Raw genomic sequence first — 57296 nt, forward strand, 5'->3', positions numbered from 1 at the left:
GAACTGGTGATCACCGGGCGCTGCGCCCATCCGCGGATCATCGAGGCAGCGGATCTGGTGACGGAGATGGTGGAAGTCAAACATTACTACCGGCAGGGAGTAAAGGCCCGCCCGGGCATCGATATGTGAGTCAATGATCCGCATCCGGGGTCGCGGTTATGGTCACGCATCCACGGCTACCAGGGATACCCCCAATTGGGTTTCGACCTCTTTGATTCGCTGCAACTGGTTTTCACTGAGGTCGGAGGGTTTCAGGCTGTGGCACTGGAATGCCAGAAGGGTTTTCCCCAGATCTATCTCCAGGGCGTTGATGGTGGCGATACGACCCAATTCTGATTAACGCTTCCTAGGAAGCTATTTACAAAGCGGTCGGCAAGGTGACGTTTTACGGGCTTTTCAAAGCTGATTAAACCGGGAACGGATTTATCTTTTTTATATCAAACGCGGCGGGTCGGGCAATGATTAATAGCTGCCGGCCGGGCATCCGTCGAACCGTCAGAGAATTTTGTCCTAATCTCAGCTGATAAAATGGTCTGGTCAGACTGTATACTGACCGGAGAATTCTATCCTGCATCAGCCTTTTCAATGGATTTATTCTAAGTCTGCCTACCATAAAGATTCATGAGGAATACTGAAAACAGTATTGAGTTGAAATCCGTGAACTCAGCAAGGACGCTATTGGCAATATTCTTTCAGACAGTTACGCAAGATCCTATACGTAAAACCAAAATCCCCATATAAGCTTCTAATTTGCCTGGTCGTTTTTTGCTTTCCTGCCAAAATATATCCCTACCCTTTTCATCCGGTTCCTAAAATTGCACGGGGTGAATCCCGGACGAACTGTGGTTTGCCAATGCCCGCGACCATTCAGCTCATTTACGCGACGGCAACGGATCCAGCCTTATCGACGTGTTCGCCGGTATATGACCCCTTGTCGGCCTGAAGCATGTTGACAGGCTCCAAAAAAATAGCCGCTTCAAATTTGGGGTTGACAAATGACCATGCGAACATCAATATGACTTATAGTCATTTCATAGAATATAGGTCATCCGCCTGTATATGGGGTTGTAAAAATGAAAAACAGCAAAATGGAACGAAAGAAACGAATGGAAGCGTTTATTCGCAATGATATCCTCGAAAGCGCCATTGCCCTTTTAATGGAACAGGGCATTGAAAAATTCACAATGGACCGGGTTTCAAAAAGTGCCGGTATCGCCAAAGGTACTGTGTATCTTTACTATACGAATAAACAGGCGCTGCTGGATGCAGTGCTTGATTACGCCTACCTGCCGTTGCAGGAGCAGCTAAAGAAGATCATCCCGGCAGGAGGTGAACCATTACGGAAACTGGAGCAATGCATCCATGTCTGCCTTGCGCATACCGAAGAAAACAAGTTCCTTCTCAGGCAGTTGAGAACCGTACTTTTTGCCACCATGGACCTGCGCATCAGCGATAAAAAGTCTTGGTACTGGACCATTGCCGGCATGCTCGGGAAGGTGCTGGAGGAGGCGTCCGCATCCGGAATGATTCGCCCCGTGAACTATATAAAAGTGTCTGCATTGTTCATCGATTCCATTAATTCCCTGATGGCCCACAGGATTCTTTCTGAGGTGGAAGAAACCATTGAACAAGATGTTGATGAGTTGATGGACCTATATCTCAACGGGTTAAAGCCTAAAAAAATGCCTGGCTAAAGAGATGTAAATATGGATTCCCAGGAATTCGATGTAGAGGCGTACCTGCAGCGCATCCGTTTCAGCGGTTCGACCGATGTGTCCTTGGATACATTGGCCCGGCTGCACAGTGCCCATTTCCACACCATCCCCTTTGAAAATTTTGATATTCTCTTAGCAAGGGGCATCGATCTGGACCCACAGGCCGTTTTCAACAAACTGGTCCGTAAGAAAAGAGGTGGATACTGTTTTGAATTGAACGGTTTGTTTTTACAGGCCCTTCTGGCTTTGGGGTTCAAAGCACGGGCCCTTCTGGCACGCGTTCATTTGACAGGAACACCATCGGGTCGTGGCCACCAACTGGAGCTGGTTTCCATCGACGACAGGGATTGGCTGGTAGATGTCGGGTTCGGCATGAATTCTCCCCGTGGACCGATTCCCTTAGAATGGGGCTGGTCGGCCACAATGGGAGGACGGACCATACGGCTGACGGACGGAGGACATTTTGGCACCATGCTCCAGACCCTTGAAAAAGGTGAATGGAAAGACCTCTACAGTTTTGATTTAGGGTATGTGTTTCCTGCGGATATTGCCTATGGAAACCATTATACGTCCACCCATCCGGATACATTTTTTACATATTCCCGTGTTGCCGGGCTTCCTTGTCCCGAAGGAGGCATCACATTGCTGGATCAGACATTGAAAATCACCACCAAAGGCAGGGAAGAGGTGCAAACGTTGCCGGACAGCCCGGCCTACCTGGATGCATTAAAGAAACATTTTAGCATAGAAATAGATGCATCCTACGATGATCTGAAACCGCTGATCCCAAAGGATTGATGCAAACCGACAGAAATGCGAAAGGCACCGGTATTGAAAGGGGTTGCGCATATAATGAGCGTTTATCACCAGGGAAATATGGACGCATTTAATGAGGTGATTGCCGAAGACGGTGTCATACATATCAACGAAAAGACCGCCGAATCATTGGAAACGGCCAAGCGGTATGTACCGGGACATTCAGGCCACCATCGATGACATCATTGCCGAAGACGATCTGGTGGCGTTGCGGACAACGATTAAGGAGATTTTCAGGCGCAACGGCAATGAAATGACATTGCCAGGTATTACCATTTGCCGGTTTAAGGACGGAAGGATGATCGAAATCAGGCGAGCGTTCGATAATGCAAATATCTTCAGACAGCCAGCAATTAAGCCACCCGCAACGAATTAGTGCGGGGATACAACGGATTGTCTTAATATTTTTTGGGTCCTGACAACCTGGCTCTGAGAGATAGGGCAAAGAAGTGAAACCAGGCCATGGATAGGACTCGGGGAACTCAGGATTCTGAGGCTGAAAAGATCATTGTAAACGCGGAAGCGACGAAGATGGTTCCCCAGCTGAAGGCCGAGGATTAAGCATGAGCACTGGTGAAACATGCAAGATCGTTAAGAGGTTGATTTATGGCATTCAGGCAAATGATAGCACCCTGCGGGGTGGATTGTGCCAGTTGCGTCCATTATCTGGCGAACGAAAATCCAGCAGCGCTTGTACAGGTAGAAAAGTGGTCTGCACTTCTCAATATTCCCATTGAGATCATCACGTGTAAAGGCTGCTGGACTCATACAGGGCAAATACCGCTTCAAAAGCATTTGTTTGGAGACAATCATCGCTGCTCTATATATGGCTGCGCACAAGAAAAGAAAACCAAATATTGCGGACTCTGCGAACAATTCCCCTGCGACAAGCGTCATCCGTACTTAGAAAAAAACGAACTGCTGAACAAGAACGCCAGGGCTCTTCTCTGCCCTTGATGGAACAGGAAGCCATAACGTTTGCGGCAATGGTGTTCTGCATGGCCGATACAGTTATCTGATTTCATTTATCCGTATTATTTAATATGGTTTTCCAAGCATGTGCGTGCTTTTTAGAGGAGGTGATTATGGAATGCGCAATTGTTAAGAATTTACAACCAGAGTTTGAACCGGTGTCAGTCGTCTGGAGCAATACAATTCCTGATGATGCACTTCAGTTCAAGAAAGGCAAGTTCGGATGCATTCTTTATCTCTTTGCGGAAGCCGCCCTGCGCGGAAAGGTGGCCGGTGGCAATAGAGATACGATTTCATGTAAGGGCGGTCGCGCCGCTTTGGGATTCGGTATCGACTTTGATACCTCGGGTGAACGACTTGATCGCTATGCTGCTGTATTCAGCAAAGGACTCAAATCCGCTGGCAATCAAAGGGCGTATCAAGCAAGGATGGAAGCTGCCCCAAAAAACTGGAGGGATTTGTTTAAATATGGCGAGCGGAGACACTGCAATGCTGAACTGGCCAGGGATTGGATACTTCATGGCTTACCCCGCTATGATATTCCTTACGAGTATGTTCTATTCAAGCCTCTGAGCCGCACCGATTCTGACGAAAACATCCGCGCCGTCATTTTCTCGGTGAGTCCGATTGAGCTTGCTGGTTTGGTCACGCTTGCAGGGTCAGTTTTACCAGGGACCGATCCTGTTCAAGTCCCCCAAGGTGCAGACTGCAATAGCATCACAGCTTTCGCCTATGCACAGGCGAAACGGGATGCTCCCAGGGCTGTTATGGGCATGTTGGGCGTGGACGGCAGGGAGGTCATGCAAAAACGGTTTCGCGATGACACCCTGACCCTTGCTTTACCGATACCGCTTTTCCAGCGCATGGAGACGGAGGCTGACGACTGCGTATTCCAAATCCCGTCATGGAAAAGATTGGTTGAGCATTGAGATCGATTTGGAGCCGAACGCCAACAATCTGCTTGTAGGGATGCGCAAACCAATCCACCTTACTACATAAATGTTTGAAATATGAGGTTGATTTTGGCATATCCCGGGTTTTCTTCACGCTGTCTTTTGATTTATGTGCTCTCCGTTATTTTTATGACAGCGCTTCTCGGAGGGTGCTCACCTGAATCAAAGGAATCGAAATACGAGATCTTTCCGCCTGCAGGAGGTAAAGGCGCCATTGTTGTTGTCGCCTCTGGCTATACAGGTCCTGGCCTATACCGTGACTTCAGTTCAAAACTCGCGGAGCTTGGCTACTACGCGGTGCTAATGGATGGGAAGGATTTATTCGACCCTGGCAGTGTAGGTCGCATTGTACCTGCCACGCAAAACTTGCAGACCGTTATCGCTGCATCGAAATCTTCGCCACAAGCCATTCCCGGGAAAGTGTCCCTGGTCGGTTTTTCAGTCGGTGGCGCGGGAGTGCTGTCTTACGGTACGAAGTTGAAGGATCAGGTGTCTGCAGTGGTGGCCTATTATCCAGCGATTACGACGATGGGACGGAACATGAAGACCTTCGCGGCGGGACTTCAGACGCCTGTCCTTTTGTTCGCCGGTGTGAAAGACCGATACCATAACTGCTGTTTGATCGAAACCATGCGGGAACTGGCCAGGGCTCCGAAATCAGTGCCATTCGAGTTGGTTGAGTACCCAAAAGCCAACCACTGTTTCAATATCCAATCCCTGCCTTTCGCTTACCGTCCCGAAGACGCAGCCGATTCATGGGCAAGAACGGTAGCATTCCTGAACCGCCTTCACCCTCCAGGAGGCAAATGAAAAACGCAAGTGCTCATATCCAGGTGCTAAATTCAAATTCTTTTTGATCCCTTATACTTAAATTCGATGACAAGGTGTCCCAACAAAATCAACAGTTCAAAGATGGCAGGTTACATCAAGTACAACTATCTATTTTTAGTTGAGTGCCCATCCATAAATGGCCAATTTGTCCGATATCTGCGTTGCGCTCAAAATTTTATCCTCGGAATATCAGCCATATGCCTGTGGGACATCCCGTGATCCATATGGGGCGGTAAAATTTTTCGCGCGCCTTGATCTCGACCCAATTTTCCTATTTCTGGATGAACACTGATCGCTTCGACACCATGCCGCCAGGAGCGGTCGGCATTGATCGGCCGATAGACCAGATCGTCGCCCCTGCCATAGACGATGGGGTCGCGCGTGTCGGTGCGAAAAAGGGAGAACTGGATCAGGTGCGAGGCGTCCCGTCGATATTCGACAACGGCATCGTATGACCAGATCCGCTCCTCGTCGAGATCCGGGTTGCCCCGCACCTGGTCGATGCTGCCGTGGCTGGGCTGATAAAGCTGACCGAAAGTGGGAATTTTCACCGTATCGCCGGCATTGGGTTAGAGCAGCCAGTGCCTGTTCATTGCATGGCTCAGCCCTCCGGAAAAACCGGGATGGAAATCGAAATCGCTGGTGTGATCGCCCCGGCCCCCCAGCGTCGTGGTGAAGGTCTTCCAATGGTGTTCCGCCTGAGCGCCGAACCCGGCTGTCACGCGATGATGATCGCCCGAAAGGGTGTGATCCACATCGTCGCGCTCCAGATTGCCGGTGAGCCGCAAAGCCCGGCGGTCGGCCGTCACCACGATTGTCTCCAGCACCATGGGGACGGGCGGCTGGCCGTGGTTTGGCTGACCGCAGGCAACGGCCGGCCACATGAACAGGAGGATTAAACCCGCCCGCCGATAAGAGCTGATGTGCAGGGTAATGGGCGGGGCATTCGCCATCCAACGGAAAAGGTTCTCATTGACCGGCCGTTGTGGCGTTCAGCCGGACGGTTGCACCGTTGAGCAGGGCGTCAAAGGCCATTTTCAATGCCGGCGTCAACGGCCGGGAATAGCTGAAGGCCTGTCTGTTCAGTATCGGCCCACCGGCAATCGTCTCGGCGGTCTGATCGCACCAGGCCGCGAAGCCGGAAATATCTTCGACCAGGCCGCGTTCATAATCGTCGCTGATGGCCATGGCCGTTTCGATGAACCCGGCAATCGCCGGATCCATGAACAGCCGCTCCACTTCGGCGGTGAGCCGGCTTCCGGAAAAACCGCAGGAACAGTCGTCCACCAGGCCGAAAAGACCGATGTTACGGTCCTTGAGGCGCTCCACGAGGTGGCGCCGGGAGGTGATGCCGTTCTGTTTGAATATGGCCTCCTGAACGCCCGCATACACGGCCTTGGCAATCAGTTCGCCCATCCTGGAATGGCCGCCGGCCTTGTCGATGCGCGGCCCGGCCCCCTGCACCACGATGATGTTGTCGGTGCCGGTTCCCGTGGCCGGGTTGTCCATGGGGGTGTAGCTGGAACGGATGTCCAGGTCCTGGAGGGCCGCGGTTTTGGCCTCGGTGGCCGAGATGATGGCCCGGTTCATGGCCCGGGGGGTGAGCTGCATGTTGGCCAGGACGATCATGTTGATGGTTCCCGGCTCATAATACATGCCGATGTCCTCGGCCATGCGCACGGCGTTGGAGCGCACCCCTGCCGTGACCAGGGCGTAGACGGACATCTGTTTGAACTTCCGCCGCTGGATGGACAGGTTGTCCATGTCCGCACCGGTGAACAGCAGGCTGGTGTCCTCGCGCGCCCTGCCGATGGAACGCATCAGCTGGCGCCGGGAGGTTTCCAGGCCGATGCGGTGGTAGAGGCCCCACACCTGGGGCGGCGAATAGCTGTTGCCCACATGCTCGATGCCCTCGCGAAAGCCCTCCAGGGTGGAGGCCACGGCCATGGGCGCATTCAGGTGGACCAGCAGGGTCTTGTGGATGTAGTCGTTGACGATACTGTCCACGATCTCGGCGCCCTCCACGTAGGGAACGGCCAGGGGCAGGGGCCGGGACGCAAGATGACCGTCAGGCCGCACCGGCGGCAGGGCGGCGAATTCATCCCCGTATACCCGCGATGCCAGGCAACTGACAAAATATCCCGTCCGGCTGGCCAGCCGGCAGGTCAGGTCGCAGGGAAAGCAGATCACCCGGCCGTTTTTGACCGCGTCCACCTCCCGCCATCCGGGCCGGTCCAGCATTTTCATGGCCGCCTTCCGGTCGTCGCCGCAGCCGTAGAGGACCTGGGGATTGAAGGCCTGCCATTCTTCCAGGCTGACGGATACGATGCTGCCCGGCTTGCCCAGCGCCGGCGGGATCCCCCCGGCCCGCCGGATGATTTCGTTCTGGAAGCTGTCGTCACCGGGCGTCATCACCCGGTCGCGCCCCATCAGGCGCATGACCCGTTTGCGCTGGCCGGCGGGGATGGCGGCCACTTTCCCGGCCGTGTGCGACAGGTCCGCTTTGATTTCGCCGATGAGATCTTCGGCGGCACGACCCCGGTCGAAGATCCGCCCCAGCAGCCGGATGGCCCGGTAGAGATCGTCGAAGGTCTCCAGGGGCAGGTTGACCAGGCGGGGGTGGCCTTGGCCGGCCAAGGCATCGGCCACCGGCTTGTGGATATCCTCGAGGAAAATCACATCGGGCCGCAGGGCCGCGACCTTTTCCAGCGAGGGGGCGAAGAAGCCGCCCACGACGGTTCTGGTGGCGGCCTGCGGCGGAAAGACATCGTGATAGGTGACCCCGGCCACCGCATCGCCGGCCCCGATGCGAAAGAGAATTTCGGTCACCGAGGGCACCAGGGAAACCACCGTTGCCGGCGGGGTTTCAAATGGGTGGATGCGTCCGGCCGCGTCCTTGAATTCAGTCGGACCTCCGGCGGGCACCGCCCCGGGAAAAAGAAAAAGCCAGAGAAACAGTCCAGTTAAAAACAATCGACAGGCTCGCATATCACTCCAGAAATATTATCCGTTGGGAAAGAAGTCTTGCGGACACCCGGAAGGTGCCCGCAAGTCAAAGGGCTGCAGAATGGGCCGGTGTCCATCCAGAAATATGGATGGGCACTATATATCGTATCGCAGTCCCAGAAAGAAACTCCTTCCGGGCATGGGATACCCTTTCACGTAAGCGTAATCCTCGTCGAACAGGTTGGTGATGTCCCCCCTGAGGGTCAGCTTGCCCCACCGGTCCGAAGAGAGCAGGGTCTGGGTGATGGCCAGGCTGGCCACGGTTGAGGATCCGAGGGTGACGATCTCCACAGGGTCGATATAGTTCCAGTTCTCGTAGTCCTCCACGGACTGGCCGCCGGTGTAAACCACGTTGAAGGTGGCCGAAAGGCCGATCCAGTGTGAAAAGGCGATCCCGTATGAAGCCGTCCAGTCCGGGGTGTAATAAAGATCCCGGTTTTCGTCCTCGTCTTCGAATTCGGTCAAATAGGTAAAACGGACGTATGGCCTTAGCACGAAGTCCCAATCGTTGAGCGCCCCCAGGTCGGCATTGATCTCGCCTTCGATGCCGCTGATGGTCGCTTCTCCCAGATTGTCCCATGAACGGCTTCCATCCGGCAGCGAAACAAACTCGATCTTGTCTTCAAAATCGCTATGAAAATAGGTCAGGCTGGCAAATAACCCGTTGCTGGAAAAATCCAGCCCCCCCTCCCAGGTGGCGCTTTTTTCCGGTTTCAGATCGGCGTTGCCGGAAATCGGGGCGCCGGAGTTGGGATCGATGTAATCCGCCGCCAACTGATCGGCGCCGGGCATGACGAAGGCCTGGCCGTAATTGACCCTCAGCTTCAGTTGGTCGGTGATCAGATAGGCCAGGCCCACGTTGGGTGTGAAGCGATCATCCTCCTCTTTGCCGCCCTCGCCCTCTTTGATTTCCACTTCATAGCTGTCGTAGCGGCCGCCCGCCGACAGGATGAGACGCTCGTCCAGCAAACCGGCTTTGGCCAGCAGAAAACCGGCCGGGTTGTCGTAGGTCGCGCGGGCCGGTGCGGAGGTGGTTTCGATCTCGTAGTTCACCCAGTCCACACCGCCGGTGAGGGTAACCATGTCCAGGTCAGCGGTAATCTGGGCCTGGGCGCCCTCGCGATCTGTTATTTCCTCATAAACATAGGGATAAAGCGGGTCAGGAGCGGCATATTTGTATTTGTCTTTGCCTGTAAAATAGCGCAATTTCCAGGAGAAACCGTCGTTGACGGTGCTTCCATCGTAAACGAAGTCTGTCGTATGGTTCTTGTTGTCCACATAGCTGACCAGATCGTTTTGACTGAGATAGTAGGGAGACCCGGCTTCGTCCACCGAAAAATTGGTGTAGATCACGCCCAGGCGATGGTTGGCATTGAAACTGTAGCCGACATTGAGGCTCAGGTTTTCCTTTTCGTCGTAGCCGGTGTTCCGGTAGGTGTCACCATCGGACGTCTGGTAGTCCTCCATGGTGGATCGGGTGCCGGTGGCCGAAAAATCCAGACCGTAGAACGCCCCCTGGCTGCCCATGGAGGCTTCTTCGTACTGCCAGCTGCCCAGGCCGCCTTCGACGAAAACTGCGGGCTTGCCGCTGCCCTGGCGGGTGATCACATTGATGACCCCGCCGACCGCCGCCGATCCATACTGCACCGAGGCCGGCCCGCGGATGACCTCCACACGCTCGACATTTTTGGTCATGATCTTGGCCGCGTTGCCCGTGCCGGCGCGCCGGCCGTCCAGAAGAATCAGCACCTTGCTCTTCAGATCGTTGCCGTGGGAGTCCGTGCGGAATCCGCGGACACTTACCGTGCTGAGGTTGCCGGGTTCCTGCCGGACGGAAAGCCCCTGCTCCGACAGCAGTTCTCCCAGATCCCGCGCAGGGGACTGTTCGATGGCATCGCTGTCGATGACGGTGACATTGTTGGTCAGCGTCTTCTGTTTTTCGGCCGCCCGTCCTGCGGTAACCACCACCGTATCCATGGTGGGGACAGCGCTGGTCCCCTTTTCGCCTTCATCCGCAGACACCGCACCAATCGACATCACCAGACATACCACGCCCATACCCAACCAGCGAAACATCATCTTTACGCCTCCTTAAGCAAAAGAAACAATGCTGTCCGGAGAAACAAAAATCCCCGGACCGATAAACGCTTCGATCCGGGGATGTCCCTTTTTTATCCACGGCAATTGACAGGAGCCGGACACCGTCCACGCGTTCGCGACTCATTGGCTCCAGGCAGGTTTTCTGACTCACGGATCATCCTACCGGCCGCACCTTCCCGACGGCAAACAACTGTCAGTGGCAATGTTGCGGCTTTCGTCCCCGATTACAGCGGCGGGCCCGTCCCCGATTCCCACGGGGTTCCCTTTTCGCTCGATAGCGTTCGTCCAGAAACAGGCAAATTGGGCATTTATGGATGAGCACTGGTTATGAGCACCTGGACTTTATTGCGCTGAAAAATACCGGAATCATTTTTTTTGTCAAGCCATTTCCCGTTCCGGATAGTGAGTATTTTTCCATTGCAGTCCATTCGCGGGAGACAGGCGGCCGATTATTGACGACTGCTATCGATGTCGGCATCGATGGGCCGGCATCGGGCACGGCAACCGGCATTCCCTTCGAACCGAACCGGGGCCGCATGGCCGGAAAACCATTCCCCGGCCCTGCTTCCGGCCGGTTTAGCAATGTACATCGGCGGATGGCTGTGTTAATGCAGCGCAACGGTTGAACACCATAAACAAAAGGATCGTCCTCCATGACCCCGACCACGCCGGCCTGCCATCGCGACCCCCACCGCTGGGTGGTCTTTTCGGTCATCTGCCTGATCTATTTTTTCGTCTACTTCCACCGGGTGTCCACGTCGGTGATCGTGTCGGACCTGCTCGATGCCTTCGACACCACGGCAACGGCACTGGGCTTCATGTCCTCGCTCTATTTTTACATCTACGCCTTCGATCAACCCATCGTCGGGTATCTGGCGGACCGCATCGGTCCCCGGCACGTGATTGCCTGTTGGACCCTGACGGCGGCCGTGGGGTGCTTCATCTTCGGCATGGCGCCGTCCATCGGATGGGCCTCGCTCGGGCGGGCGCTGATCGGCTTCGGGGTGGGCGGGGTTTATGTGCCCACGGTAAAGGCCCTGTCCCAGTGGTTCCGGGAAAAAGAATTCGCCACCATGGTGGGACTGCTCATGTCCGTGGGCAACTTTGGTGCGGTGGTCGCCACCACCCCGCTGGCCTGGGCGGCCGGGACCTGGGGATGGCGGCCCACCTTTTTTCTCATCGGCGGCATCACGCTGGGGATGGCTGTCCTGATGCTGGCCGTGACCCACGACCCCCCGCAGCCGGAAAGGCCGGAACGGACCGGCACGGATATGCCCGCCTCCCCGCCACCGGGACTCGGCCGCAACGTCCTGGCCATCATTTCATCCCTGCAGTTCTGGCTGGTGGCGGCCCTTTTTTTCTGTTTCTACGGGACGGCGGTCACCCTCCAGGGGTTGTGGGCCACGCCCTTTCTGATGGCCGTTCTGGAAATCGATCGCATCCTGGCCAGTCAACTGAACATGCTGATCCCCATCGGGGTCATCATCGGTGCTCCGGTTTTCGGATGGCTGCCGGCTCGTTTTTCCCTGAACAAGGGCCGCGTGATGATCGCCATCACAGGGGTCTACAGTCTCTGCTGGCTGACCATTCTCCTGGGCCTGGACCACCTGGGCATCACCGGGCACACCCTCATTTTTCTGGTGATGGGGCTGGTAATCGGCGGTTTTATCAGCACCATCTGGGGCATTATCCGGGAAACCACCCCCGTCGAGCGCCTGGGATTAGCCTCCGGCATTCTCAACCCGGCGCCTTTTTTAGGCGTTGCCGCCTTCCAGGTGCTGACCGGCCACATCATCGACCGGGCCGGCCGCGCCGGAGAACTTTACCCGATCTCGGGTTTCAAGAGCGCGTTTTGGGTATGCCTGGCTGCCGCAGTGGTCTGCCAGGTTCTCTCATTGCTGGTCAAGGCCAAACCCACCGGTGTCGAAAAACATGAAACCAACTGAGGATTTAATTTTTTTATGAACAAAGGCTCAATTGGCACAGCGTTTGTAAGTATTCTCGTCAGAGTATGTTCCTGTACCCTTCCTTCATTCAACCATACTCTCACCTCCTACGCCCCGACACGCGGCCGCAAGGCTTCGTGTCGGGGTTCTTTTTAGGCGACGGCTACGATGGGCAGGGACTCCCCCAACATTCCCGACGGAGGATAGATTGGCCCGGGCCCGCTGTCTGCAGGCCCTTTGCCGCGCAAGGCCTGTCCATGCGCCACGTCCGGCCAAGGATGGGGGCGGTCGGAACTGCACTGCCGGGAAGGGGGAGGTGGTATACGGGATCCCTGGATCGCCGGGGAAGAGCAGCCATAAAAAAATGGCACGCATGCAATAAAATACTCGCAGCTGCCATTTCTCCCGACGACAGGTGTACCCGTCAGCTGGCGGGGCGGTGTTGCCCGGCCTCACCGGAACGCATGGTCCCCAGCGTATCGGCAATCTCCCGGCAAAGGTCGGACAGCACCCGGCTGTGGGCGGCGGCCAGGGCGTCGAAGCCCCTGCCGGACATCGGCACGGCCAGGCGGGTCCGGTGGGACGGAGCCATCGCCTGCCGCCCTGGTCCGGCAATCCGCCATATGGCGCCCAGCAGCACCTGACCGTCGGTTGTCCCGATCAGTTCCAGAAAATGAACGGAAACGGTGAGGTCCGGTTTCAGCCCCGCCGGCCAGGGCACGTTGACCACATGGGCCCGGGGCATGAGCACCTGCAGGTTGTCACCGAGAACTTGCTGGACCATCCGGTCCGGGTAGTCAACCCACCGGTGGAGGGAAGCAATCTCCATCCGATGGAGACCGCTCCGGGTCATCATCTGCGTCCGGTTGAGATATCCGGGCAGTTGCACCGCCAGGATGCCGATGCTCATCGCCGGGCCGCCGTCGGCAACCGCTTCACCCGCCTGTCCGCCGATTGAACTCATGGAATAATAGTTTACCGGCGGGGTAACGGACCGGCACCCCGGGAAGGAAGAGATCAGCGCACAAGTGACGATGACGGACCACAGTGAGAATCGGATCATTCCTGGTTTCCTTTTCCGTAGACGATGGCGTCGGGATGACGCTCCAGATAGTCGGCCAGTGCCTCCACAGCCCGGGCCGCCTCCTGAAGCTCCAGCAGCAGACGGTTCAGGTTGGCGGCCGCGGGAAGCCCTTCGCCCAACACGGTGTTGGCCGTGGCCAGGGCTTCCTCGCCCCGGGCGAGGGAGGCCCTGGCCTGATCCAGTACGCCGTTGAGCTTCGGCAGGGTACCGTCGTTGATATCGGTCGTCACCTTCATGAATTGGGCAAAGCTCTGGTCAATATTGTCGATGGCGCTTTCCAGGGTCCTGGACCCGGTCATGGCCTTGACCTGGATGGCGGCTTCACGGATATCCGTCAGCGTCTTTTCGAGGGCAAGCCCGTTGAAACGATCAAGCAGCCGTTTGGCGGTGGCCGCAATTTCTTCCACCGTGTTGGGAATGGTCGGCAGTACCGGATAGATATCATCCGTTCCGATCTCCCGGCCGGGCGCCTCCGGGTGAATGCGCAGGCTCACGTAACTTTTGCCGGTCAGCAGGCTGCTCGTGCGCTGCTGCGCCCGCAACCCTTTTCCCACCAGTTTTTCCACCACCTTATACTCCGGTATGGCCAGTTCACCGGAAAGCTCGATCCGGTCGGGCTCGATGGCGATGAGCACCGGGATCCGAAAACTCAGCGTATCCTGATCGAACAGCAGGCGAATGCTGATCACCTCACCGATCTTGATACCGTAAAAATCCACCGGGGCGCCGGCCGACAACCCGCGGACCGTCTCGTCAAAGTAGAGCAGATAATACTCGCGGTAGCTGAATGTGGCGGCATTGGCTTCGTCACGGCTGTCGTACAGGGTGAACCGGTGATTATCGTCCGGAGGGGATGCCGCGACCTGGTCATAGGCCGTAAAAAAGGCGATGCCGCCCACCAGCAGGCTGGCCAGCGAGGGCGTATCGACGCTGACACCGTCGGCACCGATTCTCATATTCAGCCCGCTGGCATTGTAAAAGCGGGACCCGCGCTTGACCTGGCGGTGATAGGGCGCCTCAACAAAAATCTCCAGCATGACGCCGGTTCCGTCTTCGGCCATATCCACGTTGGTAACCCGCCCCACCTTGACCTGGCGGTAGTATACCGGGGATCCGATATCCAGTGATCCCAATTGCTCGGCGCGCAGGTTGAACTGCCTTCCCGGCGTGTTCCGGAAAATGGCCGGCGGTTTATCCTTGCCTTCGAACCGGTGAATGATTTTGCCGTTGCTGCCGGGCATCATACCGATATAGGCGCCGGACAGCAGGGTGCTGATACCGGAAACCTCGCCCACGGCCACCCGGGCGCGGACAATCCAGAACAGGGTTTCGGGGGTCAGGTGCCCGGCGACTTCCCGGCTCATGACCGCCGTTACCAGGACCTGGTCGAGATCCTCGCTCAACTGAATGCGCTCCACCTTGCCGACAGTGACATCTTTGTATTTGATTTCCGTTTTTCCGGGAACCAGGCCCTCGGCGGACCGGAAGACAATGGTGATGGTGGGTCCGGTTTCCCGGATGGTTTTGACGGCCAGCCAGACGCCGATCAGTGCCGCGAGAATCGGAATCATCCAGACGATCGAAAAACGCCTGCCGCGCTGGATCTCAGGCTCGGGGATGGTTTCGCCTGCAGCGGTGTCAGTGGGCGGTTGGGTCATCGTTTTTCTCCATCGCGTCCCAGATCAGTCGAGGGTCAAACGTCATGGCGGCAAACATGGTCAGGACCACCACGGCGGCAAAATAGGCGGCACCGGTGCCGGCTTCGATGGTGGTCAGGTAGCCGAGTCGCACCAGGGCCACCAGCACCGTCACCACGAACACATCCAGCATGGACCAGCGCCCCACCAGTTCGGTAATGCGATACAGGCGGGTGCGATCTCCCGGACGCCAGCGGGAATGGCGCTTTATTGAAAGCAGCAGCCCGCTCAAGGCGATCAGCTTGGCAAGGGGGACCACGATGCTGGCCACGAAAATAATCAGGGCGATGCCCCAACTGCCGGTCCGCATGAAGTAGATGACCCCGCTCATGATCGTGTCGGCCTGGGTGCTGCCCATATAGGTGGTGATGGTGACCGGCAGCAGGTTGGCCGGTATATAGAAAATCGCCGCCCCGATCACCAGGGCCCAGGTACGGGCAATGCTGTTGGGTTTTCTCGGATGAAGCCGCGCACCGCAACGGGGGCAGCGGAGAATCAGCCGGCCGCTCACCGGCGGGCGGCGGACCAGCCGGCTGCAGCTGTGACAGCTTAACAGCCCGGCATCGGTGGCAGTGGGCGCGGCGTGGGTGCGGGGCATGGTCATGGGACAATTTTCTCCCATATGGTGTGCGGATCCAGAAAGGCGTTGACCGCCGCCAGAACAAACACCAGTGCGAGAAAGGAGAAAAGGGCCGTGCCGGGTATAATGGTGGCCATTTTGGCCAGTTTAACCACCGACACCAGGATTCCCAGCAGAAACACCTCGGTCATGCTCCAGGGACGAAGGGCAAGGATCCACCTAAAAATCAGCCGGCTGCCGGCGGGCCGCCACCCCTTTTTCAGGGGCCACAACACATAGACGAGCCCCCCCAGAAGCATACAGGGAACCAGCATGCTGGTGAGCAGAACCAGGATGGCCAATCCCGCCATACTCTGCTGGGAGAGGAGGATGGTGCCGGTGATGAGGGTGGTCTCCAGAATGGTTCCCTGGGACTCCAGGGATAAAAACGGGTAGATGTTGGCGATGACCAGAAGCACGAGACCGGTAAGGGCGAAGGCCAGGGTCCGGTCGACCGTTTTCGGATAGTTCACATACAATATTGCCCCGCAGCGGCGGCACCGGGCTTTGCTTTTTTCCGGCAGCGTTTGAACGCGGTGCAGCAGGTCACATTCGTGGCACGCGATCAGGTTTTGCGTCAGAGCCACTGGGCACCTTCGTCGCATTCCCGGAAAACCTCGTGAACCAGGCCTGCCCGTTCACGGGCCGTCAGCCGGCAGGTTCCGGAAACCGTTTTATGGCAGCAGGGACTGAATCCACGCCAGGATCCGCAACCGGCTGGATCCGCCCTCCATGAACCGGTGAAAGGACGGGCCAGTGTGGGCGATTCAGTTCAAATACCGTTTAAATACCACTATTTCCAAAACCATGCAATGGTTTCATGACCATCGGCGGGTCCGCTGCAAAATACGGACACGGCCGGGCGGGACAGTGAGAAATAAAAAGCCTGCCGTTCATTCCGGCCCCGGTATTTTTTTGCCGACGCACTTCAAACACACCGGGCGGCAATACAAAACCGTGTGGTCCGCGCGGCCCGTATTCAACAACGGTTGTCTACATCCGGTCGGGAGTGTTTCAGGCAACCTGCAGATCGGGTTTGCCCTTGCGGCGACGGATGACCTTTACAACGGTAGGTGTCGTTTGGATGTGGGAACCGGCGTCATGGCGTTTGTCGGTTTGTGTAAACAGCTGGAATAGTTTGGCTTCGATTTGTTTTTTCTTGTTCTCGTCCATCGATCTGTTAACTTGTGCTTTCTTCTCGTTTGATCGGTTATGGTTTACCCCCGCTGCAAACCGTCATCGCCTCTTCCTTCGGCGATCTGCGGCACAGGCTGTCGGCCACATGCGGGTCTGTCAGCAATACACCTGCCGTTCAGGGATTTACGTCTGCGTTACGCTTTTTAAGGGGAGGTAAACACCACTTGACGTAGGGGTAGACACATTGACCGCCGGATGCGGGGTCACTGTATCGAGGCTCTGATTATAACAGATAACGCGCCTTGGCAAGCATAAAATGAAATTAAACCCGGACGACCCGTTATTTTTTGCCGGGCTGACGGTTCAGTGTCGCGCATTCAGAACCCACCGTCGCTCCATGAGGCGCATTTTTGCGACCCTGCTTCTGAGATATTATGCCCAATTTTCTCTATCGCACTGAAAATACGATTATTTTTCAGAAGGGCAACATTTGTCGTTCAGGCACGCTTTGTGCTGCATGTGCCTGGAATACCCTCAGGGCGCAATGCCCTGCCAATGTCAGCCGCCGGTTCATCGGCAACTGGCGGCAATCCAATTGCCAATGACAACCTTTAAGGAGAACAGGAGGCGGAATCAATGAATGATGATGTCATTCAGTTGGGCGGTAAAAAACAGAGCACCTTTATGGACAAGGTGAAGGAGATCCTGCCGGAGGGCGGCAACTTGAACCTGTGCCTGACCTGTGGTGCCTGTTCGTCAGGGTGCCCGGCGACCGGTCTCGACGGCATGGACCCGCGCAAGTTCCTGCGGATGGCCGCACTGGGTCTGGACGAAGAGATCGCCAAATCGGACTGGCCCTGGATGTGCTCCATGTGCCAGCGCTGCATCTACGTCTGTCCCATGCAGATCGACATCCCCCAGCTGGTGTACAACGCCAGGCAGCTGCGGCCCCGGGAAGAACGCCCCAAAGGCATCCTGGGATCCTGCGACATGGCCCTGCGCAACGGCAGCACCAGCGCCATGGGGACTTCTCCCGAAGATTTCCAGTTCGTCGTGGAGGACGTGCTGGAGGAATACCAGGAAGCCCAGCCGGAATTCGCCGAGATGCAGGCGCCCATCGACAAGGAGGGTGCCGAATTTTTCCTGAACCAGAATTCGCGTGAACCAGTCACCGAACCGGATGAACTGGTTCCGCTGTGGAAGATCCTGCACCTGGCCGGCGTGGACTGGACCTACGGCAGCCAGGGGTGGGCCGGTGAAAACTACTGCATGTTCCTGGCCGATGACGATGCGTGGAAACACATTACCACCACAACCGCCAATCAGGCGGACAAGCTGGGGTGCAGGACGTTTCTCAATACCGAGTGAGGGCACGTCACGTTCTCAGTCCGGGCCGGACTGAAAAAATTCGACATCGCTCACAACTTTGAAGTCAAAAGCATCTATGAATATTACGCCAAATGGATCCGCGAGGGCAAACTGAAGGTCAACTCCGACTGGAACAAAGACCTGAAGATTAAATTCACCGTCCAGGACCCCTGCCAGATCGTTCGCAAAAGCTACGGCGATCCGGTTGCCGAAGACCTGCGTTACGTGGTCAAATCCGTAGTCGGCGAAGAAAACTTCATCGACATGCAGCCCAACCGCTCCAACAATTTCTGCTGCGGCGGCGGCGGCGGTTTCCTGCAGTCCGGATTCAAGGAGGAGCGCCTCAAGTACGGGTCGCTCAAGGATGGCCAGATCCAGGCAACCAAGGCGGATTACTGCATCGCCGCCTGCCACAACTGCCATGCCCAGATCCACGAATTGAGCGAGCACTACGGTGCCAATTACGGCGTGGTTCACCTGTGGACCCTCATCTGTCTGTCGCTGGGTGTCCTCGGCCCCAACGAACGCGAGTACCTGCAGGACGACCTCAAGGAGGTCAATGTGTTCCATCCGGAAACGGCCATGTAGCGGTTTTCTGAAACCGCCGACAGGGCGGACACGACTCAACCCATAAATCGGGCCGCCCGTGATCCCCTCCCGCTGGGATCACGGGCGGCCGGGACCGCGTTGACGGTATACGGCCTGCCGACGACACCCGGACGCCCACCGGCGCCGGTGGCAGGCCGTCTCCCCGGAGCCGTACCATGGACACCCGCTTTACTGTAGGAGAACTGGAATCCCGCTGGGAAAAAGCGTTAATATCGACCCGGACGGCGGTGTCCGGCCATCCCCGGGCCTATCGGCAACTCAAGACCCTTTCCGCCGAAATCCTGGAAACGTCCATCGACATCAATGACTATTTTCCCACCGTGGAGAGAATCATCCATCTTCTGGAAGAACTGGACCCCTGCGGCAGGGGAAGCATCTTTCAGATTTTCAAAACCCGTATTTCACCGACAAGCATCTGGGACGTGAAGATGCTGCGGATGGAATGCCGGGACCTGTTGGCCCACCTTACCGCTTTCGACCAGTGGCGCCGGCGCCAGCACCACCTGCGACGTGTGAAATAGACCAACGTGCAGATGCGTGAGAAAGAGAGCCCTCCCATCCGCTTCCTTTCCTGAAGGCACCTTAATTTTAATCCAAAAGCAGGGGCAGCAGCCATCCCGTGATCGCGCCGGGGCTGCGCCGCGGGATATAGGCGCAACACGTTCTTCCGTCCAGGATGGTCACCGGGGGATCAGGGGAACGATAGGTGGCGCCATTGCAGTTGATCATAAATTCCTGAACGACACCCGAATCGCCTTCGGCCATGTCCGATATGGAGAGGAACCAGCGGTTTCGCGGGCCGGGCGGAAGATAGGCCCTGGCCGGGCCGAGATTCACCACCCTGACGAGGTCGTCCGCATCGCCGCCCTCGCGGTCCGAAACCGTTGTGATCCAGTCGGGGCTGGCGGGATCGCCGGCACCCAGCCTGACAACAAGATCGCCGCGCCAGGTGTGCCTCAGGTCGATATGGGCCGAGCAGTCGTCCGCTCCCAGAATCAGCAGGGTCCGCGTCTGCAGGTCCAGGATCGGCAGCGGCAGGCCCCCGGCACTGAATGTATCGCCGTTGTAGGTGATGGAAAAGGCGAGGATCGCGCCCTGATCGCCTTCCTCCTGGTCCGCAACCTCCAGAAACCATGGATAGGCGGCACTGGGTGGCAGGAATGCTTCGGCGGCACAGACATCGACATCGATGACAAGGTCATCCTGATCTTCTCCTTCACGGTCTTCTCCCATGTTCCCGTAAAATCGGTACGGACGGCATCGGTGGCATAAAAAACCCTGCAGGCGAATTTGGCGTCATTGCCGGACCGCTGAACCTCTTCGATCTCATATCCGTAGGCCGGATGGTTCCAGACCTGCTCCCCGCAATCCAGGTCGAGGACGATGGCTTCATCCTGACTGGCAATATACTGGATCAGTGCGGTGATGAACGCGTAGGGATAGATGTCCTGCAAATCATCACCGGGGCCGTAATAGCGATCTCCCAGGACATCGTCGGCGTAGGTGGTATTGTGCCATTCGGCCAGAATCCCTTTCTTGTCTGCAACGCCGAAATAGATCCCTTCCAGCCGGCAGGACGCCGACGGCTCCGCTTCGATGATGGCCGCTGCCGCCCAGCCGTTGCAGTGCCCCCACCAGGTGTTCTTCTGGTCGGTGGTGCGGTGGTTCGCATATTCCCAGGATGTGGCCCAGGGAGACGGGAACGCGCCGGTTCTGGCCCGGTAATAGTAGTCGTATTTGTCCAGGGGGCCGCCATCATGCCACAGGCGTTCGCCGCTGCCGCTGTCGAGCATGGGCCACCAGTAACCGGACCAGGACGGCGTCGACGTGTAGCTTTCCGGCAACAGCTTGGGCGGGGTATCGCCGGTCGGGTCAGCGGACCAGGGCCTGGCGCTGACGATGGCAGACAGGGGCCACCACCGGTCCTGCCGGGGCGGTCCGAAGGCGTCCAGGTGGTCGATGGTGTCGGGCACGGCAACGAACGGTGCATCGCCCCCGAACGGGTATACGGCCTGTGACTCCGAAACGGTCGCGGGCAGCAGTTCGGCCACGATACGGCCGTCGTCCATCGTTACGGTCGAGGGCCATGGAAGCCCCGGAAACCACTTCTGCCTTACGGTGACGCTTCCATCGTTCAGCAGTACATCCTTGTGGTCATCGAGGGCCACAACCTCCTGGACCACATCCTGCCGGAACCCGTTGGGGCCATTGATGCAGTGTTCATAGACAAAATCTTCTGAATCCGTCTTGCCGAATACCGGCATGGACAGGGGAACGCAGCCGCGGGCAACGACCGTTGGCCCCTTGCCGGCCCTCCGGTACCAATGGACATTTCTTTTGCCGTCCCAACCGCGCGGGTACACCTCGATACGCCGCACCGTCAGGTCATCGCGTGTGCAGAACAGGCGGTAACAGGCCGTCGTGCGCCCCGCGGAACGACATTCCACCGCCAGTGAAAAAGCGGGCCGGCCATCGACCAGCAGTTCGCGTTCCACCCTGAAGGCACACAGGCGGGTCAGCCGTCTTTGCCCCGCGGGGTCCATCCCCCCGACGACGAACCGTTGATGCACCCGGACGTCCCAGCGCAATCCGACGGTCCACCGGGGCGTATCCAGGCGTTCCCGGCCGTCTGCCGGCGGCATGTGCCCCACGAGCACCATAGCCAGCGCCGCCAGCAGGATAGGCCATCTCCTGCCAAAACCGGAGACACGCCCGATGCCGATGGTTCTGTTTGCATTTTTCATTTTCTGTTTTTCCTTGGTGACGGGTTTCGGACGACAAGGGGTCTGGAAAAAAGGATAGAAAAAATTTTATAGTACGGGCTTGATTACAAATGGTTTACCAATGGTAATGTTCCCGGTGGAATCGCAAAAAAACCGCATTTCCGGCAGAATCGCAGAAAACCCGGAAAAAAGGCTTGCGGCCGGGAAAGCGAGGGGGTTTCTCGTCTGCGGGGGCGCTGGCGATCGATCATCCTCCTTGCGGCGGAGATTCGGAGAATGGCCCGTCCGGGGAACCGAGGCAAGTCATCACCCCCGCGGTGACAAAGGATGAAGCGTAACGCAGACACCGGGCTGTTCACGCATCCGTCAATCTGGATCCACGGTCTGGAACTTGCCCGTCAACTAGCGTATAAGCGTGGAGGTCTCTGACACTTGCGGCCGCCATGCCGAAAACCGTTGTTCTAAAATACCGGTGGTATCCAACATGAAAAAGCCCGCATCCGGACCGATTCCGGAAAATGTCACAGAAATCATACTGGAGAGCATTTCCGACGGTGTGTTCACCGTCGACCATGAATGGCGCATCATGTCCTTCAACCGGGCTGCGGAGACGATCACGGGTATTCTGCGGGCGGAGGCCATCGGCCGCCACTGCTGGGAGGTGTTCCGTTCCAACATGTGTGAAGAAGCCTGTGCGCTGAAGCGGACGATGAAAGAGGGCACGTCCCTGACCAACACTTCGACCTATATCGTCAACAGTAAAAAAAAGCGGATCCCCATTACGGTTTCCACCTCCGTCCTGAAAAGCAAAACCGGAGAGGTGCTCGGCGGCGTCGAGACCTTTCGGGACCACAGCCTGGTGGAAGCCCTGCGCAAGCGGCTGGACGGTCGTTTCCAAATTGGCGACATTGTCAGCCGCAGTGATGCCATGCATGAAATCCTGGCCATTTTGCCCATGGTCGCGGAAAGCGGCAGCACCGTGCTGCTCGAAGGGGAAACCGGCACGGGAAAGGAACTGCTGGCCAGGGCCATTCACACGGCCAGTCCGCGAAAGGGAAAGCCGTTTGTGGCCATCAATTGCAGCGCCCTGCCGGACACACTGCTCGAATCCGAACTGTTCGGCTATAAATCCGGTGCGTTCACCAACGCGGTAAAGGACAAACCCGGTTATTTCGCCGCCACCGAAGGGGGCACCATCCTGCTCGATGAAATCGGGGATACCAGCGCCGCCTTTCAGGTCAAGCTGCTGCGCGTTCTCGAAGAGCAGGCCTTCGTTCCCCTCGGTGCCGTAAAAAAAGTCCAATCGGACGTGCGGGTAATCGCGGCCACCAACAAAAACCTGTCCGACCTGGTCTCCCGGGGAAAATTCCGCCAGGATCTGTTCTACCGGATCAACGTGGTCCGCATGCCCCTGCCGGCTCTCCGGGAGCGCAAGGAAGACATTCCCCTGCTGATCGACCACTTCATCGAAAAAATGAACATGCTGCGCGGCAAGGCCATCTCCGGCGTGGATACGGAAGCACTGCAGATTCTCATGTGCCATGACTACCCCGGCAACATCCGTGAACTGGAAAACATCATCGAACACGCCTTCGTACTGTGCAATGCCGGTCCCATCCAGGCCCGCCACCTGCCCGGCGGATTTGCCGTCCGGGACCTGCCGGCCAACCAGCAGGACACCCTGACCCACACGCTCGACGCAACCGAATCCATCGCCATCATGAATGCCCTCAAGCGCAACGGCTTCAACCGACTGGCGGCGGCGAAGGAACTGGGCATGCACAAAAGCACCCTCTTCCGTAAAATCAAACGGCTGGGCATCATGCTCCCCGAAATCGACGGCCGTTCGAAACCCTCGTCCCCCTGACCCTTTTGCGGAAACGCAGTTTTCTTCAAGTCCGGAAATGCGCAGAAAGGGTGCCGCCGGCCGGGGCTGATTCATCCGGAGGCCCGCCCGTTCCCTGAAACGCAGGCGCCGGCCCGAAGGCCCCTTCTCCGGTTTGACCGGCCCTACGATTGCAGGGTCGCGGCGCGAGACCGCCGGACCGTTGCACGATTGCAACCATACCCCCGGGCCGGCCAGCGCATCATGCCCCGGTTCTTTTTCAACATTCTGAAATTATATTGTTTTCATAAATTGTCCATCCGATCTCCGCTCTGGCATGCGCCTTGCGATTGTATGGTTGCTAACGGTTAGGGCCGTTCGGGCCGGGGACACTAAATCGGGGGACACGATGAAAGTTGCCGTCACTGTCTGGGAGGATCGCATTTCACCGGTGTTCGATGCGTCGCGACACCTGTTGATCGCCGAAATTGAGGATGCCCGGATCACACGGCGGTCATTCGTGCTGTTCAACCCCGAACGGCCGTCCCACCTGGCCAAAACGCTGACAGAGCTGGATGTGCCGGTCCTCATCTGCGGGGCGGTATCCCAGGTGCCGGCCAATATGATCGTTGCCGGCGGCATCACGATGATTCCCTTCATTACCGGGGAAGTCGATCGCGTTCTCGATGTTTATGCCAAAGGGGGCTCCCTGGCGCCGGCGTTTGTGATGCCGGGATGCAACGGATGCATCCCCGTGGTCGGCAAACCGGCCCGTTGACCACCAACATTGTTAAACGATCCAAGGAGATACCATTGACCCAACTGCTACTCGTCACGCCGGACAAAGCCAACTTCTCGGAGTTGTCGGCTGAAATTGAAAAACAGGGCGCTTCCGTCATCTGGGCGGCTTCCGGCCGCCAGGCCCTGGACATGCTCGCTGAAACCACCGTCGACCTGGTGTTGACGGATGAAACCCTTGGCGACATGTCCGGACTGGAATTCGTATCGCGGCAGGTTGCCGTCAACCCCATGACCAATTGTGCGGCGGTCAGTTCGCTCTCCGCCAAGGCGTACCACGAGGCCAGCGAGGGGCTCGGCATACTGATGCAGCTGCCCCCCGGACCGGGGGCGGACGACGGACAGCGCCTGATGACCCACCTGAACCAGATCCTGGGCCTGACCGCCCGGACGAACAAATAGCCTCGAGGAGGTTCCCATGAAAAGTTCACCCAACGGCATCGGCATCAAGGAAAAGATGCCCGGACCCGATCCTGACGAACAGGCCAGGCAATCCCTGACCCGGATCAAGCACAAGCTCATGATCATGAGCGGAAAAGGCGGCGTGGGCAAATCCAGCGTTTCCGTCAACCTGGCCATTGCCTTATCCCGAAAGGGGTTCAAGGTCGGGTTGATGGATGTGGACATTCACGGCCCCGACATCCCCCGGATGCTGGGTCTGAGCGGCATGATGGCGGCCAATGCCAACCGGAAGCTGGATCCCATGCGCTATTCCGACAACCTGACGGCCGTTTCCATCGAATCGCTCATGGCCGACAAGGATGATGCCGTCATCTGGCGCGGCCCGATGAAACACGGCGCCATCCGCCAGTTCGTCGGCGAGGTGGAATGGGGCGACCTGGACTACCTGATCATCGACGCCCCGCCGGGAACCGGTGATGAACCCCTGACCGTCGCCCAGTTGATCAAGGACGCCCGGGCCATCATCGTAACGACACCCCAGGAAGTCGCCCTGGCGGATGTGAGAAAATCGATCAATTTCTGCAAGACCGTCAAGATGGAAATCATCGGCCTGGTGGAAAACATGAGCAGTTATACCTGCCCCCACTGCGGTCGTTCCGTCGACATCTTCGGAACCGGAGGCGGTGAACGCACCGCAGCGCAATCCGGGCTGAAACTGTTGGGGAGAATTCCCTTCGATCCCAATATGGTCAAATGCGGGGATGCGGGCATCTCCTACCAGCAGCAGTACAGTGAGTCCCCGGTTACCCGGGTTTTTGGAGAAATCGCCACCCAGACCGCCAATGCCGCCCGCGGATGAACGGGATGAGGGCCCGAACCCTAACCAGTGACCGCACCCAAGAAAGGTTCAACCGCCTGTCCGGGGCCAAAGCCGGAAAAAGGAGACCACCCAATGAAAGTCGTAATCAGCGCAACCGGCCGGGATCTGACATCCACCGTAGATGAACGGTTTGGCAGATGCAGGTATTTTCTCATCGTTGAAACGGATGACATGAGCTTCGAGGTCGTCGACAACGATAATGCCGACCTGTCGACCAGCGCCGGCATTCAATCGGCCAGCTACGTTGCGTCCACGGGCGCCGAAGCGGTCATCACCGGCAACTGCGGGCCAAAAGCCATGCAGGTCTTCGCCGAAACCAACATCCGCATCATCCTGGGCCAGCAGGGGACGATCAGGGATGTCCTGCAAAAGTTTAAAGACGGCGACCTCACCCCATCGACCCGTGAAAATGTCCCCGAAAAATCCGGGGCCGCCGGAACCCTGCCGAAACGGGGTTTCAGCCAGCCGGGCATGGGCGGTGGCCGCGGTATGGGTGGCGGAGGCCGGTGCATGGGTGGCAGGGGCATGGGCGGCGGAGGCGGCCGAGGCATGGGCGGCTGCGGCAGAGGCATGGGAACGGGCGGCGGGGGCGGCATGGGCCGCCAATACCAGCGTCCGGGTGGCACCGGGTCGCCCGTCTTACCCGGCAAGGCCGAAAACCTGTCCAAGGGAGAGGAATTGGACCAGCTGCAGCGGCAGGCCGACGAATTGAAAAGGCAGATGGACGCCATTCAGGCGAAAATCAGGGACCTGGCGTGACGGCGGGCTCCGGGTTCGGGGTTCGGGGTTCATGGTTTGTTGTCGGCGGCTCACTGTTCACCGAAACGGACTCATGGCCGCTGAAAAGCAATCGTAAAGAATCAGGGCAATTGACATGACCGACAAGTTTGATGCTTTCGTGGAGAAATTGCAGGAACAGATATTCGATGAAACCCGGGAGGCGTTCGGTGAAGACGGCTTCCAGCGCTGGCGGAATCCGCTTTTCCGCGGACCGCTTGCCGATGCGGACGCACACGCCAGTGTGACGGGCGATTGCGGCGACACCATGGAGATGTTCCTGAAATTCGAAAACAACCGGGTCTGCAAGGCCGCTTATGTGACCGACGGGTGCGGATCGAGCACGGTCTGCGGCAGTTTTGCCGCCGAAATGGCCCATGGCAAAAACCCCGATGAACTGACGGACATTACCGGCGATGCCATCCTCGCCAAACTTGGCCGATTCCCCGAAGAAGACCGGCATTGCGCGTTCCTGGCGGCCGGGGCGCTGCAGGAGGCATTGAGCCGCTACATGGCCCGGAGCGTGAAACGCGATTGAACGACGGGGGCGGGTTCTGAGTTCCGGATTCCGGGTTCCCGTCGGTTTTTATGTCACTTTGGAGATCGAAAACATGACCATCAAACAGCCTGACTATCGCTATCTCTTCGGGCCGGTGCCGTCGCGCCGTTTCGGTCGCTCGCTGGGCATCGACCTGACACCGCACAAGACCTGCAGCCTGGACTGCGTTTTCTGCCAGCTGGGCCGAACGCCGGTGAAAACTCTCCAGAGAAAAGTATACGTCCCCACGGGCGAAGTCATTGACGAAATCGATCGCTGGCTGCAAACCGATGGCAACGCCGATTACCTGACCCTTTCCGGATCCGGAGAGCCTACCCTGCATGCCGAATTCGGCCACGTGCTGGCGCATCTTCGCCGCCAACCGATTCCATCGGTGCTGCTGACCAACGGCACCCTGCTCGACCGGCCGGAAGTGCAGGAGGCCGCCGCCCAGGCCCGGGTGGTCAAGGTGTCCCTGAGCGCCTGGGACCAGAAGTCATTCGAGTGGGTCAACCGCCCCCACGAGCAGCTTGCCTTCGCCACGGTGGTCGATGGCATTAAAACCTTCCGCAGCCGGTTTGACGGCCAGTTGTGGCTGGAAGTCTTTCTGCTGTCGGGCATCAATGCCATGGCCAGGGATGTGCAGAAGATCGCCAGGCTGTCCGAGGGCCTGAAGCCGGACCGCATTCATCTCAACACCATCGCCCGGCCGCCCGCCGAGGATTTTGCCGCCGCCGTGCCCATGGCGCGGCTTGAGGAACTGGCCGACCTGTTCGACCCGCCGGCCCGGATTGCGGCCGTGTTCAACGGCAACCGCTCGAAAACGATCCAGGCCAACGAAACGACCCTTCTGGCCATGCTCAAACGCCGGCCCTGCACCATCAAACAGATCGAAGCGGCATTTGGCATGCACATCAACGAGGTTTCCAAATACCTGGGTGCGCTCATGCAAACCAACCGCATTCGCGCCGACCGCAAAAACAATGAGGTCTACTATACGGCCAGCTGAAACGTCTGAACCGCCCGCTCTTGCTTAATGCTCGTCCAGAAACAGGCAGATTTGTCATTTATGGACGGGCACGGTTTAGTTTATGCTTGACCGCCGGCATCTTCCCAGCCTATTTTTCAGCATCGGCCCGTGTTGACAATCCACCTTCCCTTCCACAGGCGATCCCGATCGTCCTGTCAGCCGGAACCCCCTGCCGGCAGCGAATGGCCCGTCCGCTCAACGCCGACAGCCCCTGTTGGAGGGCTTTTCGGTTACGGTCATCGCACCGGTACAGGATAATGGGGCCGCAGTCAGGCCGGGCATTTTTTTTCCACGGGCCTATCCTTGACAGACCATGATAACCACCCAGGATGAAGGAGGAGCAGGTCATGAGAATTCTGATTGTGTACTACTCCACGTATGGCCATGTCCATAAAATGGCGGAGGCGGTTGCCGAGGGCGTCGCCCGGATCGACGGCGCCGAAGCGGCTTTGCGGCGTGTCCCGGAAACCCTTCCAGAAAAAGTGCTCGAGCAGATGGGAGCGGTCGAGGCCCAGCAGGCCATATCCCATGTGCCCGTCTGCACGGTCGACGAACTGGCTGCCGCGGATGCGGTCATTTTCGGAACGCCGACAAGGTTCGGCAATATGTGCGGACAAATGCGCCAGTTCCTGGATGCCACCGGGGGGTTGTGGGCCAAAGGGGCGCTGGTGGGAAAAGTCGGAAGTGTATTTACCAGCAGTGCGACCCAGCATGGGGGACAGGAATCGACCCTGCTTTCGTTTCACATCTCGCTGCTGCATCACGGATTCGTGATCGTGGGGCTGCCCTATGCGTTTCAGGGGCAGATGCGCATCGATGAGGTCACCGGGGGATCGCCCTACGGCGCATCGACGATTGCCGGCGGTTCAGGGGAGCGAATGCCAAGCGAAAATGAACTGGATGCGGCCCGTTTCCAGGGAGAGCATGTCGCCGGCATCGCTTCCAGGCTGAAGGACTGACCCGCCACCCGGCTCCGCCGGACCGACGATGGTATCGTTAATTTGCTTGAAGTGATCGATATCAAACAGTATCAATGATACGTTTTGGTTATATCGTTCCGCACGACGAATTCCATATTCGAGATGCTCGTTGAAATGTTGCCGGTTGTATAAATTCGTCAGGGAATCGGTCGTTGCCAGTTTATGAAGGTATTTGTTTTTGTTCTCCAGTTCTGAGTGCTGGTTCTCCAGTTTGGCGACCAGAGGCGACACCGTTCTCCTCATGATCAGCCCGCTCAAAAGAACCAGGGCAAAGGCACCGGCATAAGTAATGAGGGCGGTCCTTATGAATGGGCGACGCAGATCTTCAAGATAAATTTTCGCTACGATTCCCAGCCCTGCATGAAAAGCCATACCTGCAAAACCGGTTGATTCCGGTGTAATTGAAAAATACGTATTCCAGACCGATGCTCTTGAACGCCCAGCGCAAAGCACAATCCGGGAAAAAAGCAGTTGCCATTCCCCTGCATTCAGGCAAAAAACAGCAAAACTCTTACCACGCATAGCTTCAACGCCCTCACCTCCGCCAGGGGCGCTGGCGGCACCCGGCCCGGGACGTGAGAGCCGGACGGTTCGTCCCTTTGACCCCGCAAACGGAACGACGGGTTGTTGACGGTGATGAAAGACCCGGTCGCGAGTCTCAATCCGTGTATCGGCAACGGGGCCATATCCCACAGGCTGCCGGTTGCGTGTTTCTTCTTAAGTTCCCCGCCTTTCTTGACGAAAAGAATTGACAAGTAAACGTTGACATCAGGTTAGCGGGTGCGGTTTCGCCGTGCCCCTGTATCCCAACCCAAAAAGGACAACCATGCAACTCACCTCCATCAAAAACAAAATGGTCATCGGCGGCGTTATGGCGGTTCTCATCCCCCTTTCCATCGTCGGCACCATTGGCGTTAAAAAATCATCCGACGCACTGAACCGGGCGGCGACATCGAACGCGCAAACCATGGCCGTGACCATTGCGGGCATGGTTGCCGATGAACTTGCCGGACAGGCCAGCACCATCCGGGCCATCTCCGGCGTTCCCCTCTGGGCATCGCTTTTGAACGATGCCGGCAATGCGGCCATGCAACGGCAGGGTATGGCAGCCATTCAATCCATCGCCGCCAGGCTCGGTTCCGAGGCCTACCAGGGTATATTCCTTGCCGACAACCGGGGCATGATGCTCATGGGATCGACCGCCGATGGAAAGACCCGGCCCTTTGCCAAGGTCGACGTCTCCGATCGGGCCTACTTCAAGCAGGTCCAGGCCACAGGACGGGCCGTCATCGGAAAGGCGGTCAAATCGAAAATCGACGGGTTGCCGGTCAATGTGCTGGCCGCCCCCATCCTGGATCCCGGGAACGGCAAGGTTCTCGGGATGATGGGCCTGATCTTCAGACTCGGATTTCTGAGTGAAGACCTGAGCGAAGCCCGGATCGGCGATACGGGCTATCCGTTCATCATCGACGGGACCGGCCTCCTGGTGGCCCACCCGAAAGACGAATACGTCATGGATCTGAATCTTTCCGGGCAGCCGGGGATGGAACGTTTTATCCGGCGAATGATCAACCGGGAAACCGGGGTGGACGATTATGTTTTCAAGGGTGTGGCCAAGATCTGCGGGTTCGCACCGGTCGGCAATACGGACTGGTCCGTGGGGGCCACCCAGAACCGGGACGAATTTCTGGCCGCCTCGGCATCCATCCGCAACACCAACCTGGCGTTGGGGGCATTTTCCGTAGGGGTCACTCTCCTGGCTTTTTTCTTTTTCGCCCGATCCCTGGTGAAACCGATCAATAGTACGGTTGAGAGCCTGAAAGACATCGCCACCGGCGAGGGTGATCTGACCCAGCGGCTGCCCATGAACCGGGTCAACTGCTCCAGAGCGATGGGATGCGGAAACGACGATTGCCCGGAATATGGCCGGCATGCCAGTTGCTGGGATACGGTCGGCTCCAATGCCACCCAGGTCCATTGCCCCAAAATCATCAGCGGGGAATATGCATCCTGCCACGAATGCAAGGTCCTGAATATGGCCATCAAAAATGAAACCGATGAAATGAAGGTCTGGTTCAATACGTTCATCGGACAGATTCACCATATTGTCTCCGATGTGTCGGAAAATGCGAAGCAGGTCGCGTCGTCGTCCAGCGCATTGTCCGCCATTTCCAGGGACATGTCCACCGGTGCATCGGAAACATCCCAGCGCGCCCAGACGGTGTCAGCCGCTTCGGAAGAGATGAGCACCAACCTGAACAGTGTCGCCGCGGCCATGGAACAGTCCAGCACCAACACCAACATGGTGGCCACGGCCGCCGAAGAAATGACGGCGACCATCAATGAAATTGCCGGAAATGCCGAAAAGGCCCGTAAAATTTCAAGTGATGCGGCCGACAAATCCAAAGGTGCCTCCGAGAAGATGAGCGCCCTTGACCGGCTGACCCAGGCCATCGGCAAGGTCACCGAAACCATTACGGAGATCTCCGAACAGACCAACCTGCTGGCGCTCAACGCCACCATCGAGGCGGCCCGGGCCGGAGAGGCCGGCAAAGGGTTTGCGGTGGTCGCCAACGAAATCAAGGAACTGGCCAGGCAGACGGCCGGCGCGACCCACGACATTAAAAAACAGATCGAAGACGTGCAATGCACCACCGGGTCAACGGTATCGGACATCGACGAAATTACCGATGTCATCGCCTCGGTGAACGAGATCGTGACCACCATCGCCACTGCCGTGGACCAGCAGAGTGCCGCCACCGGTGAAATTGCCGCCAACATTGCCCAGGCGTCCCGGGGGATCCAGGAGGTCAACGAAAACGTGAGCCAGAGCTCCAGCGCCTCCGGCGAGATTGCCCGGAACATTGCCGAGGTGAACCACAGCGCCGATGAAATGGCGTCGAGTTCGGATCAGGTCAAAATCAGTGCCGATGAACTGCAGAAAATGTCTTCCGCACTCAATACCATCGTGGGCCGTTTCAAGATCTGATCCATCGCCGCCCAAATCCCCCCCCGGTGTTGCAAACGATGGGGCATAGAAAAAGCGGCAGGCCATCGACAGGCCCGCCGCTTTTTTTGTGATTCAGATCCCGGTCGCTATCCGTCCTGCATGCATTGCCTGGCCCTGCGCCCGCTGACTTTCGCGGCCCGGCGGTAGCATCGATGCCGTTCCTGCGAGGAGTTGGATTCCTTTTCGCAGGCGCCGAGCTGGTGAACCAGGCGGTCGTGTTCCAGCGAGCAGCAGCGTTTGTTCTTATTACTGTATATATTTTTCATGGTGGCACCTCGTGGCTGAGGGTTGACGGTTCCCTATGCAGAATGAAAGACACAGCCCCGAATACAGGCTCGTAACCCCATCGGTCAGTGCTTCCATCCATCGATTGATTTAAATACCACTTTGTGGTAATTTCGTCCAGTACACGAATTGCCCCATGCGCATCCCCGACGCACGCCGCGCTTCGTTCCGATCCGGACCCTGCCTGCCTGAATCCTTTCAGGGGATGCCCGTATTCCAGACATCATCTGGAACGCCATAAAAAAAGCACCCCGGCCGCCTGCCGCGGCCGCAGTCCGTGGAGCATCAACGGCGACCCCACGGGCTGCGGCACGGTGGCACGCCAGGCGGGGGTAAAGCCAGGGAGGACCCCATGATGGATGAAACAAATACTGCGGCGTTGAAAGCAGGTTTTCGCGGCCGGTTGATCCGGCCTGAAGACGAAAACTACGACCAGGCCAGGAAACTTTACAACGGGATGATCGACAAGCGGCCGGGGCTGATCGCGCGCTGTGCGGATGCGGGAGACGTGATCGCCGCCGTCCGATACGGTCGGGCGAACAACCTGCTGACGGCTGTCCGCGGCGGGGGGCACAACGGGCCGGGACTGGGCAGCTGCGACGGCGGCATGGTGATCGATCTGTCACTGATGAAAGGCGTTCACGTCAACCCGGACCGCCGAACGGTCCGGGTCGAACCCGGCTGCACCCAGGGCGACATGGACCATGCCACCCATGCGTTCGGCCTGGCGGTGCCGGCCGGGATTGTCTCGACAACAGGCGTGGGCGGGCTCACGCTGGGCGGCGGCCACGGGTACCTTTCGCGCCAGTACGGCCTGACCATCGACAACCTGATCGAGGCCGACGTGGTGCTGGCCGACGGCAGGTTCGTTACGGCCAATGAATCCAGCCACAAAGACCTGTTCTGGGCCCTGCGCGGCGGCGGCGGTAATTTTGGCGTTGTCACCAGCTTTCTTTTCCGGGCCCACCCGGTAAAGGACATTTTCGGCGGTTTGATTTTCTGGGACGCCGAAGAGGCACGCCGGGTCATGCAATGGTACCGGGAATTCCTGCCCCGGGCACCGGAGGCGTGTTCTCCGTTTCTGGGTCTTAAAACCGTTCCTCCGGCACCGCCTTTCCCGGAAGAAATCTGGGGGCGAAAGGTCTGCGCCCTGATTTCCAGCTGTGACGCCCCCCCCGAAAAAGCCGTGGAGGTCATCCAGCCGGCCTACGACAACACCCCCGCCCCCATCTTCGACCTCATGGTGTCCATGCCGTTCACGGCGATCCAGGGGTTGTTCGACCCGCTGCTGCCCAGCGGCCTGCAGTGGTACTGGAAAGGGGACTTCGTCAGGGAATTGCCCGACGCGGCGATCGACGTCCACCTCGAACACGCTGCCAAAGCGCCCACGACGCTTTCATTGATGCACCTTTACCCGGTCGACGGGGCGGTGCATCGCATCGGCCCGTCGGATACGGCCTGGCGGCACAGGGATGCCACCTGGTCCATGGTGATTGCCGGCATCGACCCGGACCCGGCCAATGCCGAGGCCCTCAAGTCCTGGGCCAGAGCCTATTGGGAGGCGCTGCGGCCCCACACCATGGACGGCGGCTATGTCAATTTCATGATGGAGGAAGGGGCCGACCGCATCAGGGCCACCTATGGCGAGAACTATCGGCGGTTGACGGCCATCAAAAAGGATTACGATCCGACCAACTTCTTCCGGGTGAACCAGAACATAGCCCCCGCCGTCGCATAAAGCCATGGTATAATGCACAAGGGTCAGGTTTCAGGCCATGGACGGACGGGCCAAATCATGATAGAGAATGTCCGTCCGGAAAGATGAGAAGAATCTCCGACGGGTATTGAAATGAAAATCATCCCTTTTGAAGACCGTCTGGCACCGGTATTCGGCCGACTGAACCGGGACTGGCTCGACCATTTCTCCCTGAGAGAAGCGGCCGACGACCGGCACCTGGATGCGCCCCGGGAGTCCATCATCGCCCGAAACGGGCAGATCTTTTTTGCCGTCGAGGGGGATGACGTGCTCGGCACCTGCGCCGCCATCCCCCACGGCAACGGCGTTTTCGAAATGGCCAAACTGGCAGTTGCCCCATCTGCACGGGGCAAGGGCATCGGCCGGCAACTGGCCCGGGCGGCGATCGACTACGCCAGGGGTGCCGGTGCGCAAAAAGTGGTCCTGGAGTCCAACCACAAGCTGGCCATGGCCCTGGCATTGTATGAATCCATGGGGTTCGTCCACGCCCCCCTTCCCGCTGACCTCAGCTATGTGACCGCCGACGTCTACATGGAGCTTGCGCTTTGAGGGCGGTGATCCAAGGGAACGGATCGTGCATTTTCCTCACCGTCCGCTTCCGCCCCGGCAGATGGTTCACCCCCACCAGGCCCCTGTAGAAAAGTGTGATGAAAGGGCCAGATGGTTTCAACGGCCATAAGTGCGGGCACAACCGATACTGAATCAGTGCAACGGATTGGTAACATACGACAGGGTCTTGAACGACTTTCAGGCACTGTTGAAATGGAAGAATTCGTTATCGGCGGTCAGAAGCCTGGCAAACGAGGCCGCGGTGCCGATGGCCAAGCCTCCGTGGCTGCGGAGGTTGAGAAAAAGGTCAAAAAACCCGGCCGTATCCGATTGCAGGTGGCGCCGGATTGCTCCGGCGATGTTTTAATGTCGTGTCCCTCCATAAATGGCCAGTTTGCCCGATATCTGCATGTGTCGTGTTGGATGCAAGTGTCGTCCATTGTTATTCATGGTCAAGCTTAAACGCAGAATTTTCAACAAACGGTTCTTTTTGTGATGGATGTTACCAACCAATATGGGGTGCTAAGCCCATAGATTCCCGTGAAAAATACGGTTAACTTGAGACGAAGTTGGTCCGGCAGACTCAATCCTGAGTTAATTACTCATCGACATTTGTAAGAACCTAAGACGGGGCAGGCGTCCCTTTATCTTGATGAGAAAGATGCTCAACCGACGCCCCCCCTTATCCGGAGAGGCGCCCGCCTTGACATCGAATTAACTGAAATCGTATAAAGTTAATCAGTCCCCACTGCAAATGGAGATGGTTGGCAGCCAAGGCAGCCGACATCGACCAAGTGGAGCACCTCACATACACAAGGAGGAATGATGGATTCGGATCTGAGGGACGCCTTGGCCGTATTGGAAAAGAAACTCGAGGCCATAGAAGAAAAAATAGACATCCTTGCTGACGATGTGGAGGAGATCAAAGAGATGCTTCCAACGACCCTGGATGAAGATCTGTCTGAGATCAAGTCAACACTCATGCAAATGGAACAATAAAAGATCGGATCGTCACAAGAATCGGTGGAATGAAAGCAGACCGACATGGATTGGTTGCAGCACCGGAAGCTGATGATTCACCGAATACCCATCTGTCGGATGCAACCAGAAGCGAACTCAAGCTGGCCGAAAAATCGCTCCGCCGACCAATCGCCAAACGGAGGCTTGCATACGCATACCCGATGCAGGCCAAGTTGAGACGGCCTGAGGGGAATGTCTTCACAGCATTGACTTTCTGCGCGTCTGCCCTGCGGCTGAATGCATCCAACCCGGACATCCATTTGCACCATGCCCTGAACCTGATGACGCTTCAACGCAACGGCGGTTCCATTGCCGCACTGCATCAGGCAAGGTGATCTGTTTCTGCTTGGTGGGAAATCGTTGAGGGAAGAACAACCGCATCGTCTGCCACGAGCCTGGAAACGATGCGGGCGATTTCTACTTTCAGGCAGATAGTACATGCCGAACACTGCAGGAGAACGACTGCATCCATTTTCGCCTATAACAGCTCATAATTCTCCAGTTTGTTGTACAACGTCCGCCGGCTGATACCCAATATGGAGGCTGTCCGCTGGCGGTTGTTTTGGGTCCACTTCAAGGTGCGGACGATGATCATCCGCTCAGCTTCCTTGAGGGTGCACCCCAGGGGCAGCTTGATTTCCGCGGGCCGTTTGTGGGCCGTTTGCAGTCTCTCCGGCAGATGAGCGGGAAGGAGGATGCCGCCGGTACAGTTCAGCACGGCGCGATGGATCACATTCTTGATCTCCCTGACGTTGCCCGGCCATTTGTAGGATTCCAGGGCCGTGATGCACTCCGGTGAGATACCGACGATATCCCGCTGGTAGTCGTCGCTGAATTGTTTCAGAAAGTGGTTGACCAACAGGACGATATCGCCTTCGCGCTGTCTCACGGGAGGCAGGACGATCTGGAAGATGTCCAGGCGGAAAAACAGATCCTCTCGGAACCGGCCCTGATCCACGGCCTCGGACAGGTCTTCGTTGGTCGCCACCACGATCCTGGCATTGACTGAAATCGTTCGGGTCCCGCCGATACGCTCCAATTGCCGCGTTTCCAGAAGCCGCAGCAGACTGATTTGTACCTTTTCGTCGATCGTGCCGATTTCATCCAGAAAAATGGTCCCCCCTTCGGCCTTTTCAAAGAGCCCGCGGTGACTGCGGGTGGCACCGGTGAAGGCGCCCTTCTCATAACCGAACAACTCACCGGCAACCAGTTCCGGAGGGAGCGCCCCCAGGTGGATCGGGTGGAAGGCCTTTTTGCTGCGTGCGCTCTGGTGGTGAATCGCCCGCGCCACCAGATCCTTGCCCGTGCCGGTCTCCCCGGTGAGCAGGACGGGCATGTCCGTACTGGCTGCCTGGCGAACCTGGCGATAAACGTCGATCATTTTTTTGGAACCGCCGACCATGCTCTCAAAGGTGGTTTTGCGGGCTTCTGATTTCAGCAGCAGGTTGGGCGTGTACTGGGGCTGGTGAAGCAGTGCGGCGTCGATGAGCATCTGCAGTTCGGTGTCCGCGATGGGCAGTTTGGCGTACTGGTAGGAGCCGCGTTTCAACGCCGAAAAGACCAGCGACATATCCTTGGACGATGCCAGAAACAGAATTTGGGTCGCTGCGCTCTTTTCAGAAATGATATCCAGCAGCGCCATCCCACGAATGCGTCCGAAGCGGGCCACGGAGCCGGTGAGAATGAGGATGTCGATCTCATGCTCTTCAAAATGCTCGAATCCCTGTTCGATGGTTTTGGCGGCCCGGATGGTGAATTTGCGCTCGCTGCAGATTCGCCGGAGCTGGCGGATCAAGTCGACCCCGTGTTCGATGACCAGGATGGTCGATTTCTTTTTTTTGGACTTGGTGTCCGTCATGTTGAAAAGCCGTCAAAACGCAATGTTATCAGGGCGATCCCTGGTTGTTCCGTCGTTCCTGGACAATGAGCCCAGAGTATAATCGTTCTCTTTATCGTGTATAAATATTTTACTGTCAAGCGGAAAGTGCCAAATGACCCTAACGGTGAATGATGTACCATTAATTGTATAATGATAGCGATAGATTCGGAATAATTTAAATGTACAATAAAAATCGACGATGGGTAGGAGCGTGTTAAGACTGTATAATATGTTTACACATATATCTCTATTCCAGTGCGGTCTGTACAATATCTTTACGGCAGTTGCGGTGTGATGGCCACAGGGTGAGAATCCATTGCCGGAAGAATGAGCATAAAACAATATGTTTACATATAGTTATGCCTACTTCTCAATTGGTTGGCATGTATCTTGTTACTACAAGTAGGCTGCTGCCGTACGCGGCCTGCTGGTGGGTGCAGGCCATATGAACACGGCCAACCGATCCCACGTATGGAGGAGACAAGAATGGGTGCCTGCAGTTTACAGGTGGAGTATCCCGGCAGGGAATGCATGCTCGAACAAAACGAGGAGTTTTTTCATTTGGTAACCGACGACGGCCCGGAGCGGATTCGCATACACGAGTATGACCGCGTATACGACGTGCCGGGCCTCTACGAGGAGGTCGTTTACAATCGGTTGCAGTGTGACTCCCCGCATGTGATCACCGGTTTGCTGAAGGACGCCATTCAGCGGCACGGGGATATGAAGACCCCGTTGAGAGTGCTGGACTTCGGCGCGGGCAACGGCATCGTCGGAGAATGTCTGCAGGATGCTGTCGAGACCGAAGCGATTGTCGGCATCGACATCATCGACCAAGCAAAAACCGCCGTCCATCGTGATCGGCCGGATATTTACGACGACTATTACGTCATGGATCTCAGTGAAGTTGATGAAGGAGACCAACAGAAGCTGGACCGATGGAACTTCAATGCACTGGTTACCGTTGCCTCATTGGGCTTCGGCGACATTCCCACCCGGGCGTTTGTCAACGCCTTCAATCTCATCGAAAACCGCAGCTGGATCGTGTTCAACATCAAAGACCGCTTCTTCAGCGAAGACGACGACACCGGCTACAATAAAATTCTGCAGCAAATGATCGGCAACAGCTTGAAGGTGTATAAAAAACACCATTACTGCCATCGGCTCTCCATGGCCGGCGAACCGCTGCATTACTACGCCATCGTCGGCCGCAAGGAAAACGACTTCTGACACGCCCGCGACATTCCGCCATCCGGTGGCCTGCAGCGGCCCGCCGGCAGCGGCGGACACGCGCTCTCCCCCCGTGGAAGACCTTCAACACACGCACGGCCATACCCTCGGCAGATCGGCAAGCGGTATGAAACGATTGTCGATCGGGTGGGTTGCATGAGGCAAAAACAAGGTGCTGCCGATCAGGGCCAAGGATAAAGGGCCCCTGGTTGCACTCAACGCAATTTATGGAAAGGATCGTCAATGAGCAAAATCAACACCGCACATGTGTTCACGTCCGAATCCGTTGGCAAGGGCCATCCTGACAAATTGTGCGACCAGATATCCGATGCTGTCCTGGATGCCTGCCTGGACATCGATCCCCACAGCCGTGTGGCCTGTGAAACCATGGCTGGTTTAAACATGGTGGTCAATGTGGGCGAGATCTCCTGCAATAATTTCGAAACCATCGATACGGAAAAAATTGCACGCAACACGGTCAAAGAAATTGGCTATGATTGCGCGGAACTTCGGTTCTGCCACGATTCGTTCGAATATCTGTCACGTATTCATGGACAGTCGCCGGACATTTCCCAGGGAGTCAATGCCGGCGAAGGATTGTACGCGGAACAGGGGGCCGGCGACCAGGGCATGATGTTCGGGTACGCCACCAACGAGACGCCGGAGATGTTGCCGGTGCCCATCGCCTTTAGCCACCGTCTGTTGAAACGCTTCGAACAACTGCGCAGGGACAAAATCATCGACTATCTTCAGCCGGATGCCAAAGCCCAGGTGTCGGTGCACTATGACGGCGGCAAACCTCGCCGGATCACATCGGTGGTCGTCTCACACCAGACCGGCCACGTCTCCCTGGAGCGCATCCGCAAAGATGCCACTGACGTCATTCAGCAGGAGCTCGATCCTTCCGGCCTGCTGGACGATGACACCGTCTATTACATCAATCCTACGGGCAGCTTCATTCTCGGTGGTCCCTTTGCGGATGCCGGCTTGACCGGACGCAAAATCATCGTGGACACCTACGGGGGCGTCGGTAGCCACGGCGGCGGTGCCTTTTCGGGTAAAGACCCCTCCAAAGTGGACCGGTCGGCCGCTTATTTTGCCCGCTATGCCGCCAAGAATATCGTGGCCGCCGGCCTGTCGGACAAGTGCGAGATTCAGGTGGCCTATGCCATCGGCGTGGCCAAGCCGCTGTCCATCAACGTCGACACATACGGCACCGGCCGCGTGGACGAACAGTCGATCCAAGGGGTTCTGGAAGACGGCGACCTGTTCGACTTCCGGCCGGCCGCAATTATCGACCAACTTCAACTGCTCACCCCGAACGGGTGGAATTATGAACAGACTGCCTCATATGGCCATTTCGGCCGTGAACGGTTTCCCTGGGAGAAAACGGACAAGGCCCATACGCTCAAGCAGGTGTTCAGCAAAACCAAAGCAGCCTGACTGAAACCGCAGAAAACCAAGGAACGATTCTCCATGCAATTAGCAAAAAGTAATGATCACGATGAACACAGTGACCTGGATTACCGGGTGAGTGATATCCAATCGGCCGGATTTGGCCGCCGGGAAATCGAGATTGCCGAGAACGAGATGCCGGGCTTGATGGCCATCAGAGAGAAATACGGGTCGTCAAAACCCCTCGACGGTGCGCGCATCAGCGGCAGCCTTCACATGACCATCCAAACGGCTGTGCTGATGGAAACCCTCGGTGAATTGGGCGCCCGAATCCGGTGGGCGTCCTGCAACATTTTCTCCACCCAGGATCATGCCGCAGCAGCCATGGCCGCCGCGGGCCATGCCGTATTCGCCTGGAAGGGAGAGACCCTGGAAGAGTATTGGGAATGCACCCTGCAGGCATTGACCTGGCCGGGCCAGCAGGGTCCGCAGCTCATCGTGGACGATGGCGGGGATGCCACGTTGATGATTCACCGCGGATACCAGGCGGAGGAGGATCCCTCGATACTCGACGCACCCACCGGCAGCAAGGAGCTCCGGATCATCAATGCCGTCCTGAAGAAAAGACTGGCCGAGGACGATCGCTTCTGGCACCGGGTCGTGGCCGACTGTAATGGGGTATCCGAAGAGACCACCACCGGCGTCCAACGCTTGCACCAGATGGAAGCCACAGGCGACCTGCTCTTACCGGCCATCAACGTCAACGACTCGGTCACCAAAAGTAAATTCGACAATATTTACGGTTGCCGCGAATCATTGGTGGATGGCATCAAGCGGGCCACCGATGTGATGGTGGCTGGCAAGACCGCCGTCGTCTGCGGCTACGGGGACGTTGGCAAGGGTTGTGCCGAAGCCTTCGCCGCCCATCGGGCGCGGGTGATGGTCACCGAAATCGATCCCATCTGCGCCCTGCAGGCCTACATGGCCGGCTACCCGGTGGTGGACGTGGAGCAGGCCCTGTCTCAAGGGGATATTTTCGTTACGGCCACCGGCAACTGCGACGTCATCACCGCTGACCACATGGCCGGCATGAAGGACCAGGCCATTGTCTGCAACATCGGTCATTTCGACAATGAGATCCAGGTGGATGCGCTCAATGCCGTGCCCGGTGTGCAGCGCGTTCCCATCAAACCACAGGTGGATAAGTACCTGTTTCCCGACGGTCACGCCATATACCTGTTGGCCGAGGGGCGCCTGGTCAACCTGGGCTGCGCCACCGGGCATCCCAGTTTCGTCATGTCCAACTCCTTTACCAACCAGGTGCTGGCCCAGATGGATCTGTGGCAGTACAACCATGATGCCGGCGTCCGGCGATTGTCCAAGGAACTGGACGAAGAAGTGGCCCGTTTGCACGTGGAAAAACTGGGCGGGACGCTCACCCGCCTGAGCGACAGGCAGGCCGCCTATATCAATGTAAAACCGGCCGGACCGTTTAAGACTGAGCACTATCGCTACTAGCTGTAAAGGCACAGGTGGCGTGCATGCGAATTACCAGGCTGTGCAGGCCGACGCCCACCCCGGAATGCTGACATCTGATCGGCGTGGCTGGAACTCAAAGGACAGGCAGGAGGTTGATATGCAACAACCGGAGATCAATACGTTTCGACCGCGGATGCGGGTATTAAACGAGGAGCAGGCTTGGGCCATCCACCATGCGGCTCTGGAAATATTGGAAAAAACCGGCTTTGTAATGGAGCATCCCCAGGTTAAGCGTATGCTCCTGAATGCCGGCTGCCGCCTGGACGAGGAGGCGCGGTTGCTGATGCCAGCACGATTGGTCGAAGATGCGCTAAAATCCGCCCCGCGTCAGATCACCCTGTACGATCAGCAAGGCCGGCGGGCCATGCCTCTGGTCAATGGAAACTTCTACTTCGGTACCGGTTCGGATACGATTTTTACCATTGATTTGGAGACGGGAGAGCGGCGCCGCACCGTACTGCAGGACACGGCCAATTTCGCCCGTCTGGTGGACGGTCTCGACAACATGGATTTCTCCATGTCCATGGGCAACCCTGCCGATGCACCCATCGAGGAAATCTACGTCCATGTGTTCGCCGAAATGGTAAAAAGCAGCACCAAGCCCATCTGTTTCATCGCTGACAGTGGCAAAGATATCACCAAAATTTACGATATCGCCTGCCTGGTGGCCGGCGGGGAAGAGGCCTTGGCCCAACGGCCGTTCATTCTCAACTATTCGGAGGCCATCAGCCCGCTGCGGTTCCCTGAGAACGTCATGGAAAAGCTGGTGTTCTGCGCCCGCAAGCAAATCCCCATTTGCCTGCCCTCGGGCTGCAATGCCGGCGGCGGCGGACCGGTAACCCTGGCCGGGGCCATGGCGCTGGGCATCGCCGAAAACCTGGTGGGACTCACCATTCATCAATTGACCAATCGGGGGGCGCCCTTTTTGTTCGCGCCAAATGTCAGCGTTCTGGACATGCGCCACACGGTCATTTCTTACGGATGCACGGAATGGAGCCTGACCCAGGCCGCCCTGGCCGATATGCGCGACATGATCTATCACCTTCCCATCTGGGCGTTCGCCGGTGCGACGGACGCAAAAACCGTGGACGCCCAGGCCGGTGCAGAAGGCATGCTGTCGATCATTACGTCCATGCTTTCGCGCTGCAATTTCATTCACGATGTCGGCTACATCGAATCGGGACACACGTCTTCATTGGAGATGTTGACCTTGGCAGATGAATTGGTTGCCATGAGCCGTTATTTTATCGATGGGTTGCGGATTGACGACGATACGCTGGCACTCGACGTGATTGACCGTGTGGCCAGAGGTGGCAGCAGTGGGGCGATCTTCCTCAACGACAAACACACGTTCAGCAATTTTAAGACAGCCCTTTTCCACCCCGAGTTGTGCGACCGCAGCCGTTTTGAACACTGGGAAGCCAATGGCTCGAAACAGATGCGGCAGCATTGCAACCAAAAGGCGCGTCGTATCATATCCGATCACCAGGTAATCCCTAAATCTGAGGCCGTCCTCAACGGTATTGATGTGATCCTCGGATACCAAATGGAATTACGTAATTAAGGGAGCTTAATTTTGGACTGTTCCGGTAAATTTCGTGACCCATGATCCCAGCGTCCACGGTACAGGCACCGTTACAAAACAGGCGTGGTAAGTCCTGTTTCATTTTTAACGCAAAAATCAAAAATCGGATAATTTATATTTCATTAGGGATCATAATAAACTTATAGACCGTGTATTCCGTCGTGACGCCTGGAATGGAATCAATATTGGCCTGTATCGCCTTTCTTTCCTCGCTTTCAAACCAGCCCTGCCAGTCTTCTAATGAAAACCAATAACTTATGGCGGCAATTTCATTTTTGTCGCCTATTGATTGCAGATATTCCCCTGAAATATAGCCCGGCTGTTGTGAAACTCTGCGTCTAATTTCTCTGATGCTACGAAAAAGTTCGGGTTCTTTGTCCTTCGGACACGTCCGTCTAATCAAAACTTTTATAGCCATATTTATAATCTCCTTTCACGGCTTAATCTGCGGTGGGATATTTAAAACCTGACCAAATTGATAGAATCGTTCCTACACGAAACTGGCCAACGCCTTCATTTCGATGGAACAGCAGTGGTCCTATTCTCTATCATTTCAATTCAAATAGAAAACAATCGTCTTTCCATCGTCACTTTTCTTTATGATGCCAACGCTTATTCATCGAGCAGCAACGTTTACACCGTCACCATAGATACAATTATCCTTGTGAATAATGTCGCCCACGTTGATTCCAATACGGAAAACCATCCGTCGATTATCGGGGAGTTTGCTGTTTTCGATTTCCAGGATGCGCTGAATATCGATGGCGCCATTTACGGCATTCAGTGCACTACCAAACTCGGCCAGGATGTTGTCGCCAGGCGTATCGACGACCCGCCCATGGTGTTTCTGGATCAACGCTGAAATGATTTTGCGATAGGCAGTGATGGTATTGACGGTGGATTCGTCATCATCCCCCATAAGCTTGCTGTAACCTTTGACATCCGCACTGAAGGATCGCCGTCAATTTGCGATGGGTTGCATTTTCACCCATGGGATTCTCCCGGAGTTGTCGCAGGGTGCATCGTCAAATATGCAAGATATCGGGATGGATTTTGCGAAAAGCGCTTTGCGATATAATTATGAAGGATTAAAACAAGGAAGGAGGAACAATGAACGATTCCCGATAACAATAAATAGAATGGATTGTATTAAATGGTCAAGTGACGATCGGCATTAATAGACTGGCCGGGGAATGCCAGCATGCCGGATGGCTTTAAAAAGTGGTATTGTTTTTAGGATTTCTCGATATTAACCTCTCGATACGCCCGGAAATTTCCTCTTTCAGAACACTGGGCATCGTAATACTTTTCACATTTAATATTTTTTGGGATCACATATCTTTCTTCATATTGCAGTTCGTATACAAAGACAGCATCCACGGTTATGGTTGGACGAGGGATTAGCGCGTCGATGCATGAGCAACCTAAAAAGGTGACGTGAAGGATGCCGATTATTAATAATGATATGATCTTATTCAATATCAGTCGCCTCAGCTTCAACAATCTTTAGATCAGAATCCACGATTTCCCCTCGTTTTAAAGGACGAAGAACCATTGAAATCATCTTAGCTGCGTGAACCTTGCCATACCTGCTGCCGAGATGGCGCACAGGTTTCGGGCCGGAACCACACGTCCCGATATATTGTAAAGGCCAAAAATCAGGAAAGGTCAGTGCATCATCGCTTACGCTGGCCGATCGACCAGACCCAGCTGATTAACGCCCCACATGTGCATCATTTCAAGAATCGGGTACGCACTGTTGCCCAGATCGGTCAGTGTGTATTCCACGCGGGGAGGTACTTCCGGGTAAACGGTTCTGAACAGCAAGCCATCCCGCTCCAGTTCTTTGAGTTGCTGGGTCAGCATCTTCTGGCTGACGCCGGGAACGATCCGTTCCAGCTCTTTGTACCGCTTGGTTCCATCATGAAGGTGCCACGGCATAAGGCATTTCCACTTACCGCTAAGCACATCCATTGAGACTTCCACCGGGCAGCGATATTTCCGACCATTCCATTCGATCATTTCAGCCCCTCCTTCAAAAAAAAATCTTGGAAACCCTCGCCAACCGGCAATTCGAACCAATTGGTTCGTGTCGAACCAAAAAGTGCCTTCTTGTGCTTCATTTTCAATGAGTTATATTGACACTGTAGCCGGGTACGACACCAACAATCAAACGATTTCACACAGGAGCGAAACAATGACATACCCGAGAACTTTTTCACATATCGGAATATCCGTCACGAACCTTGAGCAGGCTGTGGATTTTTACACCAGCGTCCTCGGATGGTACGTGATCATGCCGCCAACGGAAATCGTTGCCGACGATTCTGCCATAGGTGTAATGTGCAACGACGTCTTTGGCGAGGGCTGGGGCAGTTTTCGTATCGCTCACTTGTCCACGGGCGACAAAATCGGTGTCGAAATTTTCGAATTTCGAAATGCCGAGCAGCGGAAAAACAACTTTGAATACTGGAAAACCGGCGTCTTTCACTTCTGTGTACAAGACCCGGATGTCGAAGGTTTGGCGGCCAAGATCGTGGAAAACGGCGGCAAGCAGCGAATGCCTGTACGCGAATACTACCCGGGCGAAAAGCCATACCGCATGGTGTATTGTGAAGACCCCTTCGGAAACCTCATCGAAATCTACTCTCACAGCTACGAACTGACCTACTCCGCAGGGGCGTATCAGGAATAGCTTTGGGATATACAAGCATAAAGAGGATATTATGGATTCCCAAAAAATACTGTGAACCGCGCATTTTGTGGCTCGTACAAGATCTGAGTTTATAAAGACAGATTGAGATCATCTTTGCTGCATGAAAGTTGCCTTACCTGACGATGATCTGGAGGGCATCGGCAATACCCGCAAATGCGAGCGCCTGCAGGCGCCCTATACGGCTCCGACAGGGCATGCAAACTCACATGCGCGACAATGAGCTACCACACGCATGGTCGCTCCCCCTTCGATGGGGATAAAGTCAGCGTCACCACGGTCTTTATCCATTTCCATTTTACAGGTTGCCCTGGCATAAACACCGTCCCTGGCCGGTAATTCTGTCTGACCGTAATCCATAGAGGAATACACTTTTTCACCAAAGGCCCCCTGAGGGCAGACCCTTCGGCACGGACCATCGCAAAATGCGCACGGATCAACGTCTGACGGCCCGGTTGCCGGCAGGACAACCGGTAAAGCCATCGCCCGAAGCCGCACCCTCGGACCCAATTGGGGGGTGATGAGTAAGTTGTTTTTTCCAATTACACCCAGGCCGGCCATAACCGCGGCATCTTTCAGGTAAAGGCCCCCTTGTTCAATGGCGTAGGGAATCTGCACCCCGGTAATGTTTTCACTTTCTTTGAGCCATCTGATAATCTTTTCATTGATTCTGATTAAACGCAGATTTCCTTCGGTGCCGCCGGGAAAAGGATTGCGCCAGTAATCGAGCGCCGGGGTGTCTTCCGGATGGCCAATGGCTGTGATCAAAACCGTTTTGGCCGCTTTGGGGAAAGCAACCTTGCCGGCCGGAGATCGTTTTTCCTCCGAGACGGCATAAACCGAATCTGCGCTGCCATTATCTGAGTCTAACTCATATCGGGGCAGTTTGGCGTGCATTCTGTGGGAAGGAGAGCGCTGCAACGATTCAACATCAGCAAATCCCGCCAGGTCGGCGCCGAACGCCTGGGCCATCTTTATTATTTCCGCTGCTAATTTTTTATCCGCATCTGAAGTCATTTATAAATACCATTGTGTCCTCTGAGAAAACGATTATTCTTGATTCCTGCAAACACTGATGGATACAGGTTCCATAAAAGATACAGAACATCAGATATGCTGACTGTACCATACCCGTATCCCGGAACGGGCCGACCGGCAGATCAATTGAGATCATCCCTGTCGTGGGCACCTTTCTGAATTCGGTGACCCGTTGGAGATCCAACAGAAAAATCTTCATAAAATGTTTTCATGTGATTGCAGAATGAAAATCAGGGAATCATTGAAAATGGCAAACCACCAGGTATTACTCCGGCCATAAAACAGGGCCGCTTCAGGCACAAAGGATGCGATGAATTATTAATGCGGCTATGCAAAAATTGTCAAGTTTTTTGGGGAGTTGATATATGATCGTTGCATTCAGGGAGGGGGCAAGGGCCTGTTCTGGGAATTGCCGTGCCTGCCATTAGGCCGCCAACCGCGTGGAGAGCACCGGAACGACGCGTTCCCCTTTACCTGGAATAGCGACTCAACAGGCATGGAGGATGGATCTGGCGACCTGTCACCGGACTGGTTCGGGACTGCCACCTGTCATGCACAGCGCCTCTCATTCGGGCAGCGTTGGGTTCGCGCTCTGTTTTCTCCGGGGAAGGAAGATCCAGATCCCCAGCAGGACGCCGCCGCACACGGCGCCCAGCACGCCGATGGTGTGAATTTTGTCTGCCCAGTCCAGCGAAATCAACCACATGGCAAAAGCGCCCAGCATGAAATAGATGAAGATCAGGAGTGAGGAAGCCGTCCCCGCATGCCGGTCGACCTGCTCAAGAACCAGGTTGTTGCTGGGTGGACGGCTGAGGCCGAATGAGAAAGAAATAATGGCCATGGGCAGTGCCAGTCCCCAGGGTCCCGGTATCCAGCGCATAATCATCCCAATTCCGCCGATGAGAATTCCTGCAAAACCGGCGGTCAGCAGCCCCCGTGACCCCACCCGGTCCAGCAGCCGTGTGCAGGCCAAAGCGCCTGTCATCATAGCGGCCGCGTTAAGGGCGAAAAAATACCCGAAGACCTGCTCCGACAGCCCGAGCCGGGTGATATAGATGTCCGCCGATCCACCGATAAACGCAAAATGCGGCAGCACGACCATGGACATCATCAGCGCAACGCCCACATAGCGCCGGTTTCTCAGCAGCTGCAGGTAAAGCCCCATTGCCTGCATGGTGCCGGCGGCGGAAGGTGTTTTCAGGGTTTCCGGCATGCGCCATACACCGATCCACCCGGCCGCACCGATAGCCGCCTGAATCACGAATATCCACCGCCACGAGAACCAGGTCAGGATCCAGCCGCCGAAAACCGGTGCCAGCATGGGCGCCAGGGCCATGATGACGCCGATATGGGCCAGTATGCGTTCGCGTTCATGCACGTCGTAGGCATCTTTGCTGATGGCCAGCGACAGGGCCGACGCGGATGCCGCTCCGGCCGCCTGGAGCACCCGGAAGGCGATCAGGCTGCCCACACTGGCCGAGAGGGCGCACAACAGGCTCCCCAGAATGAAGATACCGATGCCGGCCAGCAGCAGCGGCCGCCGGCCGAAGCGGTCCGAAAGCGGGCCATAGAACAGGAGAAACACACAGTAGCTGATGAAAAAGCCGACCAGGGTCAGGTTGACGGTGCTCAGGGGCTGCTGCCAGGCCTGCTGCAGCAAAGGGATGGCAGGCAGGTACATGTCGGTGGAAAGCGGCGGAAAGGCCGCCAGCAGCGCCATCAGCAGTAGAAGTCTTTTTTTGTTTATCGTCTGCTCGGTTTTCATCGATCCTTGTTTTTTCAACCAGTAGTCTTCCAGTCGGGCCGGAAAAAGCGGGCCGGTCATGGACCGGCCTGCCCTGCCCGTTGGTTTAGCGGTCTCACGTCAGGGTAACGATATCAGCGATCATCCCAAAAATCAGGTTCATGAATCGGGGATAACGCCGGACGCTGGATCGTACCACTGCCCGGGCCTGAAGCATTGATGGACGTCTTCGATCAGCAGATACAGGCACGGCACCAGGATCAGGGTGATGACTGTGGCAAAAAGGATGCCGAAACCCAGCGACAGGGCCATGGGGATCATGAAGCGGGCCTGGCGGGAGGCCTCGAAAATCATGGGTGCCAGCCCGCCGAAGGTGGTCAGGGTGGTCAGAACAATGGGCCGGAAGCGGCGCAGGCCGGCGACGCGAATCGCTTCATGCAGGCCGGCGCCTTCACGCCGCTGCCGGTTGGCGTAATCGATGAGCACCAGCGAGTCGTTGACCACCACGCCCGAGAGCGCCACGATCCCCATCATGCTCATCACGCTCAGGTTGTATCCCATCAGCAGATGGCCGAGGACCGCACCGACGATGCCGAACGGAATGGCGATCATGACGATCAGGGGCTGGCTGTAACTGCGAAAGGGAATCGCCAGCAGAAAGTATACGGCCAGCATGGCCAGGGCAAATCCGCCGAGCAGGCTCTGCAGGCTCTCTTTCATGTCGGCCTGCCGCCCCTGGTAGCCATAGGCAAGACCGGGGTAATCGCGGGCCAGTTCAGGTAAAATGGTGCTGTTGAGGGCGGCCTGCACCTGGCCGGTCTCGCCGATGGGCTCGACGTTGGCGCTCACCGTCACCGTGCGCCGGGCGTCCCGACGGCTGATGGTGGTATAGGCCCGGCCCCGTTCAACATTGGCAATCTCGGCCAGCGGCACGAAGGGACCGGCCGGGGTGCGGATCATCAGATGCTCCACATGGTATTCGCTGGTGCGCTCGCTTTCGGGCAGACGCACGCGCACCGTCACCTCGTTGCGGCCGCGCTGCTGGCTGAGGGCTTCGGCGCCGGAGAAGGCGTTGCGCACCTGGCGGGCCACCTCGGCGGAGGTCAGGCCCAGGCTCTGGCCTTCCGGCCTGATGGAAAAATCGAGCTGTTGCTTTCCCGGCGTGTAGCCGTCGTCGATATCCTTGACGCTGGAAAACCCGGCCAGGCGCTCTGCCAGGGCGGCACTGGCCTGGTCAAGCACATGGATATCGGAATGGGAGAGCTCAACGGTCAAGGCGGCCCCGGAGCCGGGCCCGCCCCCGTCCGATTCAAAAAGCAGAGATTCCAGGCCGACGACAGGACCGAGCTTTTCCCGCCACAGACGGGTCACGTCCCCGGTGTTCAGGGGGCGCACCCCGGCATCGGTCAGGTAGGCGCTTACTTCCACCTGGTTTTCCTCGATCCTGGAAAAAACGCCCTTGAGCAGCCGATCTCCCCCGTTTTCGGCCGCCACCGCTGTCATGGCGGCGGACAGCCTGTCTCGAACGGCCCTGACCTTGTCCATGGGACTGCCCACGGGGAGGACGGCGGTGACGTCGGCCTGGTCGGACTCGACCCGGGGCATCAGAATCATGCCGATGCGGCCGCTGAGGGCATAGCTGAGCACCACAACCAGCACCGCCAGGCCAATGGCCACGGTCAGGGTCCGCCAGCGGAGGCAAAGATCCAGGAACGGACCGTAGATCCTGTCGATGAAGCGGGCCACGTTGCGGGTGAACCCCTGCTGCCAGCGGTGCAGACGGGTCGTCGGGCGGCCGGTCTGTCGACGCTTGATATGGGCCAGGTGGCCCGGCAGGATCAGCAGCGATTCGACCCAGGAGATGAGAAAAACCGTGATCACCACCAGGGGAATGACCTTCCAGATCTTTCCCATCGTCCCGGGAATAAAGAAAAGGGGCAGAAAAGCCACAACGTTGGTAAGAATCGAAAAAGCGATGGGCATGGCCACATCCCGGGCCCCGAATACCGCGGCCCGGGCAAACCCCATTCCCTGCTGCTGGTACGCGTAAATGTTTTCGCCGGCAACGATGGCGTCGTCCACCACGATGCCCAGGGCCACGATAAAGGCAAACATGGAGATCATGTTGATGGACACCCCCACAACCGGCAGAAAAAGCAGACTGCCGAGAAAGGCGGTGGGAATGCCCATGGTGACCCAGAAGGCCAGCCTGAATTCCAGAAACAAGCCCAGCACCGCCAGTACCAGCACCAACCCCATGAAAGCGTTTTTCAACAGCAGTTCCAGGCGCTGCCGGTATACGTCGGACATGTCGTGGCTGATGTGCCATCCGATGCCGGCGGGCAGATCGCGCTCGATTTCACTCATGGCCCTGCGCACGGCCCCGGCGACCCCCATGGGGGTCTGGTCACCGACCCGGTATACATCGATGCCGATGGCACGGTGCCCGTCGTAGGCGGCCGATTTATCGCTGTCTTCAAAGTCTTCGCGCACCGCCGCAATGTCTTCCAGATAGACCACGCTGCCGTCGGCAGTGGTGACCATGGGAATCCGGGCAAATTCAACGGCCCAGTCCCGGCGGTCTTTGATTCGCAGCAGGATATCCCCGCCGGCCGTATCCACCGAGCCGCCGGGGATCTCGGTGGAGGCATTATTGATGGCCGCCGCAATGTCTGCCAGGGTCAGGCCGTAGGCCCGCAACCGATCCTGGGGGACTTCAACAAGGATTTCGTAGTCCCGCGCCCCGGCCAGGTCGACCTGGGTGATACCGGAATTCTGCAGCAGGCGGTCCCGCACCTTATCGGCCGTCTCGCGAAGGGCCATTTCCGAAACGTCTCCGTATAGGTCGATGGTAAGTACCTCTCGAAGGTGAGTGGCCAGGGAGACGTCGGGCTCATCTGCATCCTCGGGAAACGTGGTGATCCGGTCGATCTCCTGTTGGATCTCCTGGTAAACCGTCTGCTGGTCCGCGCCTTCCTCCAGTTCGGCAGCCACCGTCCCGTTCCCCTCGACTGCGGCGGCAGTCATCTCTTTGACCCCGTCGATGGCACGGATGGCCTCTTCCACGGCCAGGATGATCCCCTGCTCGACCTCCTCGGGACTGGCCCCGGAATAGCCGACACTGACCGTCACCATGTCCAGGTCGAACTCGGGGAAAACCTCCTGTTTGATGCGGGTGGTCATGAACAGTCCGCCCAGCAGCAGGAAAATCATCAGCAGGTTGGGTGTCACCCGGTTATGCACCATCCAGGAGATGGGGCCGCGAATCTGTGAAAAACGACGGTTGCCGCTCATGACCGCCCCCCCTGCTTGCCAGTCGGCCCCGTTGCGGTTTGACCGGTCGTGTCGTCCGTGGTGCGCAACGGCATCCCTGCCACAGGGGCAGCCAGGTCGGTGACAACTAGGTTTTCCCCCGGCGAAATGCCACCAGTGACCAGGATGTAATCGATTCCCCGGAAAGCGATTTCCACCGGGCGGACCGAGAGGTTGCCATTCTCCTCCATGATCCAGACATCGCTTCCGTTGCGAATGAATTCACGGTCGATGGCCGCCGCAGAAGCCACCGCTCGCCCCTCAATTTCCACCCGCACGTAAGAACCGATCAGCATGGGGGGCTGCCCCGTATTGTCCGGCTGCAGGCTCAGGGGATCGTCCACCCGGACCAGCAGCTGCGCCATGCGACCCTGCGCCTCCAGTTCTGCTTCCAAACGAATCACCCGGCCTTGCCGGCAGACCCCGTCGCCCCAGGCGGCCGTGTCGTATATCCGGACCGGGGCCCCCTGGTCGCCCCCGGTTTGCGGTATCTGGATCCACCGCAGTTGACTCACCGGCACCGATACTTTCACCCAGTAGGCATCGGTGCCCACCAGGGAGGCCAGTACGGTGGATTCACCGGCCCGGGCACCGAGGTCTGCCGAACGCGCCTGTACGACCGCATTGAACGGCGCCTTGATCCGGGTGCGCGCCAGATCCACCCGGGCCTGTTCGAGCTTGGCCTGCGCCGCTTCGAGTGTGGCGCGCAGGTTTTCCAGCTGGGGCCGGCGCAGCATCAACGCTTTCTCGACATCGCTGACCGTTTCCCCCAACAAATGGTACTCTTTTTGAGCGACGAGCTGGTTTCCCTGCTCCAGCTGCAGGTCCGACTCGGCTTTGGCCACATCGGTGGTCAATTGCCTCACGGTCAGACGGTAGTCGGTGGGGTCGATTTTCAGCAGCGTCTCGCCCCGGCGGAAATGGCCGCCGGGTACCAGGTTGCGGTTCAATTCGATGATTTCGCCGCTGACCTGTGGCTTCAAGTCCACATGGTGTGCCGCGGTAACCGTCCCCATGCCGGAGATCACCGTCTGCCGGGGGCCGTAATCGACCGGCTTTACGCCCACCAGGGTTGCGTTGTTTACCTGGGGGCGCGGCTTGGCTTGAGGGCTGGTCTCCATCAGCCAGAAACCGATGGCCGCGCCGACGGCAAGAATGCCCAGCGGCACCAGGGTTCGAATCATTGTCTTTGCCGGGTGTCGCCCATCGCCGCCCTCGGCTCCCGCCAGGAGGCCTTCCTGGTTATGGTCTGTTGAGATTTCCTGTTCAGACGGCATCGGAATTTCCTTTACCTGTGGTTGTTGACGCATCGGCGTTTCTTTCTTCCGGACGATCCAGCGGCCACCCCGTGCCCAGGGCCCGGCACAGATCGATACGGTACTGCACCAGATCCCGCTCGGCGGTCAGCAGGCTGCGCTGGAGATCCTGATGGGAGAGCAGCGCATCGAGCACCCGCTGGTAATCCACGGTCCCCTGGATATACCGGTCCCGCAAACTGTCGACCACTTGCCCGGCCAGCCCCAGCTGCCTGTTAATGCTGGCGATGAAGTCACGCTGGCGCTGTTCCTGGACCAGGGCGTCCTCGACCTCGCCCAAAGCATCGAGAATCGTCTGGCCGTAAGTGTGCAGCGCTTCGGACGCAACGGCACGGGTCCGGTCGACTTCGGCCTCGCGCAGGCCCCCATCGATGACCGGCGCCAGGAGGTTGGCGGCAAGCGCGGCCAGCCAGTTGTCGAACAGGTCGCGGGTGTGCCCGCCCGAGGTGTCCACCCCGGCGGTGAGGCTCAACCGGGGAAAGCGGTCGGCAATGGCGGCAGCCAGGTCGCTGTCTGCCGATTGAACACTGTACAGGGCGCTGCGGACATCCGGACGGCGCTGGATCAATTCGGCCGGCAGTCCCGATTGCGGCATCGCCGGCAGCTTTGTCAGGGCCGCAACCCGGGGTGCCACGGTCTGCCGGGGGGGAACGCCGAGCAGGATTGCCAACTGGTGCTCGAGCACCTTGGCCCGGGCCAACGCCTGGGATTTTTCGCCCTGGTTGGATTCCACCAGTTGCCGCTGCTGCAGCATATCGGCGATGCCGACCTGACCGGTGCGAAACTGCAGGGTCACCAGTTCTAAAACCGTCCCGTTGGTAACGATCTGCGCTTCCAGCACATTCAGTTGTCCGTATTGCTCGACCAACTGGTACCAGGTGCCGGCGACCGTCGCTGACAGTGTCAGCGCCGCCGCCTGGAGGTCCTGTTCGCTGGCGTGCACATCGAACACGGCGGCATCGCGACCGGAACGTATGCGGCCCCACAGGTCCAGTTCGTAGCTGGCCGTCAGTCCCAGGGCATAACTGCTGCTGTCGCCGGTCTGGCCGGATTCGCGAAAACGGTTCCCGGAGGTGTCGGCCCCGGCGTCGAGGGCCGGGAAGAGATCCGCCCCTGCACGCCGCGCCGCCGCTTCGGCCTGGTTCAGCCGATCCCAGGCCGTATGCAGGTCGAAGTTATTCGCCAGGGCCTTATCGATGAGCCCGCTCAGCACCGGGTCCTCAAAGGATTCCCACCACTTGTCAGGCAGCGGCGAGGTGCCGGACTCGGAAAACCGGGCCGGAACCACGAGCGGCGTCTTGAGGTTCTGAGTCGCCATGCTGCAACCCGAGAGCAGTATCGCCGCGGCCGCAAGCAAAAGAGCCCGGGCCCGCCGGGATCCGGCCGACGGGTGAAAACGATTATCCCGATTTTTGCATTGAATCGCCATTTCGCTTCCTCGGCAAAAAGGTTTCCATTGGCAGCTGAATTTCCGTCTTGGTCAATCCTGGCCGAATCTTAGCCCGGGACAGGTGAACAGCCCGTGAAAAGAATGTGAAAAAGATGTGAAATCTGCAACTTCTTCGGAAACGAAACCGGAGGGGTCCACCGTTTAACCGGGGACGGGGGGACGCATCGGTCTGACCATACTCAGCAGGATGTTGAGGCAACAACGAGGGACCTGTCCGGCATGACTGCCCCGCGCTCAGGCATCCTGCCACAGAATCCGGGTCCGGGTCCCTTTTCCAGGCTCACTTTCAATGATCAGTTGCCAGCCGAAGCGTTTACATAAACGCGAAACAATGCTCAGCCCCAGACCGAACCCCCGGCTCTTCTGCCCTTTGACATGGGATCGGGTGACCGAATCAAGTTTGTCCGCCTCGATCCCCATGCCTGTATCGGCAATCCCGATATGCATGTCGTCGATGGTAACGGTTACCGCCCCCCGGGAGGTAAAATGAAAGGCATTGCGGATCAGGTTGGTGACGGCGATATAAAGGACCTCCTCCCTGACCCTGACGGCTTTGTCCGTGCGCACGTCCATGTGGAGTTCGATATCCTTGTTTTCGATCAGGTACCGGTTGTCTTTGATCGCTTTTCTGGCCACCGGTTCCACCCGGCAGGACGATTCGGTTCCGCCCTCCTCCCTGGCCAGCCAGAGAAAGGTCTCAATCGTGGTTTCCATGTCCCTGACCGATCGGGATATTCGCTTCAGGGGGTTTTTCAATAAGGGGTTGCCCTCCAGTTCCGGCTGCGCCTCCATGATTTCCACGGCCCCTTTGACAATGGTCAGCGGGGTTCGAAGCTCGTGGCTGGCATCCCGGGTGAACTGTTTTTCGCGCTGGATAAAGGCGTTGATCCGGTTCATGGTCGTCTCGATGGTACGGGTGAGCATTCCGAGTTCATTGCTGGCGTGTTTCTGGGAAAACCGGGACGGTATATTGTCAGGGTTCAGGCCCTTGATTTGGTCCATGAGCGTCACCACGGGGGCAAACAGCATGCGGGAGGTGATATAGCCGATGATAACGCCGGGTATGAGCAGCAGGGCCAGAGAGATCATCAGGATCTGCCTGGGGTGCAGCCGGGCATTCTCCTCGAAAAACGCCCTGCCGTGGAAGAACATGAAAGAGGGCACGTCTTTACCCTCAAGTTCCATGACCCCGACATATTTAGGGTGTTTTTTGTCATCCCGATTGATGGCATGGACACCCGGGGGAAGGTCTTTTACCTGTTCTCTGAATCTCTCCGGCACCGCTTCAACGCCCTCGAACACATCGATGTACTTGGAATGGGGCAGTGGCGTTGTCCGGTCCTTTTTATATTTATAGAGAAAGGTATCCACCTCCGTATCGATGAGATTGGCAACCATTTTGGAAATGTTATTGCCCATCACGAAAAAGGTGATGCCGGCGTTGAAAATGACCAGCAGGCTGCCGTACAAGAGGATGCAGGCCACGATCCTGAACCGGATGCTCTGGTAGAATTTCATGTCAATGTTTCCTTTTTTTACCCAACCACGGGGTTGAGCCGGAAACCGATACCGTGGACGGTTTCGATCATGGCATGGTCAAAGGGCTTGTCGATCTTTTTACGCAGCGTGTACATATGGCTGCGCAGCACATCGCTGCCCGGCGGCATGTCCCCCCAGAGGTAGTTCTCCAGGTCTTTGCGGGGCACCACATTGGGAGCGGATTCCATGAGCAGTTTTAAAATGGAAGTACAGGTATTGTTGAGGTCGATTTTTTTTCCCTGGCGGGAAACCTCAAAAGTCCCCAGATCCATTCGAAGATCCGCGATCGACAGGACCTTGTTTTCGGCCACGCGCCTTTTGGCCAGCACCTTTATCCGCGCCTCCAGCTCTTTTAAGGCAAAGGGCTTGACCAGGTAATCGTCGGCACCGGATTCAAAGCCGAGAAGTTTGTCGTCCAGTGTGTCCCTGGCCGTGAGCATAATGACCGGGACCTGTTTCCCCGCCTCCCGGCGCAGTTTCCGGCACAGGGTGATGCCGTCCATGCCCGGAAGCATGAGGTCCAGTACAATGACGTCATAGTCCCGGGTCAGGGCCAGGTGGAGACCGCCGATGCCGTCCATGGCGAAATCCAGGATATAGCCTTTCGATTCCAGAAAATCGGACATGTTCTCCACAATTGCCGAATTGTCTTCGATGATGAGCAACCGGATGTTTGGCGCCATGGGAATCCTCTTGGACGGGGTTGATATTCATTCCGGTATATTATTCGAACGCTTCCAAGGCAAGCATAAGCGAGACACGGGTCACTGTATACACGGGGCAAGTTTAGCCCGGCGCGTGTGAACCGACTGTAGAAATTACGTGAAAAAAACGTGAAATCATCATCCGGCAGAGGATATTGGATCGGTTTTTTCAGGTGTTGTAAACAGAAGGCTGGTTTGGTGTAATCTGTTTTTTAACCGGATAGATCTGTGGAGAGGTCCTGAAAATGGTCCCCTTTGAAAACCGTCCGGCAGCGGCATCCGGCCGACTGAACCGGGACTGGCTCGACCATTTCTCCCTGAGAGAAGCGGCCGACGACCGGCACCTGGATGCGCCCCGGGAGTCCATCATCGCCCGAAACGGGCAGATCGTTTTTGCCGTCGAGGGGGATGACGTGCTCGGCACCT

Annotated in this window: 54 protein-coding genes, 2 pseudogenes and 1 riboswitch (2 of these 57 running past the window's edge); of the genes and pseudogenes, 31 read left to right on the plus strand and 25 right to left on the minus strand. The window is 57.2% G+C overall.

Annotation, left to right across the window (positions count from 1 at the left end):
* Positions 1–129, plus strand: partial view of a cob(I)yrinic acid a,c-diamide adenosyltransferase gene (gene cobO, locus DSCA_RS07615; protein ID WP_155315855.1) — the 3' end only. Its footprint begins 432 nt before the window's first position; 129 of the gene's 561 nt are visible here — the last part of the coding sequence; the start codon falls outside the window, past its left edge; the stop codon is at positions 127–129.
* Positions 130–162: 33 nt separating this feature from the next.
* Here cobO and DSCA_RS31955 read toward each other — a convergent pair whose 3' ends face one another.
* Positions 163–330 carry a hypothetical protein gene (locus tag DSCA_RS31955; RefSeq protein ID WP_167527656.1) on the minus strand — a complete coding sequence of 56 codons (168 nt, stop codon included), beginning with the start codon at positions 328–330 and terminating at the stop codon, positions 163–165.
* Between the two features lie 743 nt (positions 331–1073).
* Here DSCA_RS31955 and DSCA_RS07620 point away from each other — a divergent pair.
* The 6 genes from DSCA_RS07620 to DSCA_RS07645 all read left to right on the plus strand — a co-directional run bounded on the left by DSCA_RS07620 (position 1074) and on the right by DSCA_RS07645 (position 5266).
* Positions 1074–1694, plus strand: a complete 621-nt coding sequence (locus DSCA_RS07620; RefSeq protein WP_155315856.1) for a TetR/AcrR family transcriptional regulator — start codon at positions 1074–1076, stop codon at positions 1692–1694.
* Positions 1695–1787: 93 nt separating this feature from the next.
* The gene (locus tag DSCA_RS07625) at positions 1788–2513 is read left to right on the plus strand and encodes an arylamine N-acetyltransferase family protein (RefSeq protein WP_167527657.1); all 726 of its coding nucleotides are present in this window, start codon (positions 1788–1790) and stop codon (positions 2511–2513) included.
* 112 nt (positions 2514–2625) lie between these two features.
* Complete coding sequence (locus tag DSCA_RS07630) at positions 2626–2907, plus strand: nuclear transport factor 2 family protein (RefSeq protein ID WP_269434666.1); 282 nt, start codon at positions 2626–2628, stop codon at positions 2905–2907.
* Between the two features lie 230 nt (positions 2908–3137).
* Complete coding sequence (locus tag DSCA_RS07635; protein WP_155315859.1) at positions 3138–3488, plus strand: DUF3795 domain-containing protein; 351 nt, start codon at positions 3138–3140, stop codon at positions 3486–3488.
* A 128-nt stretch (positions 3489–3616) separates the two neighbouring features.
* Positions 3617–4432 (plus strand): DUF169 domain-containing protein, encoded by an 816-nt coding sequence (locus tag DSCA_RS07640; protein ID WP_155315860.1) that lies wholly within the window; start codon positions 3617–3619, stop codon positions 4430–4432.
* 93 nt (positions 4433–4525) lie between these two features.
* Positions 4526–5266, plus strand: a complete 741-nt coding sequence (locus DSCA_RS07645; RefSeq protein ID WP_167527658.1) for a dienelactone hydrolase family protein — start codon at positions 4526–4528, stop codon at positions 5264–5266.
* A gap of 188 nt (positions 5267–5454) precedes the next feature.
* On the opposite strand, the pseudogene DSCA_RS07650 reads toward DSCA_RS07645, so the two are convergent.
* The 4 genes and pseudogenes from DSCA_RS07650 to DSCA_RS07665 all read right to left on the minus strand — a co-directional run.
* Positions 5455–5841 (minus strand): annotated as a pseudogene (locus DSCA_RS07650) (TonB-dependent receptor domain-containing protein); the annotation flags it as partial.
* Positions 5842–5856: 15 nt separating this feature from the next.
* Positions 5857–6240: a hypothetical protein gene (locus DSCA_RS07655; protein WP_155315863.1), complete on the minus strand. Its 384-nt coding sequence runs from the start codon at positions 6238–6240 to the stop codon at positions 5857–5859.
* A gap of 16 nt (positions 6241–6256) precedes the next feature.
* Positions 6257–8275, minus strand: a complete 2019-nt coding sequence (locus DSCA_RS07660; RefSeq protein ID WP_155315864.1) for an adenosylcobinamide amidohydrolase — start codon at positions 8273–8275, stop codon at positions 6257–6259.
* A 114-nt stretch (positions 8276–8389) separates the two neighbouring features.
* Positions 8390–10372: a TonB-dependent receptor plug domain-containing protein gene (locus DSCA_RS07665; protein ID WP_155315865.1), complete on the minus strand. Its 1983-nt coding sequence runs from the start codon at positions 10370–10372 to the stop codon at positions 8390–8392.
* A 136-nt stretch (positions 10373–10508) separates the two neighbouring features.
* Positions 10509–10698, minus strand: a riboswitch (cobalamin riboswitch).
* A 9-nt stretch (positions 10699–10707) separates the two neighbouring features.
* On the opposite strand from DSCA_RS07665, the gene DSCA_RS07670 reads away from it, so the two are divergent.
* Both DSCA_RS07670 and DSCA_RS07675 read left to right on the plus strand, forming a co-directional pair.
* On the plus strand, positions 10708–11019 hold the full coding sequence (locus DSCA_RS07670) for a hypothetical protein (RefSeq protein WP_155315866.1): 312 nt from the start codon (positions 10708–10710) through the stop codon (positions 11017–11019).
* Positions 11020–11046: 27 nt separating this feature from the next.
* A complete protein-coding gene (locus DSCA_RS07675) occupies positions 11047–12339 on the plus strand; it encodes an MFS transporter (RefSeq protein ID WP_155315867.1) in 1293 nt (430 codons plus the stop codon).
* A gap of 424 nt (positions 12340–12763) precedes the next feature.
* Here DSCA_RS07675 and DSCA_RS07680 read toward each other — a convergent pair whose 3' ends face one another.
* The 5 genes from DSCA_RS07680 to DSCA_RS07700 form a co-directional block, all read right to left on the minus strand.
* Positions 12764–13402 carry a PqiC family protein gene (locus tag DSCA_RS07680; RefSeq protein ID WP_155315868.1) on the minus strand — a complete coding sequence of 213 codons (639 nt, stop codon included), beginning with the start codon at positions 13400–13402 and terminating at the stop codon, positions 12764–12766.
* Positions 13399–15081, minus strand: coding sequence for a PqiB family protein (locus tag DSCA_RS07685; protein WP_155315869.1), 1683 nt, complete (start codon positions 15079–15081; stop codon positions 13399–13401). Before DSCA_RS07685 ends, DSCA_RS07680 begins: the two co-directional genes overlap by 4 nt.
* Positions 15062–15724, minus strand: coding sequence for a paraquat-inducible protein A (locus DSCA_RS07690; RefSeq protein ID WP_231716414.1), 663 nt, complete (start codon positions 15722–15724; stop codon positions 15062–15064). Before DSCA_RS07690 ends, DSCA_RS07685 begins: the two co-directional genes overlap by 20 nt.
* Positions 15721–16326 (minus strand): paraquat-inducible protein A, encoded by a 606-nt coding sequence (locus DSCA_RS07695; protein ID WP_167527659.1) that lies wholly within the window; start codon positions 16324–16326, stop codon positions 15721–15723. Before DSCA_RS07695 ends, DSCA_RS07690 begins: the two co-directional genes overlap by 4 nt.
* Before the next feature lie 427 nt (positions 16327–16753).
* Entirely contained in the window at positions 16754–16912 is a 159-nt protein-coding gene (locus DSCA_RS07700) for a hypothetical protein (protein ID WP_155315871.1), read from the minus strand.
* A gap of 600 nt (positions 16913–17512) precedes the next feature.
* On the opposite strand from DSCA_RS07700, the gene DSCA_RS07705 reads away from it, so the two are divergent.
* Together DSCA_RS07705 and DSCA_RS07710 are read left to right on the plus strand one after the other, a co-directional pair.
* The gene (locus DSCA_RS07705; RefSeq protein WP_155315872.1) at positions 17513–18832 is read left to right on the plus strand and encodes a (Fe-S)-binding protein; all 1320 of its coding nucleotides are present in this window, start codon (positions 17513–17515) and stop codon (positions 18830–18832) included.
* 176 nt (positions 18833–19008) lie between these two features.
* Positions 19009–19374: a hypothetical protein gene (locus DSCA_RS07710; RefSeq protein ID WP_155315873.1), complete on the plus strand. Its 366-nt coding sequence runs from the start codon at positions 19009–19011 to the stop codon at positions 19372–19374.
* A gap of 67 nt (positions 19375–19441) precedes the next feature.
* On the opposite strand, the gene DSCA_RS31960 is transcribed toward DSCA_RS07710, so the two are convergent.
* Positions 19442–19693, minus strand: a complete 252-nt coding sequence (locus DSCA_RS31960) for a hypothetical protein (RefSeq protein ID WP_167527660.1) — start codon at positions 19691–19693, stop codon at positions 19442–19444.
* A 155-nt stretch (positions 19694–19848) separates the two neighbouring features.
* Entirely contained in the window at positions 19849–21597 is a 1749-nt protein-coding gene (locus DSCA_RS07715) for a hypothetical protein (RefSeq protein WP_155315874.1), read from the minus strand.
* 463 nt (positions 21598–22060) lie between these two features.
* On the opposite strand from DSCA_RS07715, the gene DSCA_RS07720 reads away from it, so the two are divergent.
* From DSCA_RS07720 to wrbA, 8 genes are all read left to right on the plus strand, one after another.
* Positions 22061–23443, plus strand: a complete 1383-nt coding sequence (locus DSCA_RS07720) for a sigma-54 interaction domain-containing protein (protein ID WP_155315875.1) — start codon at positions 22061–22063, stop codon at positions 23441–23443.
* A 367-nt stretch (positions 23444–23810) separates the two neighbouring features.
* On the plus strand, positions 23811–24179 hold the full coding sequence (locus DSCA_RS07725) for a NifB/NifX family molybdenum-iron cluster-binding protein (RefSeq protein WP_167527661.1): 369 nt from the start codon (positions 23811–23813) through the stop codon (positions 24177–24179).
* Between the two features lie 35 nt (positions 24180–24214).
* Positions 24215–24601, plus strand: coding sequence for a response regulator (locus DSCA_RS07730; RefSeq protein WP_167527662.1), 387 nt, complete (start codon positions 24215–24217; stop codon positions 24599–24601).
* Positions 24602–24617: 16 nt separating this feature from the next.
* Entirely contained in the window at positions 24618–25460 is an 843-nt protein-coding gene (locus tag DSCA_RS07735; RefSeq protein WP_155315878.1) for an Mrp/NBP35 family ATP-binding protein, read from the plus strand.
* Positions 25461–25553: 93 nt separating this feature from the next.
* The gene (locus DSCA_RS07740; RefSeq protein WP_155315879.1) at positions 25554–26240 is read left to right on the plus strand and encodes a NifB/NifX family molybdenum-iron cluster-binding protein; all 687 of its coding nucleotides are present in this window, start codon (positions 25554–25556) and stop codon (positions 26238–26240) included.
* 115 nt (positions 26241–26355) lie between these two features.
* Entirely contained in the window at positions 26356–26796 is a 441-nt protein-coding gene (locus DSCA_RS07745) for an iron-sulfur cluster assembly scaffold protein (RefSeq protein WP_155315880.1), read from the plus strand.
* A gap of 73 nt (positions 26797–26869) precedes the next feature.
* Complete coding sequence (locus DSCA_RS07750; protein WP_155315881.1) at positions 26870–27805, plus strand: radical SAM protein; 936 nt, start codon at positions 26870–26872, stop codon at positions 27803–27805.
* Positions 27806–28173: 368 nt separating this feature from the next.
* Positions 28174–28785, plus strand: coding sequence for an NAD(P)H:quinone oxidoreductase (wrbA, locus tag DSCA_RS07755; protein WP_155315882.1), 612 nt, complete (start codon positions 28174–28176; stop codon positions 28783–28785).
* Here the strand turns inward: wrbA and DSCA_RS07760 are convergent.
* Complete coding sequence (locus DSCA_RS07760) at positions 28693–29328, minus strand: GGDEF domain-containing protein (RefSeq protein WP_155315883.1); 636 nt, start codon at positions 29326–29328, stop codon at positions 28693–28695. The two genes, wrbA and DSCA_RS07760, sit on opposite strands and share 93 nt — an antisense overlap.
* Positions 29329–29632: 304 nt before the next feature.
* Between DSCA_RS07760 and DSCA_RS07765 the strand changes: the two genes are divergently transcribed.
* Positions 29633–31795, plus strand: a complete 2163-nt coding sequence (locus DSCA_RS07765; RefSeq protein ID WP_155315884.1) for a methyl-accepting chemotaxis protein — start codon at positions 29633–29635, stop codon at positions 31793–31795.
* A 107-nt stretch (positions 31796–31902) separates the two neighbouring features.
* Here the strand turns inward: DSCA_RS07765 and DSCA_RS07770 are convergent, their stop codons facing one another.
* Complete coding sequence (locus DSCA_RS07770) at positions 31903–32082, minus strand: hypothetical protein (RefSeq protein ID WP_155315885.1); 180 nt, start codon at positions 32080–32082, stop codon at positions 31903–31905.
* A 371-nt stretch (positions 32083–32453) separates the two neighbouring features.
* Between DSCA_RS07770 and DSCA_RS07775 the strand changes: the two genes are divergently transcribed.
* The 5 genes from DSCA_RS07775 (at position 32454) to DSCA_RS07795 (ending at position 35761) form a co-directional block, all read left to right on the plus strand.
* Complete coding sequence (locus DSCA_RS07775) at positions 32454–33839, plus strand: FAD-binding oxidoreductase (protein WP_231716415.1); 1386 nt, start codon at positions 32454–32456, stop codon at positions 33837–33839.
* A 111-nt stretch (positions 33840–33950) separates the two neighbouring features.
* On the plus strand, positions 33951–34406 hold the full coding sequence (locus DSCA_RS07780; protein WP_155315886.1) for a GNAT family N-acetyltransferase: 456 nt from the start codon (positions 33951–33953) through the stop codon (positions 34404–34406).
* Positions 34407–34619: 213 nt separating this feature from the next.
* Entirely contained in the window at positions 34620–34868 is a 249-nt protein-coding gene (locus tag DSCA_RS07785) for a hypothetical protein (protein WP_155315887.1), read from the plus strand.
* Between the two features lie 363 nt (positions 34869–35231).
* Entirely contained in the window at positions 35232–35405 is a 174-nt protein-coding gene (locus tag DSCA_RS07790; protein WP_155315888.1) for a hypothetical protein, read from the plus strand.
* A gap of 29 nt (positions 35406–35434) precedes the next feature.
* Positions 35435–35761, plus strand: a complete 327-nt coding sequence (locus DSCA_RS07795; protein WP_155315889.1) for a hypothetical protein — start codon at positions 35435–35437, stop codon at positions 35759–35761.
* Positions 35762–35904: 143 nt separating this feature from the next.
* Here DSCA_RS07795 and DSCA_RS07800 read toward each other — a convergent pair whose 3' ends face one another.
* On the minus strand, positions 35905–37284 hold the full coding sequence (locus DSCA_RS07800) for a sigma-54-dependent transcriptional regulator (RefSeq protein ID WP_155315890.1): 1380 nt from the start codon (positions 37282–37284) through the stop codon (positions 35905–35907).
* Positions 37285–37791: 507 nt separating this feature from the next.
* Here DSCA_RS07800 and DSCA_RS07805 point away from each other — a divergent pair.
* From DSCA_RS07805 to DSCA_RS07820, 4 genes are all read left to right on the plus strand, one after another.
* Entirely contained in the window at positions 37792–38535 is a 744-nt protein-coding gene (locus tag DSCA_RS07805; RefSeq protein ID WP_155315891.1) for a class I SAM-dependent DNA methyltransferase, read from the plus strand.
* A 243-nt stretch (positions 38536–38778) separates the two neighbouring features.
* On the plus strand, positions 38779–39978 hold the full coding sequence (gene metK, locus DSCA_RS07810; protein WP_155315892.1) for a methionine adenosyltransferase: 1200 nt from the start codon (positions 38779–38781) through the stop codon (positions 39976–39978).
* Positions 39979–40011: 33 nt separating this feature from the next.
* Positions 40012–41448, plus strand: coding sequence for an adenosylhomocysteinase (gene ahcY / locus DSCA_RS07815; RefSeq protein WP_155315893.1), 1437 nt, complete (start codon positions 40012–40014; stop codon positions 41446–41448).
* Positions 41449–41512: 64 nt separating this feature from the next.
* Positions 41513–43033 carry a trimethylamine methyltransferase family protein gene (locus DSCA_RS07820; RefSeq protein ID WP_155315894.1) on the plus strand — a complete coding sequence of 507 codons (1521 nt, stop codon included), beginning with the start codon at positions 41513–41515 and terminating at the stop codon, positions 43031–43033.
* A gap of 133 nt (positions 43034–43166) precedes the next feature.
* Here the strand turns inward: DSCA_RS07820 and DSCA_RS07825 are convergent, their stop codons facing one another.
* The 3 genes and pseudogenes from DSCA_RS07825 to DSCA_RS07835 form a co-directional block, all read right to left on the minus strand.
* Complete coding sequence (locus DSCA_RS07825; RefSeq protein WP_155315895.1) at positions 43167–43472, minus strand: antibiotic biosynthesis monooxygenase family protein; 306 nt, start codon at positions 43470–43472, stop codon at positions 43167–43169.
* A 198-nt stretch (positions 43473–43670) separates the two neighbouring features.
* A pseudogene (locus DSCA_RS07830) lies at positions 43671–43988 on the minus strand (adenylate/guanylate cyclase domain-containing protein); the annotation flags it as partial.
* A gap of 749 nt (positions 43989–44737) precedes the next feature.
* Complete coding sequence (locus DSCA_RS07835; protein WP_155315897.1) at positions 44738–45076, minus strand: winged helix-turn-helix transcriptional regulator; 339 nt, start codon at positions 45074–45076, stop codon at positions 44738–44740.
* 175 nt (positions 45077–45251) lie between these two features.
* Between DSCA_RS07835 and DSCA_RS07840 the strand changes: the two genes are divergently transcribed.
* Complete coding sequence (locus tag DSCA_RS07840; RefSeq protein ID WP_155315898.1) at positions 45252–45749, plus strand: lactoylglutathione lyase family protein; 498 nt, start codon at positions 45252–45254, stop codon at positions 45747–45749.
* A 195-nt stretch (positions 45750–45944) separates the two neighbouring features.
* Here DSCA_RS07840 and DSCA_RS07845 read toward each other — a convergent pair whose 3' ends face one another.
* From DSCA_RS07845 to DSCA_RS07875, 7 genes are all read right to left on the minus strand, one after another.
* Entirely contained in the window at positions 45945–46784 is an 840-nt protein-coding gene (locus DSCA_RS07845; protein ID WP_155315899.1) for an epoxyqueuosine reductase, read from the minus strand.
* A 586-nt stretch (positions 46785–47370) separates the two neighbouring features.
* Positions 47371–48630: a multidrug effflux MFS transporter gene (locus DSCA_RS07850; protein WP_231716416.1), complete on the minus strand. Its 1260-nt coding sequence runs from the start codon at positions 48628–48630 to the stop codon at positions 47371–47373.
* Between the two features lie 78 nt (positions 48631–48708).
* Positions 48709–51843 carry an efflux RND transporter permease subunit gene (locus DSCA_RS07855; RefSeq protein WP_155315900.1) on the minus strand — a complete coding sequence of 1045 codons (3135 nt, stop codon included), beginning with the start codon at positions 51841–51843 and terminating at the stop codon, positions 48709–48711.
* Positions 51840–53138, minus strand: a complete 1299-nt coding sequence (locus DSCA_RS07860) for an efflux RND transporter periplasmic adaptor subunit (protein ID WP_167527664.1) — start codon at positions 53136–53138, stop codon at positions 51840–51842. The genes DSCA_RS07855 and DSCA_RS07860 overlap by 4 nt, the downstream gene beginning before the upstream one ends.
* Positions 53128–54606 (minus strand): efflux transporter outer membrane subunit, encoded by a 1479-nt coding sequence (locus tag DSCA_RS07865; RefSeq protein ID WP_155315902.1) that lies wholly within the window; start codon positions 54604–54606, stop codon positions 53128–53130. The genes DSCA_RS07860 and DSCA_RS07865 overlap by 11 nt, the downstream gene beginning before the upstream one ends.
* 255 nt (positions 54607–54861) lie before the next feature.
* Complete coding sequence (locus DSCA_RS07870; RefSeq protein ID WP_155315903.1) at positions 54862–56145, minus strand: sensor histidine kinase; 1284 nt, start codon at positions 56143–56145, stop codon at positions 54862–54864.
* Between the two features lie 17 nt (positions 56146–56162).
* On the minus strand, positions 56163–56849 hold the full coding sequence (locus DSCA_RS07875) for a response regulator transcription factor (protein ID WP_231716417.1): 687 nt from the start codon (positions 56847–56849) through the stop codon (positions 56163–56165).
* Between the two features lie 266 nt (positions 56850–57115).
* Between DSCA_RS07875 and DSCA_RS07880 the strand changes: the two genes are divergently transcribed.
* Positions 57116–57296, plus strand: partial view of a GNAT family N-acetyltransferase gene (locus DSCA_RS07880; RefSeq protein ID WP_155315904.1) — the beginning only. 260 nt of this gene lie beyond the right edge of the window; only the first 181 of its 441 coding nucleotides appear in the window; its start codon is at positions 57116–57118; its stop codon lies beyond the right edge, outside the window.

Origin of the sequence: Desulfosarcina alkanivorans, from assembly GCF_009688945.1 — a bacterium.
In the GTDB taxonomy this organism is placed as follows: Bacteria; Desulfobacterota; Desulfobacteria; order Desulfobacterales; family Desulfosarcinaceae; genus Desulfosarcina; species Desulfosarcina alkanivorans.

Bases quoted from the DNA above. Each gene is read 5' to 3' on its own strand.
- DSCA_RS07840 (WP_155315898.1), top strand. From the start codon at position 45,252: ATGACATACCCGAGAACTTTTTCACATATCGGAATATCCGTCACGAAC.
- DSCA_RS07865 (WP_155315902.1), bottom strand. From the start codon at position 54,606: ATGGCGATTCAATGCAAAAATCGGGATAATCGTTTTCACCCGTCGGCC.
- DSCA_RS07660 (WP_155315864.1), bottom strand. From the start codon at position 8,275: ATGCGAGCCTGTCGATTGTTTTTAACTGGACTGTTTCTCTGGCTTTTT.
- DSCA_RS07690 (WP_231716414.1), bottom strand. From the start codon at position 15,724: ATGACCATGCCCCGCACCCACGCCGCGCCCACTGCCACCGATGCCGGG.
- DSCA_RS07785 (WP_155315887.1), top strand. From the start codon at position 34,620: ATGGAAGAATTCGTTATCGGCGGTCAGAAGCCTGGCAAACGAGGCCGC.
- DSCA_RS07635 (WP_155315859.1), top strand. From the start codon at position 3,138: ATGGCATTCAGGCAAATGATAGCACCCTGCGGGGTGGATTGTGCCAGT.
- DSCA_RS07805 (WP_155315891.1), top strand. From the start codon at position 37,792: ATGGGTGCCTGCAGTTTACAGGTGGAGTATCCCGGCAGGGAATGCATG.
- DSCA_RS07750 (WP_155315881.1), top strand. From the start codon at position 26,870: ATGACCATCAAACAGCCTGACTATCGCTATCTCTTCGGGCCGGTGCCG.
- DSCA_RS07775 (WP_231716415.1), top strand. From the start codon at position 32,454: ATGATGGATGAAACAAATACTGCGGCGTTGAAAGCAGGTTTTCGCGGC.
- DSCA_RS07780 (WP_155315886.1), top strand. From the start codon at position 33,951: ATGAAAATCATCCCTTTTGAAGACCGTCTGGCACCGGTATTCGGCCGA.
- DSCA_RS07850 (WP_231716416.1), bottom strand. From the start codon at position 48,630: ATGACCGGCCCGCTTTTTCCGGCCCGACTGGAAGACTACTGGTTGAAA.
- DSCA_RS07875 (WP_231716417.1), bottom strand. From the start codon at position 56,849: ATGGCGCCAAACATCCGGTTGCTCATCATCGAAGACAATTCGGCAATT.
- DSCA_RS07720 (WP_155315875.1), top strand. From the start codon at position 22,061: ATGAAAAAGCCCGCATCCGGACCGATTCCGGAAAATGTCACAGAAATC.
- ahcY (WP_155315893.1), top strand. From the start codon at position 40,012: ATGCAATTAGCAAAAAGTAATGATCACGATGAACACAGTGACCTGGAT.
- DSCA_RS07715 (WP_155315874.1), bottom strand. From the start codon at position 21,597: ATGAAAAATGCAAACAGAACCATCGGCATCGGGCGTGTCTCCGGTTTT.
- DSCA_RS07620 (WP_155315856.1), top strand. From the start codon at position 1,074: ATGAAAAACAGCAAAATGGAACGAAAGAAACGAATGGAAGCGTTTATT.
- DSCA_RS07665 (WP_155315865.1), bottom strand. From the start codon at position 10,372: ATGATGTTTCGCTGGTTGGGTATGGGCGTGGTATGTCTGGTGATGTCG.
- DSCA_RS07845 (WP_155315899.1), bottom strand. From the start codon at position 46,784: ATGACTTCAGATGCGGATAAAAAATTAGCAGCGGAAATAATAAAGATG.
- DSCA_RS07770 (WP_155315885.1), bottom strand. From the start codon at position 32,082: ATGAAAAATATATACAGTAATAAGAACAAACGCTGCTGCTCGCTGGAA.
- DSCA_RS07745 (WP_155315880.1), top strand. From the start codon at position 26,356: ATGACCGACAAGTTTGATGCTTTCGTGGAGAAATTGCAGGAACAGATA.
- DSCA_RS07800 (WP_155315890.1), bottom strand. From the start codon at position 37,284: ATGACGGACACCAAGTCCAAAAAAAAGAAATCGACCATCCTGGTCATC.
- metK (WP_155315892.1), top strand. From the start codon at position 38,779: ATGAGCAAAATCAACACCGCACATGTGTTCACGTCCGAATCCGTTGGC.
- wrbA (WP_155315882.1), top strand. From the start codon at position 28,174: ATGAGAATTCTGATTGTGTACTACTCCACGTATGGCCATGTCCATAAA.
- DSCA_RS07685 (WP_155315869.1), bottom strand. From the start codon at position 15,081: ATGACCCAACCGCCCACTGACACCGCTGCAGGCGAAACCATCCCCGAG.
- DSCA_RS07640 (WP_155315860.1), top strand. From the start codon at position 3,617: ATGGAATGCGCAATTGTTAAGAATTTACAACCAGAGTTTGAACCGGTG.
- DSCA_RS07670 (WP_155315866.1), top strand. From the start codon at position 10,708: ATGAGCACTGGTTATGAGCACCTGGACTTTATTGCGCTGAAAAATACC.
- DSCA_RS07740 (WP_155315879.1), top strand. From the start codon at position 25,554: ATGAAAGTCGTAATCAGCGCAACCGGCCGGGATCTGACATCCACCGTA.
- DSCA_RS07700 (WP_155315871.1), bottom strand. From the start codon at position 16,912: ATGGACGAGAACAAGAAAAAACAAATCGAAGCCAAACTATTCCAGCTG.
- DSCA_RS07835 (WP_155315897.1), bottom strand. From the start codon at position 45,076: ATGATCGAATGGAATGGTCGGAAATATCGCTGCCCGGTGGAAGTCTCA.
- DSCA_RS07735 (WP_155315878.1), top strand. From the start codon at position 24,618: ATGAAAAGTTCACCCAACGGCATCGGCATCAAGGAAAAGATGCCCGGA.
- DSCA_RS07655 (WP_155315863.1), bottom strand. From the start codon at position 6,240: ATGGCGAATGCCCCGCCCATTACCCTGCACATCAGCTCTTATCGGCGG.
- DSCA_RS07870 (WP_155315903.1), bottom strand. From the start codon at position 56,145: ATGAAATTCTACCAGAGCATCCGGTTCAGGATCGTGGCCTGCATCCTC.
- DSCA_RS07680 (WP_155315868.1), bottom strand. From the start codon at position 13,402: ATGATCCGATTCTCACTGTGGTCCGTCATCGTCACTTGTGCGCTGATC.
- DSCA_RS07860 (WP_167527664.1), bottom strand. From the start codon at position 53,138: ATGCCGTCTGAACAGGAAATCTCAACAGACCATAACCAGGAAGGCCTC.
- DSCA_RS07790 (WP_155315888.1), top strand. From the start codon at position 35,232: ATGGATTCGGATCTGAGGGACGCCTTGGCCGTATTGGAAAAGAAACTC.
- DSCA_RS07795 (WP_155315889.1), top strand. From the start codon at position 35,435: ATGAAAGCAGACCGACATGGATTGGTTGCAGCACCGGAAGCTGATGAT.
- DSCA_RS07710 (WP_155315873.1), top strand. From the start codon at position 19,009: ATGGACACCCGCTTTACTGTAGGAGAACTGGAATCCCGCTGGGAAAAA.
- DSCA_RS07855 (WP_155315900.1), bottom strand. From the start codon at position 51,843: ATGAGCGGCAACCGTCGTTTTTCACAGATTCGCGGCCCCATCTCCTGG.
- DSCA_RS07675 (WP_155315867.1), top strand. From the start codon at position 11,047: ATGACCCCGACCACGCCGGCCTGCCATCGCGACCCCCACCGCTGGGTG.
- DSCA_RS07820 (WP_155315894.1), top strand. From the start codon at position 41,513: ATGCTGACATCTGATCGGCGTGGCTGGAACTCAAAGGACAGGCAGGAG.
- DSCA_RS07825 (WP_155315895.1), bottom strand. From the start codon at position 43,472: ATGGCTATAAAAGTTTTGATTAGACGGACGTGTCCGAAGGACAAAGAA.
- DSCA_RS07765 (WP_155315884.1), top strand. From the start codon at position 29,633: ATGCAACTCACCTCCATCAAAAACAAAATGGTCATCGGCGGCGTTATG.
- DSCA_RS07725 (WP_167527661.1), top strand. From the start codon at position 23,811: ATGAAAGTTGCCGTCACTGTCTGGGAGGATCGCATTTCACCGGTGTTC.
- DSCA_RS07760 (WP_155315883.1), bottom strand. From the start codon at position 29,328: ATGCGTGGTAAGAGTTTTGCTGTTTTTTGCCTGAATGCAGGGGAATGG.